General features: G+C 56.4%; 50 protein-coding genes and 1 tRNA gene (2 of these 51 cut by a window edge). 31 read left to right on the forward strand and 20 right to left on the reverse strand.

Translation table 11 applies throughout. From position 1 onward, the window contains the following. Positions 1–301 carry the final stretch of a carbohydrate-binding family 9-like protein gene (locus GSQ91_RS08685; RefSeq protein ID WP_254064436.1) on the forward strand. It extends 371 nt beyond the left edge of the window, so 301 of the gene's 672 nt are visible here — the last part of the coding sequence; its start codon lies off the left edge, out of view; it ends in the stop codon at positions 299–301. 56 nt (positions 302–357) lie between these two features. On the opposite strand, the gene GSQ91_RS08690 is transcribed toward GSQ91_RS08685, so the two are convergent. Continuing rightward, complete coding sequence (locus GSQ91_RS08690) at positions 358–2382, reverse strand: amidohydrolase family protein (protein WP_254064437.1); 2025 nt, start codon at positions 2380–2382, stop codon at positions 358–360. Positions 2383–2644: 262 nt separating this feature from the next. On the opposite strand from GSQ91_RS08690, the gene GSQ91_RS08695 reads away from it, so the two are divergent. Beyond that, positions 2645–4669: a GxGYxYP domain-containing protein gene (locus GSQ91_RS08695; RefSeq protein WP_158821148.1), complete on the forward strand. Its 2025-nt coding sequence runs from the start codon at positions 2645–2647 to the stop codon at positions 4667–4669. A 26-nt stretch (positions 4670–4695) separates the two neighbouring features. On the opposite strand, the gene GSQ91_RS08700 is transcribed toward GSQ91_RS08695, so the two are convergent. The 3 genes from GSQ91_RS08700 to GSQ91_RS08710 form a co-directional block, all read right to left on the reverse strand. After that, entirely contained in the window at positions 4696–5835 is a 1140-nt protein-coding gene (locus tag GSQ91_RS08700; RefSeq protein WP_158821149.1) for a glycoside hydrolase family 76 protein, read from the reverse strand. 63 nt (positions 5836–5898) lie between these two features. After that, positions 5899–8229 carry a GH92 family glycosyl hydrolase gene (locus GSQ91_RS08705; RefSeq protein ID WP_158821150.1) on the reverse strand — a complete coding sequence of 777 codons (2331 nt, stop codon included), beginning with the start codon at positions 8227–8229 and terminating at the stop codon, positions 5899–5901. Positions 8230–8595: 366 nt separating this feature from the next. Continuing rightward, positions 8596–12333, reverse strand: a complete 3738-nt coding sequence (locus tag GSQ91_RS08710) for a carboxypeptidase-like regulatory domain-containing protein (RefSeq protein ID WP_158821151.1) — start codon at positions 12331–12333, stop codon at positions 8596–8598. A 540-nt stretch (positions 12334–12873) separates the two neighbouring features. Here GSQ91_RS08710 and GSQ91_RS08715 point away from each other — a divergent pair. The 5 genes from GSQ91_RS08715 (at position 12874) to GSQ91_RS08735 (ending at position 19900) form a co-directional block, all read left to right on the forward strand. Further along, positions 12874–13920 (forward strand): LacI family DNA-binding transcriptional regulator, encoded by a 1047-nt coding sequence (locus GSQ91_RS08715; protein ID WP_158821152.1) that lies wholly within the window; start codon positions 12874–12876, stop codon positions 13918–13920. 264 nt (positions 13921–14184) lie between these two features. Then, positions 14185–17640, forward strand: coding sequence for a protease pro-enzyme activation domain-containing protein (locus GSQ91_RS08720; protein WP_254064471.1), 3456 nt, complete (start codon positions 14185–14187; stop codon positions 17638–17640). A gap of 222 nt (positions 17641–17862) precedes the next feature. After that, on the forward strand, positions 17863–18387 hold the full coding sequence (locus GSQ91_RS08725; RefSeq protein WP_216845146.1) for a GNAT family N-acetyltransferase: 525 nt from the start codon (positions 17863–17865) through the stop codon (positions 18385–18387). Positions 18388–18477: 90 nt separating this feature from the next. Next, positions 18478–19326 (forward strand): class I SAM-dependent methyltransferase, encoded by an 849-nt coding sequence (locus GSQ91_RS08730; RefSeq protein WP_158821154.1) that lies wholly within the window; start codon positions 18478–18480, stop codon positions 19324–19326. A 163-nt stretch (positions 19327–19489) separates the two neighbouring features. Continuing rightward, positions 19490–19900, forward strand: coding sequence for a hypothetical protein (locus tag GSQ91_RS08735; protein WP_158821155.1), 411 nt, complete (start codon positions 19490–19492; stop codon positions 19898–19900). 151 nt (positions 19901–20051) lie between these two features. On the opposite strand, the gene GSQ91_RS08740 is transcribed toward GSQ91_RS08735, so the two are convergent. The 11 genes from GSQ91_RS08740 to GSQ91_RS08790 all read right to left on the reverse strand — a co-directional run bounded on the left by GSQ91_RS08740 (position 20052) and on the right by GSQ91_RS08790 (position 29065). Then, complete coding sequence (locus GSQ91_RS08740) at positions 20052–21218, reverse strand: nitronate monooxygenase family protein (protein ID WP_158821156.1); 1167 nt, start codon at positions 21216–21218, stop codon at positions 20052–20054. Between the two features lie 157 nt (positions 21219–21375). Beyond that, positions 21376–22290 (reverse strand): alpha/beta fold hydrolase, encoded by a 915-nt coding sequence (locus GSQ91_RS08745; protein ID WP_158821157.1) that lies wholly within the window; start codon positions 22288–22290, stop codon positions 21376–21378. 17 nt (positions 22291–22307) lie between these two features. Continuing rightward, entirely contained in the window at positions 22308–22796 is a 489-nt protein-coding gene (locus GSQ91_RS08750; RefSeq protein WP_158821158.1) for a RidA family protein, read from the reverse strand. Next, a complete protein-coding gene (locus GSQ91_RS08755; RefSeq protein WP_158821159.1) occupies positions 22790–23512 on the reverse strand; it encodes an SDR family NAD(P)-dependent oxidoreductase in 723 nt (240 codons plus the stop codon). Before GSQ91_RS08755 ends, GSQ91_RS08750 begins: the two co-directional genes overlap by 7 nt. 162 nt (positions 23513–23674) lie before the next feature. Continuing rightward, positions 23675–24577 carry a LysR family transcriptional regulator gene (locus tag GSQ91_RS08760; protein WP_158821160.1) on the reverse strand — a complete coding sequence of 301 codons (903 nt, stop codon included), beginning with the start codon at positions 24575–24577 and terminating at the stop codon, positions 23675–23677. A gap of 65 nt (positions 24578–24642) precedes the next feature. Then, the gene (locus GSQ91_RS08765; protein WP_158821161.1) at positions 24643–25485 is read right to left on the reverse strand and encodes a hypothetical protein; all 843 of its coding nucleotides are present in this window, start codon (positions 25483–25485) and stop codon (positions 24643–24645) included. 40 nt (positions 25486–25525) lie between these two features. Then, complete coding sequence (locus GSQ91_RS08770) at positions 25526–26623, reverse strand: molybdopterin-dependent oxidoreductase (protein ID WP_158821162.1); 1098 nt, start codon at positions 26621–26623, stop codon at positions 25526–25528. Then, entirely contained in the window at positions 26613–27449 is an 837-nt protein-coding gene (locus GSQ91_RS08775) for a cytochrome b/b6 domain-containing protein (protein WP_158821163.1), read from the reverse strand. The genes GSQ91_RS08770 and GSQ91_RS08775 overlap by 11 nt, the downstream gene beginning before the upstream one ends. A 24-nt stretch (positions 27450–27473) precedes the next feature. Continuing rightward, positions 27474–28127, reverse strand: coding sequence for a hypothetical protein (locus GSQ91_RS08780; RefSeq protein WP_158821164.1), 654 nt, complete (start codon positions 28125–28127; stop codon positions 27474–27476). A gap of 142 nt (positions 28128–28269) precedes the next feature. Beyond that, positions 28270–28695 (reverse strand): organic hydroperoxide resistance protein, encoded by a 426-nt coding sequence (locus tag GSQ91_RS08785; protein ID WP_158821165.1) that lies wholly within the window; start codon positions 28693–28695, stop codon positions 28270–28272. 70 nt (positions 28696–28765) lie between these two features. Beyond that, positions 28766–29065, reverse strand: a complete 300-nt coding sequence (locus GSQ91_RS08790; protein WP_158821166.1) for a putative quinol monooxygenase — start codon at positions 29063–29065, stop codon at positions 28766–28768. 99 nt (positions 29066–29164) lie between these two features. On the opposite strand from GSQ91_RS08790, the gene GSQ91_RS08795 reads away from it, so the two are divergent. From GSQ91_RS08795 to GSQ91_RS08810, 4 genes are all read left to right on the forward strand, one after another. Continuing rightward, entirely contained in the window at positions 29165–30145 is a 981-nt protein-coding gene (locus tag GSQ91_RS08795; protein ID WP_158821167.1) for a GlxA family transcriptional regulator, read from the forward strand. 112 nt (positions 30146–30257) lie between these two features. Further along, complete coding sequence (locus tag GSQ91_RS08800) at positions 30258–30881, forward strand: NAD(P)-dependent oxidoreductase (protein WP_158821168.1); 624 nt, start codon at positions 30258–30260, stop codon at positions 30879–30881. A gap of 127 nt (positions 30882–31008) precedes the next feature. Beyond that, positions 31009–31500, forward strand: coding sequence for a MarR family winged helix-turn-helix transcriptional regulator (locus GSQ91_RS08805; RefSeq protein WP_158821169.1), 492 nt, complete (start codon positions 31009–31011; stop codon positions 31498–31500). A 56-nt stretch (positions 31501–31556) separates the two neighbouring features. Then, positions 31557–32579: an LLM class flavin-dependent oxidoreductase gene (locus tag GSQ91_RS08810; protein ID WP_158821170.1), complete on the forward strand. Its 1023-nt coding sequence runs from the start codon at positions 31557–31559 to the stop codon at positions 32577–32579. Between the two features lie 205 nt (positions 32580–32784). Here the strand turns inward: GSQ91_RS08810 and GSQ91_RS08815 are convergent, their stop codons facing one another. Beyond that, positions 32785–33546, reverse strand: a complete 762-nt coding sequence (locus GSQ91_RS08815; protein WP_158821171.1) for a class I SAM-dependent methyltransferase — start codon at positions 33544–33546, stop codon at positions 32785–32787. Positions 33547–33658: 112 nt separating this feature from the next. Between GSQ91_RS08815 and GSQ91_RS08820 the strand changes: the two genes are divergently transcribed. The 8 genes from GSQ91_RS08820 to GSQ91_RS08855 all read left to right on the forward strand — a co-directional run bounded on the left by GSQ91_RS08820 (position 33659) and on the right by GSQ91_RS08855 (position 42611). Next, the gene (locus GSQ91_RS08820) at positions 33659–34492 is read left to right on the forward strand and encodes a helix-turn-helix transcriptional regulator (RefSeq protein WP_158821172.1); all 834 of its coding nucleotides are present in this window, start codon (positions 33659–33661) and stop codon (positions 34490–34492) included. Between the two features lie 440 nt (positions 34493–34932). Next, the gene (locus tag GSQ91_RS08825; RefSeq protein ID WP_158821173.1) at positions 34933–35388 is read left to right on the forward strand and encodes an energy transducer TonB; all 456 of its coding nucleotides are present in this window, start codon (positions 34933–34935) and stop codon (positions 35386–35388) included. Between the two features lie 3 nt (positions 35389–35391). Beyond that, a complete protein-coding gene (locus GSQ91_RS08830; RefSeq protein ID WP_158821174.1) occupies positions 35392–36351 on the forward strand; it encodes a rhodanese-like domain-containing protein in 960 nt (319 codons plus the stop codon). Positions 36352–36896: 545 nt separating this feature from the next. Beyond that, a complete protein-coding gene (gene lepB, locus GSQ91_RS08835; protein WP_158821175.1) occupies positions 36897–37550 on the forward strand; it encodes a signal peptidase I in 654 nt (217 codons plus the stop codon). Between the two features lie 8 nt (positions 37551–37558). Continuing rightward, positions 37559–39412 (forward strand): hypothetical protein, encoded by a 1854-nt coding sequence (locus GSQ91_RS08840; protein WP_158821176.1) that lies wholly within the window; start codon positions 37559–37561, stop codon positions 39410–39412. Further along, positions 39409–39573, forward strand: a complete 165-nt coding sequence (locus GSQ91_RS08845; RefSeq protein ID WP_158821177.1) for a hypothetical protein — start codon at positions 39409–39411, stop codon at positions 39571–39573. The genes GSQ91_RS08840 and GSQ91_RS08845 overlap by 4 nt, the downstream gene beginning before the upstream one ends. A gap of 48 nt (positions 39574–39621) precedes the next feature. Further along, positions 39622–39963, forward strand: a complete 342-nt coding sequence (locus GSQ91_RS08850; protein WP_158821178.1) for a PadR family transcriptional regulator — start codon at positions 39622–39624, stop codon at positions 39961–39963. Next, positions 39960–42611 (forward strand): ABC transporter permease, encoded by a 2652-nt coding sequence (locus GSQ91_RS08855; protein WP_158821179.1) that lies wholly within the window; start codon positions 39960–39962, stop codon positions 42609–42611. The genes GSQ91_RS08850 and GSQ91_RS08855 overlap by 4 nt, the downstream gene beginning before the upstream one ends. A 306-nt stretch (positions 42612–42917) precedes the next feature. Here the strand turns inward: GSQ91_RS08855 and GSQ91_RS08860 are convergent, their stop codons facing one another. The 3 genes from GSQ91_RS08860 to GSQ91_RS08870 form a co-directional block, all read right to left on the reverse strand. Continuing rightward, a complete protein-coding gene (locus GSQ91_RS08860; RefSeq protein ID WP_158821180.1) occupies positions 42918–44033 on the reverse strand; it encodes a Fic family protein in 1116 nt (371 codons plus the stop codon). Between the two features lie 529 nt (positions 44034–44562). After that, positions 44563–45012: a hypothetical protein gene (locus GSQ91_RS25585; protein ID WP_174240662.1), complete on the reverse strand. Its 450-nt coding sequence runs from the start codon at positions 45010–45012 to the stop codon at positions 44563–44565. A gap of 231 nt (positions 45013–45243) precedes the next feature. Continuing rightward, entirely contained in the window at positions 45244–46065 is an 822-nt protein-coding gene (locus GSQ91_RS08870; protein WP_158821181.1) for an oxidoreductase, read from the reverse strand. A gap of 79 nt (positions 46066–46144) precedes the next feature. Here GSQ91_RS08870 and GSQ91_RS08875 point away from each other — a divergent pair, with 79 nt between their 5' ends. From GSQ91_RS08875 to GSQ91_RS25680, 3 genes are all read left to right on the forward strand, one after another. Next, a complete protein-coding gene (locus GSQ91_RS08875) occupies positions 46145–46642 on the forward strand; it encodes a MerR family transcriptional regulator (RefSeq protein ID WP_158821182.1) in 498 nt (165 codons plus the stop codon). A gap of 427 nt (positions 46643–47069) precedes the next feature. Next, positions 47070–47606 carry a class I adenylate-forming enzyme family protein gene (locus GSQ91_RS08880; RefSeq protein ID WP_158821183.1) on the forward strand — a complete coding sequence of 179 codons (537 nt, stop codon included), beginning with the start codon at positions 47070–47072 and terminating at the stop codon, positions 47604–47606. Further along, positions 47599–47994, forward strand: coding sequence for a hypothetical protein (locus GSQ91_RS25680; protein ID WP_216845152.1), 396 nt, complete (start codon positions 47599–47601; stop codon positions 47992–47994). The genes GSQ91_RS08880 and GSQ91_RS25680 overlap by 8 nt, the downstream gene beginning before the upstream one ends. A gap of 30 nt (positions 47995–48024) precedes the next feature. Here GSQ91_RS25680 and GSQ91_RS08890 read toward each other — a convergent pair. Next, a tRNA-Ala gene (locus tag GSQ91_RS08890) sits at positions 48025–48100 on the reverse strand. Between the two features lie 447 nt (positions 48101–48547). Here GSQ91_RS08890 and GSQ91_RS08895 point away from each other — a divergent pair. From GSQ91_RS08895 to GSQ91_RS08935, 9 genes are all read left to right on the forward strand, one after another. Then, complete coding sequence (locus GSQ91_RS08895) at positions 48548–49255, forward strand: sigma-70 family RNA polymerase sigma factor (RefSeq protein WP_158821184.1); 708 nt, start codon at positions 48548–48550, stop codon at positions 49253–49255. Further along, positions 49252–49956, forward strand: coding sequence for a zf-HC2 domain-containing protein (locus tag GSQ91_RS08900; RefSeq protein WP_158821185.1), 705 nt, complete (start codon positions 49252–49254; stop codon positions 49954–49956). The genes GSQ91_RS08895 and GSQ91_RS08900 overlap by 4 nt, the downstream gene beginning before the upstream one ends. 215 nt (positions 49957–50171) lie before the next feature. After that, positions 50172–51932 (forward strand): lipopolysaccharide assembly protein LapB, encoded by a 1761-nt coding sequence (locus GSQ91_RS08905; RefSeq protein ID WP_254064440.1) that lies wholly within the window; start codon positions 50172–50174, stop codon positions 51930–51932. Between the two features lie 169 nt (positions 51933–52101). Then, positions 52102–53031, forward strand: coding sequence for a ribonuclease III (rnc, locus tag GSQ91_RS08910; protein WP_254064441.1), 930 nt, complete (start codon positions 52102–52104; stop codon positions 53029–53031). A gap of 32 nt (positions 53032–53063) precedes the next feature. Continuing rightward, a complete protein-coding gene (gene lepB / locus GSQ91_RS08915; protein ID WP_254064443.1) occupies positions 53064–53780 on the forward strand; it encodes a signal peptidase I in 717 nt (238 codons plus the stop codon). Between the two features lie 53 nt (positions 53781–53833). Beyond that, complete coding sequence (lepB, locus tag GSQ91_RS08920; RefSeq protein WP_158821188.1) at positions 53834–54718, forward strand: signal peptidase I; 885 nt, start codon at positions 53834–53836, stop codon at positions 54716–54718. 130 nt (positions 54719–54848) lie between these two features. Next, positions 54849–55706 (forward strand): signal peptidase I, encoded by an 858-nt coding sequence (gene lepB, locus GSQ91_RS08925; protein ID WP_158821189.1) that lies wholly within the window; start codon positions 54849–54851, stop codon positions 55704–55706. Between the two features lie 32 nt (positions 55707–55738). Next, positions 55739–57421 carry an AsmA family protein gene (locus tag GSQ91_RS08930; RefSeq protein WP_158821190.1) on the forward strand — a complete coding sequence of 561 codons (1683 nt, stop codon included), beginning with the start codon at positions 55739–55741 and terminating at the stop codon, positions 57419–57421. Between the two features lie 56 nt (positions 57422–57477). Next, positions 57478–57671, forward strand: partial view of a type II toxin-antitoxin system ParD family antitoxin gene (locus GSQ91_RS08935; protein ID WP_158821191.1) — the 5' portion only. The gene runs 88 nt beyond the window's last position; only the first 194 of its 282 coding nucleotides appear in the window; its start codon is at positions 57478–57480; its stop codon lies off the right edge, out of view.

Here is a 57671-nt window from a genome sequence, read left to right on the forward strand (position 1 = left end):
AGGCAGGCCCGACAGTAGTTGGGACATCGCCGGACTGAAGACAGCGGTCGCGGTGCAGGGTACGATCAACGATGCGAAGGACAAAGACCAGGGGTGGACGCTCGAGATCGCCTACCCGCTGGATGCGTTCAACTCGCGCCAGAAGGTCCCGCCCCCACAGACGGGTACGGTGTGGCGCATCAACTTCAGCCGCGTGGAGTGGAAGCCAGGGAATCCGAAAGAGGACAACTGGGTATGGTCGCCGCAGGGGGTCATCAACATGCACGTTCCAGACCGCTGGGGATATCTGCGCTTTCAGTAGGCGTTGATCGTCGATCTGCGATTACGCCAATGCGAGCAGGGAAACGGTACAAACTCCTACGGCTTAAAGTCCACACTCTGCCACAACGGTGCGGGATCATAAACAGCCCCCGCGGCTACCGTCCTCCAGACCTTCCTCGTATTGTGAATATCCTCCATGGGGTCTGCATCGAGCAGCAGCACATCGCCACGCTTTCCGACCTCCAGCGAGCCTGATTCTTTCTCTACCCCAACAGCCTTCGCCGCAACCAGCGTTGCAGCCTGCAACGCTTCCAGCGGCGTAAAGCCAGCTTCCACATAGAGCTCGAGCTCACGATGCAACGAGTATCCGGGTATGGCCTGGTCTGTGCCGGCAACGATGGGGATTCGCGCTGCGTGCAGCGCTCGCAAGGTGCCCATCATATTGGCCCAGCGTCTGTCGGCACTGACCGCTCTGTCACCGGTAAGGGCGGGGCTTTCCAGCGCCTCACGCAGTTGCGGTGCCACATGCGTGATTCCCGGCTCGAGCTCCTGGAAGGGCTTGGTGTGGAGGTAGCTTTCGAACACCGCAACTGTGGGGTCCAGCACGATGTGGTGCTCCTGCAGGGCTTTGATGAAAGCCCTGGCGGTCTCCGTTTGCGGGTCGAAGACAGGAGGCTTGGTTGGGTCAGGCTTCCCGTCCGGCGTGGAAGCTGGCAGAGCGAAATACGGCACATCATAGGTGATGTGGTTGATCTGGTCCATGCCGTCGGCGATGCCGTCCATGGCCGTCATACCTTCGGGGATGTGGCCGGTGACGGTCATACCGTGCTTGTGCGCTGCGGCGGTGATCGCTCTAACAATCTCTGGCTTCACGGAGCTGTAGATCTTGATCTGCTTCGCGCCGGCATCTTTGTATCTCTGCACCCACGCCTCGGCTTGCTCGGGCGTGTCGGCGATGACGGCGCCTAGCGAGATCTTCCCGGTTCCGTCGATGATGCCTGCGAACTCAAGATGCGGGCCGACGGCGGGGTTCTGCTTGCGGTCGAGTTCGTCATGCACTGTGCGGATGAAGTCGAACTCGTTGCCGCAATCGCGCACACTGGTGACGCCTGCGGCGAGATAGATGGGTCCCCACTCGACCTGCTCGTAGTGTGCGTGCATGTCCCAAAGACCCGGTACGGCGAACTTGCCTGTCGCATCCAGCACGGTCGCATCTATCGGCACTTTAACTTCGTTGCGCGGTCCTGCCGCGGTGATCATGCCATCTGCGATCACGATGACCGAGTCCTTCACGGCAGGTGCACCTGTCGAGTCCTCGAGTGTCGCGCCTACGATGGCGAGCTTCTTCGCCTCAGGCATACGTGCCATGGCGTTTAGGCGTCCCAGCTCTTTGAGGTTCGCCTTTACGGCTGCGGAGATGAAGGTGCTGAGTTGTGCGGCGTAGGGTTCGCGCACGGCTTCGAAGTGGTCGAACTCGGCATCGGTGCTGACCAGCGCGACCAGATCCGTTGCGTCGTCCATCCACAGCGTCTCCTGTCCCCAGATGAGGCCGCTGATGGTGTAGCCGTGCGCGGCGTGTTGGTCGATGGTCAAGGTCTCCGCGGGGGCGATGTGCACCTTGGTCGCTGCGGGGTATACCGTGAACTCCGCCGGCTTGTTGTGGCTGAGCCACCAGCGCATCATCTGCTCCTGCATGGCGACGGGTGAGTAGCCATCGGTGATGAACCATGGACCTGCAGGCGTCAGGGTGTAGCTCTTCGTCTCGTCGCCCTTCTCGCGTGTGAGGGTGAGGTTCGTGTCGTGCACACTCATGGTTTCGTCGATCTCGGTCTGCCGGCTCACTCGCCCCTTGGTGTAGTAGCTCACAGGCACCATACCTTCGGTCTTCGCGGTGAAACCGCTCTTGAGCGGCACAGGCGAGCCGCGATCCGTGAAGAGAAAGTCGGAAGTCAGTGTGTACTCATCACCCACCTTCGTGATGGAATAGGTCTCTTTGCCGATAGCCTTGGCGAATTTATGGAGCACGAAGACACCGGAACTCGAGGGGCCAGACTGAGCCGTGGCGGAGACGGAAGCGACGCTGAGGATGGAGATAGCAAGAACACGGTGTAGGGCGATCAAGACAGTAAGACTCCTCGAGGACAGTTACACAAAAGCGTAACGCATAGTTCATTGCTGGGTTGGAACTACCGGTGGATGGCTAAGTTGAATCATTCAATCCGTAAAAATACCCGTAAATGCGGTCTTTACAATTGACAGTTACTCGTAGGCGTCGCTATAGTTCTCCTCTGGCTGGAATCGTTACCATTTCAGCCTATTGCTTGGTTTTGTAGATATTGCCTCTTGGCGCTTCAAGGATTTAATCCCGCGCAAAGGATGAGTTATGTCCATATCTCGCAGAGAATTCCTGGTCCTGAGCGGCGCTGCCGCCGGGTCAAGCGCCGCAGGCCTTGCGGCTTACTCACAAACGGCTGTAAATCTATACGGCTCTTCGGAGTTCTACTGGCCTCCGGATAGAGCGTTGCCCGTGTTTCCCGAGGCCTTTCATCTGGATGCTGCTGATCTTTCGGCACTCGACGGTGACCAGCAGGGATTGTTGGTGTCCCTGCAGGGCATCGTGAATCGTACCCGCCCGCGGCTCTATTTCTATTGGGGTACTGATCCCACAAACCTGGAATGGCTGAAGACGATCCATGTTCCCTATACGGTGACAACTGAGCCCTGGTCCCTGTTCGAGCGCTATCGCTCAGAGGTGCGCGGCGCAATTGTTTACGATCCTAATTTGCCGGACACGATCAATTTGGCGACTACGCTGGCTGGGGTTCACAATGCGGTGATTGCGACGGCTGATCTGGCTAACCTCTACCACCTGCCTATTTTGGAAGATCTGCGCGGCCGGTTCTCGAACAAACTCGCGATGTATCAGTACGCCCTCAAAAATGTGTGGCCCAATCTGACCAAGCGGCTTGTGACAGCGATCAGCCCATCCACTACGCAGACGACGGCGAATGTTCAGTGGACCACGCTGCTCAAGGTGACAGCGCCGATAACGGATGGGTCGAATAAGGCGACCTACACGGCAGACTTATCGGCGTTCCTCGACAAGCCATCCGTTTACGTGCAGTACCAGGATGCGTATTCGAACACTGGCTGGGGGCCATCAGTCTCCCAGGTGACGGTGACGGCGGATGGCAATGTGATCGCATCGTTTCAACCGGGTACCGATGCTGAGACACCCTTTCTCTTTGACCCCGATAGCTCGCAGATAGCGTCAGGTGGATGGCGATTCGCGGATGGGACCAACTACTTCATCTATAAATTCACGCCGCCGGTCGGAACCAAAACACTCACGCTTTCCACGCTGATGTGGAACCAATACTTTGTGACGGCGACTAGCACCCAGCCAAGCTATCAGGTGGTGAATCCATTATTCCGTGATTACATCGTGGCGACCAGAGCCCCTGTCTTTTGGCTCGATCCCAACGTGGCGGAAGAGGCAGCGTTATTCGCGCAGATACTGCAGACTGTCGAGCCTAATACGGCCTATCTGGGCTGGTTTCCAAATGGAGACGAAATGTCGGGCGTGACACTTTGCGCACAACACTCGACGGTTGTTGTGGCCGCGGATGACTTGTACAACGCCAGCGTCTTCAGTGGCGTACGGGCACTTATCAAAACGTATCAACCTCCCGCCTCAATTCCTCAACTCTCCAACAAGATCTATCTTTCGCTGACTATGGTTGAAGGCGACAACGTCCAATATGATCAGCATCGGATGCGCCAGATGTGGGACGATCCGACCCGTGGGCAGGTACCGCTGGGATGGAGTATCAGCGTGTTGCTGTTCGATATCGCCCCGGCTATGTTGAGTTATTACCAGCAGACACAGACTCAGAACGATCTGCTCGTTGCGGGACCATCAGGGGCGGGTTACACCTATCCTGTGATGTGGCCGGCTTCCACTCTGCCCAAATTCATAAGCCGCAGTGGCGCGTACATGCAGCGGACAGGCATGCATACACTGTTTGCCTACAACCGCGATAACAGCACAGACCTGCCGCTATCTTCCAGTCTTGTGGACCTGTACAAGCGGAACACTCCAGGCCTCGAGGGCGTTGTGTACAACTACGAGACTACGAGCCAGGCAAGCCTCATCGATGGTCTGCCCGTGGCCACGCTACTAGGTGTGAACGATGCACCAAGCGGAATCACGGAACTGGCGAGTATCGCTGCGAGCTGGAACGGAACGAGCCCGCTCTTTGTGGCGGCTGGGTTGGAGTCGTGGAACATGATGCCGGCTGATGCAAAGACGCTGGTTGCTTCGCTCGGTTCGCAGTTTGAAGTGGTGCGGCCGGATGTGTTCTTCAAGTTGCTGCGGCAGTCTCAGACGAATCAGACGAAGAAGTAAGAGGCAAGAAAGAGGCGGACGGGGCTTCACTTATGAAGTGAAGCCCGTCCGTCTCTTTTTGATATTGCCGTTGCGGCTACAAGCACGTCTAGCGCAGAGCTCTGCGTGCTCGCATTGACCTCTCCGGACGGTGCAGCCCAGATCAGGCCGAGGTGGTAGTCCGGCGGCTGTGCCCCAGCCCAGATGCTGTTTGCATTGGTATCTATAAATTTTTCATATTCTGACTGTGGTGCTGCTTCGTCGAGAGACAGCAAGTTACGTACAAAGATACCCTTGAACTGTGATCCATCCCCGCCGCAGTTCGGCTCGCAGGGTTCATGTAAGATCCCGTGCCTGTCGATCAAAGTAGGTGAAGAGAGTGTGGCAGTGGCGATGGTATGAGCTTCGGCGAGAAGGGAAGAGTCATGGTCAGCTTTGTACAACTCGGCCAACCCACCTATAGCAACGCCCTGGTTGTAGGTCCATGTTTGTTGGTGGTTATTGGTGCAATTTGAGTCAAGACCGTCATTGATCAGGTGATCGGCATTGATCATGCCGGAACGAGAAAACCACTGCCACTCGCGTTTTGCCCAGGAAAGGTATTCCGTACGGCTCTGCGTGCTCTTCGCTCGGACCGCGAGTTCTGCGGCCACAGAAAGAAAAAGCTCGTTGGCAATGGCATTCTTGTATTTACGATCTTTGCTCCACCAGATTCCTCCGGAGCACGTGTCATCCCAGGCACCGGACATATCTGCAAAAATAGATTCCGCAGCCTTAAGGTATTGCTGGTCGTGAGTAATGTCATATTCATCGATCCATGCCAGCGCCCACCACCCTTCGTCATCATAAAAACGATTGATAAATCCGGGAGAAGTTTTTTGGGCAGCGGATAAGGTATTCCGAAAGACGGAATCAAACTCTCGGGAGCCGGTAACCCTCGAGTAGTCGGCCAGTGTTGTCAGGGCGTTTGCCGAATTCCACCAGCCCGTTGTCTTATAAAGGCCGGTTTGCTCGTCGTACCAGGATTGAAGGCTATGAATCGCCAATGAGGAGCGTTGGCTCCAGGCAGCGCTCTCCGAATGAGCTGGAACATCTGCTTTCGGGGCGGGTGTAAAGATGAAAAACAGGCTCCACGTCGTGAAGAGCAAACGGCAAAGGCGAAAGTTCCATTTTGCACTCAAGAGCATGTTCTGGTCTCTCCTATTCTTCTGCATTCGTTAAGTGGCGAGGTGAATTCCATGAAAAGGAACTCACCTATTGGAGGCCGACATTGAAGGTGGTGCTTGATCCGGTGCGCTGCCCCAGTTCTTGTTGGGGACCGGCCCCATATTCAACACCAGTCGTCCGCCATCAATAATGTCGGAGTGGCTAAACCACGGTTTGTTCCATGGCTTTCCGTTGAGCGTTGCGGATTGGATGTAGATGTTCTTTGCTGAGTTGTTGTGCGCAACAATCGTGAAATCTTTTTTGTTGCCCATGTGGATGGTCGCCTCATCGAAGAGAGGGCTTCCCAGAATATAGTTCGGGCTGGAGGGATCGACTGGATAGAACCCCAGAGCGCTCATCACATACCAGGACGATGTCGAACCCTGGTCGTCCATTCCTGGGAATGCGAGGCCAGTACTATCGCTGCCGTACATCTCTTTGAGGATTTGCCGCGCTAGCTTCTGGGTCTTCCATGGCTGGCCGGCCCAGTCGTAGTAATAGGCTGCCTGTTGATCGGGCTGATTACCTTGTACATACTGGCCGATGATTCCGGTGCAATCGCGGCAGATGCCTTTTGCCGTATAGGGAGTGCTAAAGAACTCATCCAGCTTGGCAGCAAAGGCATCCCGCCCACCCAGAAGATTCGTTAGGCCCTGAACATCGTGGGGAACAAGCCACAGGGTTGACCAGCCGGAGGCTTCCTTCATCATAAAGTTGTAGTAGGGTTCTTTGGGATCGAATGGTGAGATCCATTTCCCGTCTTCAGTTCTTCCGCGTATGAATCCGACAGAGGGATCAAACACATTCTGGTAGTTATGAGCCCGCTTTAGGAATAGATCATAATCGTCTTCCTTGCCAAGTTTTTTGGCATAGAGAGCGAGAGCATAATCGTCCCAGCTATACTCCAGCGTCGTAGCCGCTCCGGCTTTACCGCCAGCATAGGGAGGGCTCGGATTACCCTTCGGAATCACATCCGAAATCCACCCCTTCTGCATGTACTCCGCAAGATAGCCTCTGGGTCCGTGTGCATCCGTCGCATTCTTGCGTAGATATTCATAGGCGGCGGCCCAATCGAAGTTCAGGCCACGCTCCCAGTCTCCCAGGTACATCAGAACTGCGTTGTCGCCATGGAACGACGTGCCCATATAGCCGGATTCTCGAGCTATATCGAGTTGTGAGCGCAGAATGTCCAGCTTTACATCGGGCTCCAGAAGTGTGAGGAGAACAACCTGATTGCGTCCGGTATCCCATAACGGTACCTGGCCATAGCGGTCATATTCAGCGGTGCGGACTTTCCCATCGAAACCGGTGAACTGCTCACCCTTTCTCGCCATCAAGCGCGGACTGGCAAAGGAATGATAGAGGCACGAATAGAACAGTGCTTTTTCTTTCTCCGTTCCACCCTTCACTTCGATCGGGTCAAGTTTCTTCGCCCATGCGGTCTCGGCCTGAGTTTTTATACGATCGAAATCCCATCCTGGATCTTCTGCTCGTAACCTCGCCTCGGCGATGGAGTAGCTGAGACCAGACGCGACCTTTACTAGAACCTGTTCGCCCTTCGTCGTGGCAAACCGTAGATAGGCGCCGGCGTAGTCTCCGGAGATAGTGTGTGCCCCCGGCTCCACATCGCTGTAACCGACCAAAGATTCATCTCTGTTCGTATAAGTGGGAGGATAACCCTTGAATGTCCCGGAAGTGCTGAAGGGCTTTGAAAATTCAGCGACAAAGAATGTTCTGCCATTTTTCGATGTACCGCGCAGTGTATGGTCATCTACAACTTCGACCTCTCCGCCGGCATGGCCCAGGTCGAATACGATGTGCGCTTTCTCGGTTTGCGGAAACGTGAACCTGAAAACTCCAGTCCACTGGGTCACGGTCATCTCCGCCAGCGTGCTGAAGTCGTTCAGGTAAACGCTGTAATATCCTGGCGAAGATTTTTCACGGGCCTTGTCATAGACAGACGCACTCCGGTCCGGAGGAACAGTCCAGTCGCCTACCATAGCTGTGACTGTGGGCCCATCTTCCGAGCCGCTCGAAAACCCCATGATGGTGCGGTTCGGATAAAAGTAGGATGATCCCACCCCCGCGGGATAGACGAGGTCCAGATTCACATTGATCGGCGCAAGCTCTGTTGAACTGTGTGGCAGTGTTGCTCCCGGAGAGGTGAATCCTGAGTAGAGTCGTTCACCGGGTGGCGGCGCATTCCCAATGAACTTTTGATTATCCAATGGCGCAGTGCCAACTAGCCCATTGGCATAATCGATAGGCCGTTTGGAGGAGGCGAGTGTGTGCTGGGCTGCCATCCCTGGAAGCAAGGACGACCCAGATAGTAGAAATATGGTCAGATATATTGCTGATCGGCGCACAGGCAGCATAAAAGCGGCTCCTATTATTTTTATTTTCGTTTGGGTGAGCGCGGGGCGTGCGCTCCGCAAAGTAAAAACTCTTTGATGTCCTACAGGCCGTATGGCTGGCTGCTTTGCCCGGACTTCTGCAGTCTCTGCTGTACTGCTTCGCCGATTCTCTTCTCCAGATCAATCAGGACTGAACTGGGTGGCTCTGGCGGTAGTGGCTTATTGTGTTCTGTCGAGACGATTGGGTTGATATCGATCAAAAGAAGGACAGGTAAAAACGATTGTCTTTGCTCAGCGCTAGGAAGTGATGAACGGTCCGTTTCTTGTTATGCCTGAAAGGAAAAATATAGGCCCCGGCAGCTTCTGCCGGGGCCTATACCTACATCTTTAGAACGTGATCTTGCCCTCGAGCTGTAGCACCCTGGGGATGTTCTGCTGCTGGTAGCCCACCGTGCCAAACCCGTGCCAACCGGAACCAGCTTGGAACGTGGCTGGGCCGTCGCCAGGATTCGTATCAGGGCCCCCGAAGAGCACCGAATTCGTTGCGTTGAATGCATCCAGGCGCAGCGTGAAGTTCAAACGATTCGAGATTGGCACGGACTTTTCAAGTGAAAGATCCAAGTCAGGCATTGTCGGATTACGCACTTGCCCCGTTGTGCCAGTCAGGTTCATCAGGCCATAGGGCGGGATGCCCTGCCAGCAGGAACTTGGATCATTTGCGGTTGAGAACCAGTGGCCCAGCGTCGAGCCTCCTTGCGGTTTATAGCTATGATCGCAAGTGTAAAACCACCCGGTGTTGACTCCGACTGGCGTTCCGCTTTCGGCATAGAACACACCGCCCAGTATCCAGCCACCAACCAATGCATTCAAAGGCCGGGAAGCGTTGGCTAACAGCAGGCCACCTCTCCCAATCGGCAGGTTGTAGACCGATGTGACCGCCAGAACGTGCGTCCGATCCGAGCCGGCCAGCTGATGAATTTGTTGGATGTCCTGATAGGGCCAGCCGTTCAGGTATCCGTCCTCGTTGATCGTCTTTGAATACGTGTAGGAGATCTGGAAACTCAAGCCGCGCCCTAGGCCTCCACCCACACGTTTATTCAGCTTAACCTCCAGAGCGTTGTAGAAGTTGCCCCCGATCGGTGCGTTGTATTCTCCCACCAGTCCCGTGCCGCCGGGACTGCAATATTGTGGCAGGATCGTGCGCAGCTCGATCGCGGGGATCGTCGTCGATGTGCCGCACTGTCCCGGCCCTGAGATGCCCGGAACGCCATAAAAAGGATTCGGTACCTGTTCGTTGAAGTAGTTCGGATTGGCGATGGCCTGCTCTTCCTGGGCGAGGCTCACGGTTCCATTGGTCCACAGGGAGGCGCGCAGGCGGGTCGTGAAATTTCCGGCATATCTGACATCGAGAACCAGTCCGGACGATAGCTCGCGCTGGAAACCCAGGGACATGACCTGTTCCTTGGGGATCTTGCGGGACGGGAAGTCTACTTGTACGGTGCCGTTGCCAAGGTCGGTCTCCAGTCCCAGGCTATTGCCAGTGGGAGCAAGCAGGCCAGTCGAAAAAGGATTCCCGCTCTTGAAGTAGTTCGTCGGCGTGTTGCCACCGTCTGTCGAGGCTGTGTAGTTCGTGGTCTGAGTCTCGCCTATGCTGGAGCCTCCCTCCAGCCCGAACGAGTACATGAGTCCCCAGCCGCCCCGGATCACCGTTTTGGGGTTGATCTGATAGGCGAAACCAAAACGAGGACCCACGTCGGTCCAATCGGTGTCATAGGCATCGCGCGACTGCCCGTTGACACCGGGAAACTCGATCCCACCCAGGACTGTTCCGAGCGAGGCCGTGTCAATGCCGGCCGCTGTCCATGCAGCGGTATTGGCCGCGTTCGTTACGTTTGACTGGTAGGCAGCCTCGTTCCCAATCGGGTTCACACAGGTAAGGCAGAAGCCTCGGTTCAGGTTGTTGTTCCGTTCCCGGAGTCCGCGCTGCACGTCATAGCGAATTCCCAGGTTAAAGGTCAAGCGCGATGTGGCACGCCAGTTGTCTTGAAAGTAGCCCGCGTACACCGGGTAGCCTTCCATGATCGACCCGATCCAGTCGACGCCGCCGTTATAGGGATCACCCAGGTAGAAGGACGCCAAAGCGGACCCGTTCTGGTTGGCGTTCTGGGTTGTGCAAGTGGGATTGCTTCCGCCACCGGGAGAGTAGCAGTTTGAGTTTTGCGGATCATATTGCGTGAAAGCTGAGTTGTAGCCGAATCTGCCGTTCGCGTTCCCGCCCCCGAACGGGTAGCCTCCGAATTGGAACTCATCGATCTCGCCGCCGAACTCCATCGTATGCGACCCGTGGGTCTTCGTGAAGTCCACGTTGAGTGTGTAGTTGTTAGTTACGCTGGCGCTGAAGGCGTTGTTGCCGAAGATGTTGTTGTTGCTATTAGGATTACCCCCTGTAAATCCGGTACCCCATCCGTCCGTCACCTTGAACTGAGGAAGGTAGCTTGCACTCGCGGTGCCGGGCAGAGGCATCGCCAGACCGATCGCCGACGGATCCGTTTGCTGGCTCAGATTGCCATTGGGGGAGTTTGCGTAGTAGCGGTTGAAGGAGACCTTGAAATCACCTGTCAATGTCGGCGAAAAGACGTGCGTCACGTCCTGCGTCGCCACCCAGGTAGTGTGTACCGCGTTGATAGTTCCATTTTCGGCAACCCCAGTGAATCCGTTGCCGTTTTGAAACTGGGCGCCATTGGAATATATGTAGTAGCTGTACAGTTTCGTCTTGTCGCTCAGGTTGTAATCCACGCGGATCTGTGGCTGGTTGTAGTGCAACAGGCCTGGGTTCTGCGCAAAGTAGTTATTTGCACTCGCTGAGTTTTGTGCCCCGGGAATATTGGGTAGCGGAATGTATTTCAACACGGCAGCTGCAGTCGGATTAATCATCGACCCCGGGATGGCGTCTCCTGGAAAGAGCTGCTGGGCGATCAGATTGCTGTTGCAGGAAGTCACTGGGCCGCCCGCGAGGCAGGCTCCCGTTCCCGGTTGATAGATCGGCAGACCATTGGGAAAGGTGCTTGGGTCCATTGCCTTAACCTGGGAAAAATCTACACCGGCGTTACCGTTATATCCGGGCCGCAGATAGGCAGGCGCGACATTTTCGAGTATCGATGCCGCCAGCGATTGATGGAATCCCTCAAAGCCGAAAAAGACGAATAGCTTGTTTTTGATGATGGGCCCGCCCGCCGTGATCCAGAACTGGTTCTGCACCTCACCGTTACGCGGAGCTCCCTCAAGGTTGTTCTGGTAGTAGTTCGCGTTCATCGTCGTGCCTTGATAGGCGTACCGCGCGGTCGCGTGGAACTGGTCGGTGCCGCTTTTGCTCACAGAACTCACCGTGCCGCCGCTGGTGCGCCCATAGCGCGCGTCATAGGTGGTGGTCATCACGTTGATCTCTTGGATGCTGTCCAGGTTCGGGGAGATCGTCCACTCACCCGCGCCCTGGTTATCGTATGTGTATTGGCTCGTGATGTTCGAACCGTTCAGCGTGAATTGGTTATTGCTACCAATGCCTCCCCCGATCGAGTACGAGCTTTGCGCGTTATAACCGTTCATCTGCGTGTTCGCCGCATACGTCGGTTGACTGCCTGGCGTCGTGCCGATCAGGGCATAGATCTGTCCGCCGTTCAAGGGAACGTTCTCAATCTCGCGCGTGCCGATGACGTTGTTGCCCGAGGCGTCTGCGGTTTCCAGTTGTGGGGGCGCGTCACTCACTACCACCTTCTCGGAGATCGAGCCCACCGCCATCTTGAAGTTCTGGTTGAATACCTGCGAGGAGAGTAATAGCACCTTTTCCTGCACGGCCGTTGTAAATCCCTGTGCCTCCGTCGACACGGTGTAGGTTCCTGGCAGCACATAGGGAATGTAATAAACACCCTTGCCGGTCGTTTTGCCGGTATAGGTCGTTCCCGAGTCGACGTTGACCGCCTTTACCTTGGCGTTCGGGATGACAGCTCCCGTCGGATCGGTTACCTGTCCTGTTAGTACGGAACGAAAATCTTGAGCCGAGCTGTTCACAACAAACAAGAACAGGGCTAGTAAAAAAACTGGCAAGCAGCGGTACAGAGCTTTACACATGAGCGGCCTCCTCCAAAAAGGTTGATTCTTGGGTCAGTGGATACGTCGATCCACGCCCGTTTTCTTCGTCAGGTTATGTAGCTGGAAAGGTTTCCATCTTAGGATGGTAACGATTCCACTAACATTTTTCGTTTCCGCGAAACCATACCACGTATCATCCAACGACTGTCAAGGAAAAATTTTGGAGCGATGTGGTTCCGGCCTCTGAGAAGAGGTATCAAAGGCAAACAAAAGAGTTACGGGAGTAAAGCGATTGTTCAGGACTCGTCCCATTTCAGCCTTGTGGCCTCGATGTAGCTCGCCACAAACCTGCATAGCGCACACCTGTGCCAGGGACGTCCCCTCCCGGTATGGCGTCAGAAATGGATGAAGGCTATAAGCCTCGCGGGGCTCTTTGCCCGCTTCTGTATTTCATGGGCTGTCGCCCTGAAGCTGCAAAATAAAACAAGTCGTCCTTGCTCTTTAATCCTTTAGTATGGCACTCTGCGAACGAATGGTATTCGCTTGTGGGTGCGTAAGCCCTGATAGGATTGCTCCCGAATGAGGAAGAAGAGTACACACTCAACGCTCAATGACGTCGCCCGAAAAGCTGGCGTTGGAACTACCACTGTCTCTCGCGTCATTAACGGCGGACAGAACGTCAATCCTGAAACACTGGCGCATGTCCGTCGTGTTATTAAGGCGTTGAGTTACACACCAAATCAAGCTGCGCGTTCGCTTAGAGGTGAACGCACTAAAACGATCAGCTTGCTCATCCCGAGCATTGCCGACCCATTCTTCTCCAGCTGTGCAGAAGTTGTACAGTCCATCGCCCAGACTAACGACTCCTTGTTGATTGTTACGGCTACGCACAACGATGCCAAGAGAGAGATTGAAAATCTCAACGTTCTGATACGTCATCGTACTGACGGGTTGATCATTGCGCCTTCGAACCCACAGAGCGCCGCTTTGTGCGACTTGCTCGCACGTGTCGCGATACCTGCTGTTTCCATTGATCGCCCCATCTTCAAATCGAACATTCCCTCGGTTGTCGCGGATAACTATGATGGCGCTTTTACGGCTACACAGCACCTCATCGAACACGGCTACAAACGCATTTTGTGCCTAACCGGGGAAAGCGACTTCTATACAATTCGTGAGCGTATACGTGGCTACCGCAAGGCTATCGAATCGGCGGGTCTGATCGCCATGCTGGACACTTCGATTCGAGACTACGAATCTGCCGAGCATGCCATCAAAACGTCTCTCAAAGCGGCCAATCCACCCGACGCGATCTTTACTCTGAAGAACAGTACTACCGTCTATGCCTTTGAGGTCCTGCAACAATTAAACGTCAAAGTACCCGGTACGATCGCATTGCTGGGGTTTGATGACTTGGAGTTAGCCTCGGCACTTCGTCCGGCGATCAGCGTGGTTCAACAGCCAATTGAAGAAATCGGAAGAATAGCCACCGAACTACTCTTCAATGAGCTTCGTGGCCCCCATAAATCTCGCAAATCGTCTGCTTCCAAGCGCCCTCAGAAGATCGAAGTGAAGACACGTCTTTTACTGCGGCACTCCTGTGGATGCCCGTCACCAAGAGTTTAAAGCGAATACCGAGAGATCGTCATGCCTTCACACAAGCTTTATCGAGCCGTGTGTCTAAAGCCTCACACCATGAAAAGATAACGTTATGCCTGCATGTTCACTTCGAGCGGCTTCTTCTGCCGTAGTTACAATCCACGCGAATTTGGCGTGACAGTTTGTATCGAATGCTTCACATAAAGAGATGAGCACTAAGCAGTATCTGTGTATATCACCATGGAGGCAGGAAGAACTATGCGTCAATCTGCGGTTTATTCTCGTTCGTTTATGTTCGCCATTTGGGCCGTCCTGTTACTACTAACAACCTCAGTACCTATGCGATCTGCATCGGCACAGGGGTTTCAGTCGCTTCACAGTCATGTAGCCGCACCGCTAAACGCGAAGCCTTTAGCGCGCCTCCCAGCATCACAACAGATGCATTTGTCTCTTTCACTTCCTTTGCGCAACCAGCCGCAGCTGGAAACTTTTTTGCAGCAACTCTATAACCCATCCAGTCCGAACTATCACCATTTTCTTACCGTGCAGCAGTTCATCGATCAATATGGACCCACGGCGCAGGATTATGACAAGGTAACGGCATTTGCTGCAACGCATGGTTTGTCCGTGACCCGCACATTTTCCAATCGCCTTTTGGTGAACGTGAGTGGAAATAGTTCAAGTGTGGAACAAGCCTTCCACGTGAAGATGAATAGTTACCAGCATTCAACAGAGAATAGGAAATTCTATGCTCCCGATGTAGAGCCATCTGTAGAAGCAGGCGTGCCTATTCTGAGCGTAGATGGTATAAGCACTCAGAATCTGCCTCACTCCATGCTGAAGCACGCCGCGACAAGTGACGCCGTGCACAGCGACACCACTGGATCAGGACAAAGCGGTCAGTTTCTCGGCAGTGACATCCGTGCTGCCTATGCTCCCGGCGTTACGCTGGATGGCAGCGGCCAATCGCTGGGCCTGATCGAACTGGGACCATACAACCTCAGCGATGTGCAGGCATACTTCAGCACCATCGGGCAACCGCTCAATGTCCCGATCTACAACGTGCTTCTCGATGTTGATGGTGTCTGTCTGGGCACGCCCGCTGCGAATGGCTGTGATGATGGAGAAGAGGTTGCCGATATGGAGCAGTCCATCTCCATGGCACCCGGCCTCTCCGGCCTCATTATTTATGAGGCGTATGGTTCGGGCAGCGATGCTCTCACTGCATTCACCCAGGCCGCAACCGATAATATCGCCAAGCAGCTGAGCCTTTCTTTTGGTTGGGGAGGAACGCCCAGCACGGAACCGGGTTATGAGCAGATTTTCATGGAGCTCGTTGCCCAGGGGCAGAACGTCTTTGTTGCGTCCGGTGATGCGGGCGCCAATGTCGGAGGTGTTGGTTATCCTGGCAATAGCACCTATATTACTGCTGTTGGCGGAACGGATCTGACTACATCTGGCGCAGGCGGTCCATGGCTATCGGAGATGGGCTGGATCGGTAGCGGTGGAGGGTGGAATACTCAGGCTCCAATCGCCAACTACCAGGTGCCTGTCATCAATGCTGCGAATCAGGGATCAACAACCTTCCGTAATATTCCGGACGTTGCCGCAGAAGCAAATACAGACAACTACAACTGCTTGAATGCCGCGTGTGGAGGCGGACTTGGAGGAACAAGTCTTGCAGCGCCACGATGGGCAGGGTTTCTTGCCCTCGCCAACGAACAGGCAAATGGCAGCCCCGTCGGTTTTCTCAATCCAACACTCTACACAATCGGCCAGGGGAGCACTTACACCAGCCTCTTCCATGACATAAGCACAGGCAACGATTTCAACAGCAGCAGCCCAAATATGTTTTCGGCCGTTGCCGGCTATGATCTGGTTACTGGTTGGGGAACCCCAAATGGACAAAGCCTGATCGACTCTCTTGCACCCTCCAGCGCAAGCAGCCCAAACTTCTCTGTAACTGCATCGCCCGGCACGATTACTCTGACGCCCGGTGGTAGTTCGTCAGGCACTGTAACTGTCTCAGCGTCGAACGGTTTTAGCGGCGCTGTTGCTTTGTCCGTAGCGACTATTGGAGCGCCTGCCGGAGTAACTGCTACGTTGAGCCCAACCACAATCACAGGTTCTGGCTCTTCGGCTCTGAGTGTCTCGACAACTGCAGCGACACCGGGAGGCAATCTCCTCCTGGCCATCAACGCAATCAGCAATGGCCTACAGAAGACTGCTTATGTGCAGCTTGCATTGCCGTCGTTCGTAGTCTCTGCCTCTCCGACCACAATCTATATCAACCAAGGTTCGACGGCTACCGGCACGATCGCAGTAACACCGCAGAATGGTTTCGCAGGTACCGTAACGTTCACTGCTCCGAGCGGCTTGCCGGATGGCGTATCGGCGAAGATTCTACCGAGTGGCACAGCAGGGACAAGCACGCTGTCTCTCAAAGCCGCCAGCACTGCGGCGACTCTGCCCATTCGAGAGATAGAAGTCACGGGGACATCCGGTGGCACTACACAGGTAGTGCCTGCATTGGCCGTTGCTGTAAGCGCAGCTCTCGGTGACTGCGGTACCGGCGTGCCAGTGAACCTTGCTTCTGCGTATAACCTCACCGGCGTCTATACCGATGGCACAACCTTCACGACCAACGGTCTGGATGGCGATGGTTATGCTTTCTCATCCAACGTTATAACCAGCGCTCGCACCTTGAATGGAGTACGGTTCCTCTTTGGGAAGCCTAACGTCCCGAATGCAATATATGGCACGGGGCAAACGATCGATCTGCCTCCAGGCCGTTTCACCTCACTCCAGATGCTCGCCACCGGTATCAATGGCAATCAGACAGCACAGGTCATCACAGTTACCTATACCGATGGCACAACCTCTCAATTTACGCAGAGCTACAGCGATTGGTTCAGCCCCTCTACTAACCTGAACGAAGCCGAGGCCATCGCTATGCCTTATCGCAATACGGCACTAGGTACAAAAGATGCACGGCAGTTCAATCTGTATGGCTACACGCTTGTGCTGAACAATCACAAGATAGTCAAGAGCCTGACGTTGCCTAGCAATCGCAATGTCGTGATCTTGGCGGCCACGTTGACACAGGAGGAGCTTGGCACTCAGGTAGATCTTTCCAGTGCCTTCAACGCAACAGGCATCTATCCAGATGGAACCAGTTTCCCAGCGGATGGTGGACTGGACGGTGGTGGAGCAGCTTACTCGGGACAACTGCTGGGTGATCTGAGTGGCGTGACGAATGTTGTAGCCAACGGCGTTCAATTCACAGTCGAACCCGCCAACCAACCCGATGTCGTCTACGGGGCAGGCAAGAACATCAAAGTGCCTCTAGGACGCTTCTCAACCTTGAATCTGCTGGCCACTGGAGTTCAGGGTAGCCAGACCGCACAGACGATTACTGTTACCTATCTTGACGGTTCAGTCTCTCACTTAACCCAGAGCTTCAGTGACTGGTTTTCTCCGCAAGGCTTCCCGGGTGAGTCTATAGCGACAACTATGCCTTACCGTGACTTGAACGATGGCAGCCAGGATGCGCAGAATTTCAATCTCTATGAATACACTCTGCATCTGGATAGCAACAAGATCGTGAAGAGCATCCAACTGCCAGATAACCGGTATGTTGTGGTACTCGGCATTACCTTAGGTCATGCTGAGGGCTGGTGGCCTTCCGACTTCCCTGGGCCTTTCCGCTGCGACCAGTGGACTGCACCCGTATTCGGCAAACCATAAACCCTATAACTGTTGGCTGCGGCAGAAAGTACTTGTTTTCTGCCGCAGCCAATATAAAAAGCACTCTGATTTTGACCCAAGCATCGAACTGGGCTTATCGACGCCAGTGCATAATAGTGACTAGTAGCACTCGGCATCCAAAATTTGGTCTCAGCTCCCTCCCAAAAACCAGGCCTTCCATATGGAAGGCCAATCGACTTTGAACGATAGTGTGAGGATATTTTGGACGAGATCATTCGTTACGCAAAACCCAGCGAAGAGGATGCTGCTCCTCTGGTGGCGATGGCACGAGAGGTTTTCTCCGACACCTTCGCACATCTCTACGATCCGGCGCCGTTCACTCGTTTCCTCGACGAATCATATGGGCCTGGTGGCAGGATGGAGCGTGACCTCGCCGATCCCTCTATCCGTTGGAGGATCGCTGCCATAGGGGATCGGCCAATTGGCTATGCCAAACTCTCGCAGCTTGTCGCTCCTGCGCCAGCTCCGCTGCCGGGAGCTATGGAGCTGCAACAGATTTATGTTCTACGCACATGGCATGGAAAGGGAATTGCCGACCAATTGATGGAGTGGGCGCTGGATACCGCACGTGCCGATGGTGCACCCGAGATCTATCTCACCGTGTTCGACCACAACCAGCGGGCTAAGCGCTTCTATACTCGTCACGGCTTTGGCGAAGTCGGACACTGCACCTTCAAGTTAGGCGACCGTGTCGATGATGACCGGGTCTGGCGCAAGCTGCTATAAGCAGCTTGCTGCAACCGTGCCTTGGCGAGGGGTTTGCGGAAGATCGCGGGGATGACTTGAGATCGAGCCATCCAAAATGGAGAAAGCATCATGGCGAACAAGAAAAGCGTAAAGCCTGACAGCACCGCAGTTCGGGTCGCACTATGGCGAGCACAGCACGCCCAGATCGATCCACTACCGCATGTACTGGAAGATGAGATTGGCCTCAAGCTGGTGGCCCCGAGTAATGCATGGCGCAACCGTCCGGACATGATGGGAGCTGCCATGGCTCGCTACCGGGCAAGTGTCGTCATACGCGCTCGTTTTGTCGAAGACCTCGTCACGGAGCAGCTTGCCCACGGCGTCGGACAGTACGTCATCCTCGGCGCTGGTCTCGACACCTTTGCCCAGCGTAGTCCGGAGATCGCCTCCCATCTTCAGATATTCGAGATCGACCGTCCAGGTTCTCAAGAGTGGAAGCGACAGCGGTTGATCGAGCTCGGCTATGGAATCCCGAAAGGGCTGCACCTCGTGCCGGTTGATTTCGAGGTAGACGATGCCTGGCTGGATCATTTGGTGGCGGCTGGTTTCGACTCTTCCCGGCCTGCGGTAGTTGCTTCAACAGGCGTCAGCATGTATCTCACCAAAGAGGCGATTGAGGCCACCTTGCAGCAGGTCGCAACGTTCGCACCCGGCTCCACGTTTGCCATGACCTTCCTCTTGCCCCCAGAGCCGGTAACAAGCACGAAGCCTGCAGGGCGTCCGGCAGCGAAGACTCGAAGCAGGAAACCCTTCATCAGCTTTTTTACCCCGCAGGAAATGCTCGCCATGGCGCGCAAAGCGGGTTTTAAAGAGGCGCGGCACCTCTCTGGAACTACGCTTACTGAGCGCTACTTTCCTGACAGGTCGGATAGTCTCCCATCGTCGAGCGCAGAGGAGATGTTGATAGCGACTACTTAGAGTGTGTACCCCTCCTCGTAGGTCAAGCCTGAGTCTCAGCCAAATTGTATGTCTCAGAACGTTGCGGGTAGTGATGGCGGCCTTCAGCTCCTGAGGTACGAGAGAGACCAATTCGATAAATCGCTGGTATGTAAAATGCACTCTGCAACTAAAGGACGACACCATGCAAGACTTTCTTATAAAGGCTCTTTTCACTGTCCTGACGCTGGCAGTCTTCATCGGTCTTTTCAGTCTGTATAGCTGGTACGCCAACAAAAACCTAAGACGTGATGACAGGATTCGTGCTGTGGGGCGTAAGGTATGGGCCACACTCGTCTGCACATATCCGACCGGGCAAAGTGCCGGGCAGAATGTCTACCGCCTGTATGCCGAGCAATATTATGTGCTGCTTGAGCTCGATGTGCCACAACCAAATGGAACATCCTCCCGCTGCACCACCAAAGGCCTGCCCCCACCCGATTGGCATCTTCTTCAACCAGGCGATCAGGTTCAGGTCTACGAGAATCCAGATGATCCTACCCAGGTAGTCCTGGACACAATCATGTCACCACGCTACTCCGAAGCAAACCAATGACCAAACCGGTCTCCTCACCTCCGCAATGGCACTGAAATGCCTCAACGCAATAGCACGAAGACTAACCCGACTTCTAACTGTCCGCATCCAATGCGGTAACCCGGGTACGCATTACCTGACACGCCACTTGTGCGCTTCCTGGATGGAGTTTTCATCTGCTTTCGCCTGTCAGCTGATCGTCTTGCGCTTGGGCTGGTTGACGATGTGCGCTCCAACTCTGTACAGCACCGCCGATCTCAGAAACTTCGGTTACAAGTGTGTCGAGTAGTGCATGCACATCTGTACACCTCGATAGGTTCGCGTTCTGTCCCGCCCAGAGAGGAAGGAGCTCGGGTCTCCCTGCTTTCTCGGCCGGTATCGCCAGATGCCGCACGAGGGCACGTTGAAGTGGATAAGGCAGGATCTCTGTGCCCTTTTGGTTGAGTTCATCGAGCAGGCGATTCTTGATGCCGCGGCCAAGCCTTCCAGTGAACCCACGAGTAAGAGCGGTCTGCTTCGCCTGGCCACTGAGGAGAGCCTTGCGATGAAGCGCGTTCGCTCCTGATTCCGCGCACGCGAGAAAGGCGGTTCCCATCTGTACGCCTTCCGCTCCAAGCGCGAAGGCTGCCACGATTCCGCGGGCGTCCCCAATTCCACCTGCGGCGACGACCGGGAGCCTCACGGCATCGACGACCTGCGGCACCAAGGCCATGGTTCCTGTCAGGGAATCTTCGGACGCTTGCAGAAAGGAGCCGCGATGGCCACCTGCTTCAAAGCCGGAGGCTGCAATGACGTCCACCCCCGCTTGCTCCAGAGCAACCGCTTCGTCCACGGTGGTTGCTGTTCCAATCAGAGCGACTCCCTGGCGGCGAAACTCGTCCAAAATCTGTTTGGAGGGAATGCCATAAATAAAGCTGAATACGGAGATCCCTTCCTCCAGGAGAACCTGCACTTGATCTTCGAAACGAATGGGTTCATACGGGAGATAGGAGGGTTTGACTCCTCCGACACTTTCAATATGTTTCGCCAGAGGAGAGAGGCTACGGCGAAATGCCTCTTCCGTTGAAGTGAGAGCTACTTCATCTTCCATGGAAACCCACAGGTTCATCGCAAAGGGCTTTGCTGTGAGGCTCTTGATCTCGCGAATGACTTTCCGGATAGCTTCCGGGTTGAGGCCATGAGCACCGAACGATCCGAGTCCCCCATAGTTCGAAACGGCTACCGTGAGCCGCTGCGAGGACAAGCCTCCGAGCGGACCTTGAATGATCGGGTATTCCAGTCCCAAACGCGAGGTCAGTCGATTATCCGTCCACGCTTTTGAACCCACTCGATTTGCCATTATGACCTCCTGTGATCAGAGAAAAGGAGCTATGTGGCTGCCCCGGAGTATCGCTGGGTAACACGCGGGTCCCAACTACACACTGCCGATGCTTCGGCGAGGGCGCGGTCCAGCGAGCTTGACCGCGCCCTCGGGTCAGATTGTATGAAGCCCAAGCCTACTTGGCGAGGAAATTTGTAACCAGCTTGATGGTGGCCTCTGGATTCTCCTGCATGATCCAGTGCCCGGAGTCGGGTACGATGCCGCCCGTGACGTTGTTGGCGACGAACTGCATATGATCGGCCATGTTCTTGCCGAAAAACTTCTCGGCACCGATGCCAAGCACCGGCATGGTGATCTTGCCGCCCTCGGCGAGCAACGCCTTGTTGTCGGCGGCGTCCTGGCGGAGTGCCCCAAATTGCTCGAAGGCATCGTGCATCGCATGCGGCCGTGCGTACAGGGCAGCAAAGTGCTGCCGGGTATCTTCATCGATCCTCTTGGGGTCTCCGGACAACTCGTCCCAGAAGCGATCGAGGTAGATGCGCTCCCGGCCTTGCACCAGACGCTCCTCGTCAGGACCTCGGAAATCGAAGTGCCACAGCAGCGGGCTGCGAACGATGTTGTCCCAATCGCCTATTCCGGGCAGAGGTGCATCGATCACCACCCAGCGCGTGATCCGGGCTGGATATTGAGCAGCCAACGCATAGCCGACCATATTGCCGATGTCATGTGTGACCAGGTCTGCCTTCTGGACCTTGAGTGCATCCATCACGCCGGCAATGTCGACCGCCTGGTTCTTCTTGGTGTAGCCGGTATCCGGGTGATCGGACATACCCATGCCGCGCAGGTCAGGGACGATCACGGTATGGTCCTTGGCCAGAACAATTGCCAGAGGCGCCCACATATCACCCGTAAAGCCGAAGCCATGCAACAGCACCACGGCCGGACCCTTGCCGCCGACTCGGACGTAGAGATTGGTGCCGTTCGTCGGAACCATTTCTGTGTGAAAGCTGGGCGGAAACGGAGTGACTTCCGCCACGAGGGGAGCTGATAGCAATATCCCGCCAAGGATGGTGGCGATATACCTGAACATAGGAACTCTTCGCTTTCTTAGTTGTTGATCTCGAACGTAACCTCGAGCATGACCGGCGCACCGAGGGGCAGGGCGGTCACGCCCAGTACGGACCGTACGGACATCTTGCCCTCTCCAAATACATCGCGGAGAAGCTCCGATGCTGCATCCGCAACGATCGGCTGGTTGTAAAAGTCTCCGTGAGTTGCCATGTAGACCTTGACGCTGACAACCCTTGTCACGCGGTCCAGCGACCCTACGTGCGCCTTCGCAGCAGAAAGAGCATTCAGGGTCGCGGTTCGTAATGCATCCCGGCCAGCAGACTCGTCGAGTTCTTTACCTAGCCGCCCAACATATTGAAGCTTGCCGTCCTTGACCGGCAGCATTCCACTAAGGAACAGCAAGCTGCCAGTCTGGACTGCCTCAACGTAGGCGCCAAGCGGATGAGGAGCATTGGGGAGCACGATTCCGAGGTCCTGCAGCCGGCGCTCTGCGCTGACCGGCTGCGAACTGCCCGGGTTTACCATTTCCCGTTGTGCGCACCGCCGTCCACGTGCAGCACCTCCCCGGTGATCTGGCGCGACTCCGTGAGATAGACTACCGCGTTTGCGATCTCCTCCGAAGTGGAGATTGTGCCCATTGGCGACAAGGTCTTCAGGAAATCCTTCGGGTTGTCTTTGTGGAGAGGAGTATCAACAGATCCAGGTGCGACAGCATTGAAGCGGATGTGCTCCTTCGCATACTCCGAGGCCAGGCTGCGCGTGATGGCCTCAAGACCGCCCTTCGTGATCATCGGCAGGGATACCGGCAAGCCACCGATAGGATTATCGACCAGCGATGACGTGATGGCCACGACGCTTCCACCCGACTTCTGTGCGAGCATCTGCTTGACCGCGAACTGCGTGATGTAGATGTAGCCTTCGAGATTCGTCGAGACGAGAGCACGGAAATCGTCAGCGCTGTAATCAGTGAAGGGCTTCGCCGAGAAGATGCCGGCATTGTTGACAACTGCATCAATCGAGCCAAACTTCTGAACCGCGGTGTCGACCACTTTTTGAGCCGTAGCAGCCTGGCCGATATCTCCGTCTACCAGCGCGAGGTTCGGAGAGGGACTTAGTCCAGCTTGGGTAATCTTTCGCGAAGTTGCGACGACGGAATATCCGCGATCTAAGAATGCTTGAACCACAGCAGCTCCAATACCTTGTGAGCCACCCGTTACGATAACTGTTCCTTTGCTTGCCATAATTGCTCCTGTCGAAATCAATGCTCCTGACGTCGCAGAGGTCAACATGAGAATGTTGGCGATACCGCACTTTGATGCGGCCATCTGCTGCGTTCAAGCTGCAATATAGATGCGAGAGAAGATGGCGATGAGGCCCGATTTGTTCTGATACCCGCTATCGCTCTAGCTGATAGCTTCCAATTGTCGATCGAGGATCGCAATGTCCGAGATCTGACGGCTCATTCTCAGGAAAGTGTTGAGTGCGCTCGTCGGAGGATGATCATGTCGTCTAACAAATACTGTCTCTACCCGCGCCTGATCTACTGGGAGCTCATGCACAGTGACGGACTGATCGATCCAGAGTCTATCCACCAGCGTCTTCGGTAGCAGCGTTACACCTACGCCCGCCGTGATGCAGGTAACGATTGCGTCAAGAGATGCAAATTCCATCACCACGTAACGAATACCTAGCCCATCGAGGATAGAGGCGAGTCTTTGACGGTAAGAACAACCCTGTCGAAACACGATTGCTTTGAGATTTTCAACGTTGGCGAGGTCATCGAAGTTCCGTACGGATCGAGGGCTTACGAGAACCAGGTCTTCGAGGAAGAGTGTCTCCTCACTCAGCTCCTGATGGTGAACAGGCCCCGCCACAAAGGCACCCTCCAACTCGTGTTCCGCCACCTGATGGGTCAGAAATGCTGTAGTACCCGTCACGAGGGCCAACTCGACCTTTGGATACTCCTGCACGTATTGGGCTATGAGTGCGGGTAGCCGCAGTCCAGCCGTAGTTTCCATCATTCCGATACGCAGTTTGCCCTTTGGAGTTCCATCCTCTTTGACCGCAGTGATGGCCTGCTCGAACAATGCATGTATCTGCTCTCCGTAAGAAAGGAGGCGTAGGCCAGCTTCACTCGGTTCCACACCACGGCTGTGCCTGACGAACAGTTGAACGCCGAGCTCTTCCTCCAGGAGGCGGATTCTGGAGGTAACATTTGACTGCACCATGTTCAGTTCAGCCGCGGCCCGATTCATGCTGCCGATTCTTGCTACGGCCTTCACAATCCTCAAGTCATCTGCGTCCATGTGCGTCCTGCCTCCACAGGTCAGTATAGAGATGAATCTCTTCGGCGATGCCGCATGCCGCGTCCTTAGAAGGGGAAGCGGACGGTAAAGATCCCATTGTGGTTGTTGCGGTAAAACTGAGTCGTTGCGATCTGGAAGCCGCCGCCAATCGACATGCCGACTCGTTTCGTTAGTTTGAAACGTCCCGCCACAAGTCCCGGAGTGATGTAGTTGAGTGTCTTACCAGCGTGCTCTCCATCCTGATAGTGCGTGGTGTTGAACTCGATCTCCGGCCAGAGCTTCTTCTCCACGCGATATTGCAGGGTGTTATTCCAGACGTAGTTCCGCCCATTGGCAAGTTCGTTATTGGTGGGAATCTGCACGCCGAAGGTTCCCTGCGCATCGAAGTTGTGGAAGCCCTTGCCATAGGCGATGGTCGGCGTAATCGTCGCTGAATTGGTCCCGGTCACCTGGCCGTTCGAATACGATCCGGTGGGGATGCTCCAACCCAGAAACGCCGACAGAATGTAATTCCCATGCTGTTCGTTTCCAGAGAGAATGCGGTACTTGACCAGGAATGCAATATCCCCGGCCCCATTTTTTTCGCTCGGATCGCCGCTGTAGTTGTAATACGGAGGAGCCTGGATGATCAGCTCTGTCTTGTACCAGGGAATCAGTTCGACGCCCTTGGCTCCATCGTATTCGTTCCAGGTATATCCGTCGGTATGCTGCAGCCAGTCCTGATCGTAGCGCACCTCTTCTTCGAGTCGCGGTGTAGTGGTCGCAACCGGTGTCATCCAGTGCGGCTGTTCGCTCTGGGTCTTGTCCACGCGACTAAACCAGTTCGAGAAATATCCATCCTGCCCGAACGCCAGCGTCGATGAGAACAAGAGAACCGTCGCCGCAAGAACCAACTTTGCTTGACTCACATTTCCTCCATATAAAAGACGATCTACTTGAGATATTGCACTAAATTCCGTCGTAGGAGGAATACCCATAGGGAGTCCAGTAATCTCTTGGCTCGTTCACGGAATAGGTAATCCGCGTAATGGCCTTCACATTCTTCAAGCCAAGTTTTACGGGCACCAGGAGACGGAGTGGTGCTCCATGTTCTACGGTAAGGGGCTGACCATCGTGGTGTGTGGCGAGCAACGTCTGCGGATGGCGTGCCGTTGCCAGGTCGATCGAGACAAAGTAGGGATCAGGATTGCCCGAGTTGTCGAGGTTGACGGACGACTCCACCCGAGCCCATTTTGCCTGCGATATCGGTGGATAGGCACGAAGCAGGTCATCGAATCTCAGACCAGCCCACCACGCGATCGCAGTCCAGCCTTCAACGCAAACAAATCGGGTAATTTGCTCATGCATCGGGAAGCGATTCATGAGCTTCCGAATATCGAGACAGACGCTCAAGCCAGAATCAAGCCCTTCCAGCGTTAGGTTCCATCCCGATATATAACTGGGGTCGGGAGTGGCTCCGTTGTAGTTGTTTTTGATAGGGGTAATCTGAGATTTCGTGTACGTAGGTACCATACGATTTGCGGAGTAGAGTGCCTCGGCCACGTCATCGTCGACACGCAATGCTTTGTTCAGCAGCCATTCCTTCCCGCGAGGGTTGATCTTTCGTCGCACACCCAAGCGGTCAAGCGTAGCTTGTGGCAGCAGAAGTCCAGCATCTGCTGCCGCGACCATCGCGCCGATGCCAAACCCCAAAACCTCACGCCGGGTTCGATAACGTAGGACCCGGGGAGCCATCACAATTACAGGAGAAGGCTGCTCTGCAAAGAAGCTTTGGGGCTTCTGCACGAAGACAGGTTCCGCTGCACGAGATGGAACCTCCTCGTCAGTTACCGACGCAGGTTCTGCCGATGATGAGTGCGATTCCTCGGCCTCTACGGATTGCTCGATCGCTTCAACGACTTCGGACTTCTCAGTAGCTATTGGGGATGCGGGGGTTGTATCCTCAGGGCTGACCTCTGGTAACCTCGTCGTCTCCAGTTTCGATCCAGTCTCCGTCGGGAGACCATCTTCCGGTTCGATTGAATTGCCGTTCTCTTCATTGATCACGTTCAATGACCTCCGACCGGTCTACTTTGGTGGACCAACCTACGATCATGGCGCGCAGCGTATCCCACCCATCGGCGAGAACCAGAATCACATGCGGCACAACAAAGAGGATGAAGACCCACATAAGCCAGAAATGCCATACACGCGCTGTCCCAAAGCCTCCGAATAGCGCAGCCAGCCAATGAAGCTGCATCGGTTTATGAATCGCCCAGCCAGTAGCAACCGAAAGAAATCCGGCGACCGGAACAGAAAAGTAGGCTGCACGCTGGAGCGCGTTGTACTTGGTGTTGACATGGGGATGCAGCCATTCACGGTGTGTAAGTTTCGCGAAGGGAACGCCGAGGTAGTATCGAAGCATTCTGAGCGCGTCGGCCAGATCGGTCCGGCGAGGTAACAGAGAACGCCATCCGCCTCCGATGACGAGCCCTGCAACGTACACCATGCCATTCAACATGAATAGGTAAGCGCAGAACCAATGAATCCGCAGGGCTGGCGCTAACATGCCTGGCCCCAGGCTCATGTGGTTGTAAAGCCAGTCAGGTGGACTGGCGTAATGGTGCTGACCAGGGACATGCGCGCAGATCCAGATCCCGATATCCGCTGCTACATCGAAGTTTCCCGTATTCGGATCTGGCGTGTGTTGATAGACCGGCGAAGACCAGTAGATGGAGATGCCGCTCAGGATAAGGCCAAGAAGGAGCGGGATGTTTAGCCAGTGGCTACAGCGCACCAGAATGTGGTGTCGCTTAACAACGAGCACGCGTGGCTGTGCCAGAGGCGTGCTCGTCGAGGTTGGTTCCTGATGGGCAGGTATTGAAAGGTTCACGGTCCTTGACCTCAACTGCCTGGTCTAGTGGGCCGCCGGAATGAACTGAAAGATCTTGTCCGTTACGAGCGTTCCGTCCGCGAGCTTCTTCGTCGTCGCATAGACGACATCGCCGGGGGTAAAAGCAACCTGTTGGGGTGCGACTTGCGTGACCGGGACTCCAGGCGGTACGGAGATCGTTTGCGAGCCGTCCTGGTAGTTAACCACCAGCGTAGTGCCGTTGCTGGCCTGGACCGTTCCGTTCGTCATGCGCGCGTGTGATCCAGCAGGGCGAGAGACTGTGCCGTTGGTCATTCTGCTGTGAGAGGTTGCACCCGGAGGGTCTGTCAGGACGCTACCTTCCGCAGCTCCACGCAGCTCCGCGGGAAACAGGAAGATCTGCTTCGCGACCTGCTTGCCGTCCTGCTCAGCCGACGCAACGCCGACGTAAGGCGCCGCTGCTACATGACTCAAATCGGAGGGTATCTGTTTATAGGTTGTAAGGTGCCCTTTGACGACGACGTGGACCACGCCTGCAGCGGTCGCAACATCGAGCGACTTACCATCGAAGGACTGGAGCTTGCCGATGACACCGTCAATCGGAGGGGCAGCCTTCGATTGGGCTTGGACGGTGAGTGGTGTAGCCAGCGCGGCCAGTAAAGTGGCATAGACGAGACGCCGTAGCGAATAGTGATTCATTTCAGATCTCCTTGTTGCTCCGGCAATCAGGCATCGATAGATCCTGGCCGGTGGTTTAACGTTGTTGAGTCTCGCGGCATTCTCCGCGTGATTCCGGGGGAGCGAAATCACGCGGAGGCCGAGAACGCTTCGTGCAGGTCTGTTAAACCACTTCAAGCTTCACGTCGAGATTGTTCCGGGTAGCGTTGGAATATGGACAAACCTGGTGAGCTTTCTCGACGAGGGCATGTGCATCGGCGGAGAGCAATCCGGGCAGAGAGATAGTGAGTCCGACTACAAGACCGAACCCACCCTCTGATCTTGGGCCAATGCCAACAGAAGCCGTCACAGAAGTATCCTGAGAAACCTTTGGTCCTCCTTGCGAGGAGACAGCTTTCATGGCGCCCAGGAAGCACGCAGCGTATCCAGCTGCGAACAGTTGTTCCGGATTGTTCCCTGGGCCACCGGGACCACCTAACTCTTTGGGAATCGCCAGCTTTACATCAAGGCTTCCGTCCTTGGTCGTAGCGCGACCGTCACGACCGCCGACCGCAGTAGCCTGCGTCGTATAAAGAACATTTACTGACATATTTCTCTCTTTCTTGAAGTTGATCGGATGAGCACAGCGAATTGCTCGCGCAGCGCTGCAAGAGTCTGTTCTAGGGGAGCTTCACACCCATTACGTCTAGCTGCTGAATCGCCGGAGGCTCTGCAAGTAGGGCAGGGGCGTGCTCCATGAGCGCCTTGGCAATAGGTCCATTGAGATGAGCTTGCCGTCCTGTTTCATCTGCGAACGCATCGAAGATGGCAAAGCTTCCGCCTCCGAGTCGAAACGCAAACCACACGGGAGTCGTCGTCTCCTGTTTCGCAAGCTCGAGTCCCTGCATCAAGAACGCAGCGAGCTCCTCTTCTTTGCCTGGTTTCGCCTGCAGGCGGACAAAAAGGCCAACTTTAATCATTTCATCGCTCCTAGAGCCATAAATGGCTCTGTCTCAATCTAGGCGCAGGTGGGCGAAGGTACCATTGGCAAAACTGCCAGATTTCGTATCAAATGAGCCATGCGTGTTTCTGTGCTTGCACTCGACGGTGTCTTCGATCTGGGATTGTCGGCCATCCTGGACGCACTACAAACCGCGAACGAGTTGATTGAGATGACTGGACTCGCTGTTCCACCGTTCGAAGTCAAGATCGTAGGTATGCGAAAGACGGTCCTGACCGCACACGGCCTGAAGGTCCCGATTCAGCCAGTGGGAAGCCAAACGCCTGACTGCGTGATCATTCCGGCAATCGCATGCAAGAGAGCCGATACGCTGACAGCAGCTCTAGCCAGGCCTGACGTCCGCGATGCGGCGAAGGCGTTTCGAGCGTGGGCCAGCGACGGCGTAAGGTTGACTGCTGCCTGTGCTGGAACCTTTGTGCTGGCTGAGTCTGGTCTGCTCAACCAGCAGCGCGCGACTACCACCTGGTGGCTGGCTCCAATGTTTCGCGAACGATACCCTCAGGTACTGCTGGACGAATCGAACATGGTGGTCAAGTCCGGAAACGTTGTGACCGCCGGAGCCGCTCTAGGCCATATCGATCTTGCCCTATGGCTGATACGCAGTGTCAGCCCCGAAATCGCCTCGCTCACCGCAAGATATCTCATTGTTGATTCCAGGCCCTCCCAGACTGCGTATGCTCTTACCGATCACCTGATCCACTCCGACCCGGTTGTACAGCACTTCGAACGCTGGGCGCGTGCCAGGCTCGCCCGCGGATTTTCCCTCGACAGTGCTGCAAAAGCCACAGGCGCAAGCAAAAGGACGCTTACCCGGCGGCTACATAGCGTACTTGGAAAGTCTCCACTATCGTATTTCCAAAGTCTGCGCGTTGAACGCGCGGTGCATCTCTTGAAGACCAGCAACGCCAGTGTTGAAGAGGTTGCCGCACAAGTCGGCTATACGGACGGTGGAACGTTGAGACTCCTTCTGCGACGCCGGCTCAATCTCGGAGTGAAGGAGATAAGAAGAACTTCTGAGCGTAGTGACGTTACTGGATGAAATCCTTACGTGAATTCATTTTTTTGAATCGAGATACGTGTTGCAACACTCATATACGTGTTGTAATGCTCAATGCTTGCCGGGCAGCCGGGAGCAATAAAAGGAGAATCACATGAAAGTCGTACTCTATGGAGCTACCGGAAACTCAGGCCAACGTATTTTGCAGGAACTCACCAGTCGCGGACATCAGGTCACGGCAGTTGCCCGTGATACCTCGAAGCTGCCCTCGACCGTAACCGCTGTCAAGGACGACTTGAGCAGCGTAGACGCGATTGCCTCCATCATCGCCGGGGCGGATGTTGTGGTGAGCGCCTACGCTCCTCCTCAAGACAACACCGATGCAATCCTCGGCGTCACCGAGCGGGAGATCGCTGCTGTAAAGAAAGCTGGCAAGGCGCGCCTGATCGTCGTCGGAGGTGCCGGACTCCTTGAAGTTGCGCCTGGGGTCACTCTCATTGCCTCTGGTTATTTGCCGCAAGCCTATCTTCCGATTGCCACGTCCCATGAAAAAGCTCTCGGCATCCTCAAAGCGTCTGACATCAACTGGACCTACTTCAGCCCTGCTGGTTACTTCGAGCCAGGCGAGCGGACGGGCAAGTTTCGCCTCGGGACCACGAACCTCATTGCCAATGAAAAGGGCGAAAGCCGCATCTCCTTCGAGGACTACGCCATCGCTCTGGTAGACGAAATCGAGACGCCGGCGCATGAGCACGGTCAGTTGTCCATCGGCTACTAAGGACCTCTGCTACGCTCATCTCGAGTGAGACTGTTTCGATTCCGCCTGGTACGCCAAAGCGGTCGTCAGTCTCACTCGCCTGTGAGCGGGGTTCGCCAACTCGAGAATTGCTTTGAAAGAATAATTTATGGCGACTACTAAGAAATCCCCGTTAGCCGTAGCCCTGAAACAGAACCGTCCTTTTGTCTCTTTGCAGCAGGAAGCCTTCCTGAGCATCTTGCGTACGGCCTCTGAGCTGTCGCATACTTCGGACAAATTTCTGCGCGAGTTCGGCATCTCTCAGCCGCAATACAATGTTCTTCGCATCCTACGGGGAGCGGGAGCGGAGGGTCTTTGCAGGAACGAAATCTCCGCACGCATGGTCACGGCAACGCCTGATATGTCTCGTCTGTTAGATCGCATGGAGAGATCCGGCTGGATCACCAGGGAGCGGGATGAGAATGATCGGAGACAAGTGTCTACCTTCATCACGGATTCAGGCAGGAAACTCCTTACTCTGATGGAGAGCCCAATAACCCAGCAGACTCATCGACTTCTGGAAGGTGTAAAGTCCAGCGATCTCAAAATGCTGCTCGACGTGCTGGCGCAAATCAGGAACCGTCACGCCGAACTTTCCTGAGAGAGAAACCCTTACTCGGCAATACAACTTCGAACCGGAACATTGGACTTATTCCCATGAAAAAAATTGCGTTCCTCTCCTTCGGCCATTGGACACCCTCCCCTCAGTCACAAACGCGGTCAGCGGCTGACACGCTGCTGCAGTCAATTGATCTCGCCGTAGAGGCTGAGCGTCTGGGAGTCGATGGGGCCTACTTCCGTGTTCATCACTTCGCACAGCAACTGGCATCCCCGTTCCCTCTACTCGCGGCGATAGGTGCGAAGACACGAAAGATTGAAATTGGCACCGCAGTGATCGACATGCGGTACGAGAACCCTCATTACATGGTGGAGGATGCCGGCTCCGCAGATCTTATTTCTGGCGGACGACTACAGTTGGGAATCAGCCGCGGATCACCCGAGCAAGTAATCGATGGGTGGCGTTATCTGGGCTACCGTCCGCATGAAGGCGAGGACGATGCAGAGATGGGCCGGCGGCACGCCAAAGAATTCTTCGAGCTGCTCCGCGGCAAGGGCTTCGCTCAGCCGAACCCACGTCCCATGTTTCCCAATCCCCCGGGACTGCTGCGTCTTGAACCGCACTCCGAAGGATTGCGTGATCGCATCTGGTGGGGAGCAGCTTCCAATGCGACCGCTGTCTGGGCCGCCAAGCTTGGAATGAACCTGCAATCTTCAACCCTCAAATTCGACGAGACCGGCGAACCGTTCCACATCCAGCAGGCTGCGCAGATTCGCGCCTATCGTGCAGCCTGGAAAGAGGCCGGACACACGCGAACCCCGCGCGTCTCCGTCAGCCGCAGTATCTTCCCGTTGATCAATGATCTTGATCGCGCCTACTTCGGACGAGGGGGTCAGGAAGAGGACAAGATCGGCTCCATTGACGGAAACAAGCAGGCGATCTTCGGTCGTGGCTATGCGGCTGAACCGGATGTTCTCATCGAGCAGCTTGGGGAAGATGAGGCGATCGCCGAGGCCGATACGCTATTGCTGACGGTTCCGAATCAACTCGGCGTTGCCTACAACGCGCATGTCCTGGAGGCCATTCTGACGACTGTCGCTCCCGCCCTCGGTTGGCGCTAGTACTACAGTTGTCCTTAGGAACCCACACCTAAGCCTGTCATTTCGACCGACCAACGGGAGTAGAGAAACCCCTGCATTTCACGGGTGCTTCTACTACCGAAGAAGTTAAAGGGACAAGCTGTACCACCTTGCCAGGAATACCTGTTGTCGGTCGCAAAGTGTGGTCCTGTTGCAGGCACTGTAGCGCTAGACTAAATCGCCGTATCTACAATCTGCGAGCAGAAATCATGATGGAGTCGATTTCAAACGAGAGATCATCCTGAAGCTTAAAGTAGCTATGCACTTCCGACGGTGCACCCGACCAGAGGGAACGTATCGCGGCAATACGCTCTGCCGAAGTGCCGATCCGCGCTACCCAGGAAGAAAACTCAAGAGCCAGCCGCCACTCCGACTCCACCTGTGGTTGGAATGACGCTGCTTGGAAGAGTGAAAGCCACTCCGATTGGGTGTAGTTGCGGACATGAGATGGATCCCTCATAAGTTCCACAGACTGAAGATGAGTGTCCAGAATCGGAGAAGGAGCTCCCGCTACGTCGATGAAGCAGACCTTACCGTTTGGCTTGAGGACACGCCTAACCTCGTTCAAAGCCTGCGGCACATGATTCCAATGATGGGCACTGTAACGGCTTAGTACGAGATCGAACTGTTCATCCTCGAACGGCAACTCTTCGACAGATCCTTGCTTTGTGCCAATGTTCAAAAGTTGACGTTCTCTGGCCGTGGCAGCGACGACATCCAGCATCGAAGTGCTGAGGTCGAAGGCAACGACTTCTTTCGCGAAGGGTGCCACAGCAAAGCTGGCATGTCCCGCTCCGCAGCCCAGGTCGAGGACTATGGGTTGATCCAAAGCAGCGGCCACACGGGCCAGTTGATCAAGATCGGCGCCGGCCGAATGAACCGGGCTGGTGAGGTAGGCTTCGGCGTTCGGGCTAAAGCTCTGCAAGATGGACTGCTTGTGCTGTCTCATGCGATTCTCCTCGTGAGATCGACCGATCTCAATAGAAGACACAGTATTCGCATAGATAAGCTGGTACAAGATAAGATTTTATCCTGGTATAAGTGCTACCCTGATTTCGAAAATGAACTCACGATCGCCTGAACTTAATCCAACTCGTACGCAGACGCTCGGCGCGTTTCTCCGGGCTCATCGTGAGCGTCTTTCGCCCTTGGCGCTGGGATTTCCTTCCACCGGCCGCCGTAGAACTCCGGGCCTTCGACGAGAAGAGCTTGCCCAACTATGCGGGGTGAGCACTACCTGGTACACCTGGCTTGAGCAGGGCCGTCCTGTGTCTGCCTCCGCAGCTGCATTGTCACGGATCGCAGCGGCACTTCAGCTCTCCCGTGCTGAAAAGTTGTACTTGTTCGAGATCGCTCGTTCGGTCGTTACAGACCCGCAGGAGATACATGAATCTGCTGTGCCTGCAGATCTGAAGGACCTGGTAGACCAGATACCTACACCGGCCTATGTCCTGGATCGCCAATGGAATGCTGTGATATGGAACCGAATGGCGGCAAAACTATTCCGGCCATGGCTGGTTGAATCACAGGATCGCCATCTGCTCCGTTTCGTATTTTTGAACCCATCAGCGCGCACCCTGATCGTGGATTGGAAAAGTCGTGCGAGACGCCTGGTCGCCGAGTTTCGGTCCGATGCAGGAAGGTATTTGAGTGAGCCCCCGACACAGAGGCTGATCTCCGAGTTGCAGCTCAACAGCAAGTTGTTCGCAAAGTACTGGAGTGAACAGAACGTGAGCGCGCGCGAAGGAGGGGTTCGTGCCTTTCGATCGAGCAAGGGAGTCATTAGTGCGTATGGTCAGGTGTCCTTGATTCCAAGTATCAATACGGATCTCAGGCTCATCGCGCTTGTCCCTCAAGCATCTCGAGTTAAAACTGGCGGCTTGCCCAGGTCATAGGGTGCGCCTTCAGAGGGGCGGCACTGACTTTATTGTGGCCCAAAGTCTAGGTTGACCAGCCCTGATTCTAATGATACGTTCATTAGTATCTTTTCGCCCGGGCTTCAATGTCTCGTTTCGGGTGAATGTCGCATGAAGAGTCTTTGCCGCTAACTCGCTTTCGGGCTGCGCATTTCATCATGTTCCATCGATACACCAAACTCGTTTTTTCAAAACGCGTTTGTGCTTCTCCTGTTAAACCTGAATTCTTCAGGCCGTCTTATTTGGCCCTGCAGATCTGATTGCTATTCGTCACAGCCTGACGGACGCATATCTGTCTGTGCGCGTTCGCGTTTTGTGCCAGGCTCCACTCGCTTCAAAAGCGAACAAGAGGGGCTGTGTCAGCACCGCGAAGATGTACTGAAGTTCAGTCCATACCAATATCAACAATGGGTGCAAGGATGCGAAAGCTAAAAGTACTTGTTTCGGCGTGGCTGCTGTTGTGGGCCTGTTGTCTCTATGGCGATACAACAAGTGTTCCCTATACCTCTGAAGTCGTAATCCGCGACATGCTCATCAAAAAAGTCACTCCTGTTTTCCCCCCAGAGGCTCTGGCCTCCGTTCGACATGCGGCCCTCATCGAGGCTCACATCGTCATGAATGTTAGCGGGGATGTGGTGGATGCCACGATTCTCGAAAGCCCTGATCCAAGCGTGAACAAAGCAGTTCTCCAGGCGCTGTGGCAATGGAAGTTCAAACCTTTTACCGGGGTGAGCAAGGATTTCAAGCTTGCAGGAAAACTGACCTTCTACTGCATCGTGGATGGCAAGTCGGGCAGGATCGTGAATCCCGACGAGGTTGGAATCGTGGAACTCGATGGCCGGGAACCTGCCGTCTCCAAAGAAAAGGCGAGGTAACTCATGGCGCGTATTCTGAAATATCTTACGGTCACCATCAATGTGATGTGCGTCGTGGTTCTGGCGTTTGTTCTCTGGTTTGTCTGGCAGCGTTATACAAAACCCGGACAGGAATTTTCTCTCTTTCCCACTCATGAGAAGCTACATGCTGGCGCAAAGCTCGATACAGGTCTGAGTTTGCTGGCTAGTGATCGGCCCACACTTTTTGTGGCTCTGAATAAGGGGTGCCATTACTGCGCAGCAAGCTCGGCGTTTTACGAAAAGGTGAGCCAATACAACAAGGTCGCCAAGGTTGTGGCGCTCTTCCCCAATACTGTCCCTGATGCCTCAGGGTACGTGCAGAAACTCAATCTCAAAACCGACGCCATGGCGGTCGCGGATTATTCCAAGATGGGTGTGCTTGGCACGCCCACCACGATCCTGGCGGATCCCCGAGGAAAGATTCTAGGAGTCTGGAATGGCCTGCTCGATCATACGGTCCAGACTGAGGTGCTCAAGCGTCTCGGGGCTTCGGACGAGGAGGCCTATGTTCCAGCGCTTGCCGATACCGTCGCACTTGCCAGTATTGCCAAACCCGTGACCGAGGACTCCTATACCTACGCACAGGTAAAAGAGATGCAGGCCCTACACAAGGCGTTTACGCTCGTCGACGTTCGCGACCGCAGCCAGTATGGCAATGGACATCTTCCCGGTGCGATCAATATTCCGCTCGATGAGTTTGAAGTTCGAGGGCCCCACGAAATCAAAAAGGACAGTCTGTTGATTGTGGATTGCTCCTACTGCAGCGAGTGCGAAGTTAAGCAGCGAAGCAGTGGGCTACCATCGCTTTGCACGATGTCAGCTCAACTCATCGACAAATATGGGTTCAGCAATCTCGCTCTTGTCTACGACGAGAGGACAGGGGCGCGGTCTCTTTCTGCCGAGAATGAGGCCGCACATGGCGGACATAGTGGAGGGCAGTGAGCGAGCACCCGGCACGGCATTTTTAGGCAGCTTTCAATCCGATTCGCCGCACAATCTTCGCGCCGAAGGGAAAAGTTTCGCGCTGGGCAAATCCAGAACTTCAAGGTTTGCCGGGCACGAAAGAACGCAACAATCAACCAAGGAGATAACTGATGAGAATGAACAAGAATGTATTGAGCTTTACGTGGTCTGTTCTTCGCCTTTCCAGCCTCTGTGGACTGGCTCTCACTCTGACCGGCATGACACACGCGACCAAAGCCAAGGCCTGCTATCAGTGCGTATCAGTCGGTCAAGGTGGAAGCTACCATATGTGTCAAAGCGAAAGCGTTGGCGGCGCCACCTGCGTCGGTGGCGGGGTAGAGTGCTCGATCAGTGGCAGCTGCAACTAACATCACCTGAACATCCTCTTGGAGAGCATGCCGTGCCTTTGCTTCTTGAGAATCCCGGCATGTTCCCAGAGATGCGGTTGGAACAGCGAGCAGCAATAATACGGTCCACCTGTAGATCGTTGCTCGCATTAAGAAGTTACTGGTGCATCGAAGCCAATGATCAGAGCCAAAGAGCGCTCCAATAGTCTGCGAAAATATGGGATTTATTTTGTCGCCGCAGTCTGTTTTTGCGCCGTGATTATCCTGACCGGATCTCGGTACGCGCTTGTCAAGGTAGAAGCCGGATCCATGGAGAGCACGCTCTTTGACGGAGACTGGATGCTTCAGGACCGTTCCGGTGCAAACCTGGAGAGAGGAGATGTTGTCATCTTCCAGGCACCGTGGGATCACAGCACTCTCTATGTCAAAAGAGCCATAGCGGTCGGCGGCGATATCGTAGCTGTCTGCGCAGGCCAACTCTATCTGAATGGAATGCCGTTCGCGGAGTCCTATACACATCACTTGCCGGGGTACGACCCAAAGAGAGAGTGGTGGCCCACCAGCCGAAAAGAGGAGCCGGACGACTGCCGCACGGATGGAATTCCCGTTCCACCAGACTCCATCTTCGTAATGGGGGACAACCGCGATGCATCGACGGATTCCCGCATCTTTGGCAGCGTACCTCTGAACCTTGTTGCAGGGCGGGTTTTGTTGGCGGCCAGCTCCAGGCGAATCGAAGCCCCACTCCCGTCCATCCGAGCTTCCGTCGTGCGGCTGAGCAGAATCCCGCGAACTGCTCCTGTTCCTGAACCCACAAATGCATCCCGGTGAGGAAGACGATGCCCCAGACGCCCATATACCCGGCACCCCGATACCGTTCCGTTGAATTTCGCGAAGTGGCCCACGCAAATGGTCTGTCGTTTTTAGTCCGGCCGGGAACAGACCAATGGTTCAATCTCTCCGATGAGCAGTTCGAACTGCTGCGCCAGTGTCAGGACTTTCGGACCCTGGAAGAGCACGCGCATGCGATGACCGGGGATATACCGCTGGCGCGTTTCCATCGCAAGAGACTGCTTTCCCGACTGCAGGAACTCGCTGGACAACAGGCTCTCGTGGAAGAGAATGCCTTTCTGCAAAGCGTGCCTTCAGGCGAGGATACCGGCGCGAAGATTCGCTTCTTCGGAATGCTCACGCGTCACCGCACCGAAAAGATGCGGGACACTCTGCGCGCCTGCCTGGCGCGAAATGCGAAATCGGGACGGGAGATAAAGTCGGTGGTAATCGATGATTCCACCGACGCCACAACCATCGATAACAACCGCGAAACCCTGGCTGCTCTCGCGGAAGAGTGGGACTGCCCCATTCTTTACTGCGGATCAGAGGAGAGAGAACACTTCGCCCGGAAGTTGGCAGACGCCACGGGAGTCGATCTGCCCCTGATCCGCTTCGCAATCGCCCCTTATAGCGCCGAGGGGACCGAGAGCATGGGAGCTGCCAGAAATGTATTGCTGTTGCAGTCTGCAGGCGCTCTCGGCTTTTCCAGCGACGACGATTTAGGCGAAAGACTTGCGCTTCCGCAACACGAAAAGAACCTGCGCATCTCCTCCGAGGGCGTTCTGGAGATGCGGTTTTTCGAGAACCGCGCTGCAGCGCTCCAACATCTGCAAGGAGCAGAGGAGGATCTGGATCTGTTCGCCTGCCATGAAAAGCTGCTGGGAAAAAATACAGCTCGTTTGATCACGGAAGAGGGGCCGGAATCAGTTTCTGTAGGGGCTATCCCATGGCCAGGTCTGCGGCGTTGCCTTCAGGGAAAGGTAGGAATAACGCTGAGCGGTCTATTCGGCGATTCGGCTACACCCGGTCCCATTGGCTATCTGATGCCGGGCGGCAGAACGCGAGCGAGCCTGATCGAAGGAGGCGAAAAGGCGTACCGGATGAAACTTGAGACGCGCGAAGTGATCCGCAGCGTCGCACAACCGTCGATTACGCCGCAGTTTGATTTCTGGGCCGGTTCGCACGGGTTCGATCACCGCACTCTGCTGCCGCCGTTCGTTCCCTGGAACCGCGCCGAAGATACCGTCATGGGCAGCATCCTGACCCACTGCTGCGCTCCGCTGGTCTGCGGCTATGTGCCCGCGCTGGCTCTGCACAATCCGCCGGAGACGCGGGCCTTCCCGTCCAACTGGCGGAGTACGTACGGGGTGATGTCGGTGAACGAGTGCCTGGTCACCTTCCTCCTGAACTATAAGTCGCCGCCCGGATTATCGGTTGAGGCGAGTCTGCGCCAGTTTGGCCTCTATCTTCAGGAGATTGGCTCCATGCCGTTTGCTGATTTTGCCGCGACCCTTGAGTTCTATCACCGCGAGAATTTGTGCGTGCAGATCGCGCTCTTCCACAGTTACCTTGCGGGCAATTTGCCGGATTACTGGAAAGAAGATATCGCCGCCATCGCGCGCACGATGGAACAGAGACTCCAATCGCCTCATCCGCTGGAGGTACGGCTGAATCCCTATCAGCCCATGCCGGAGGGTAAATCTGGTCTGCAGAGAGCGCATGAACTCGCCTTGCGCTTTGGGCAGCTTCTGGAAGCCTGGCCTGCCCTCGTACAAGCAGCAGGACAAATGCCAGAGGACGAACGAGCAGGTCGGCCCATTAGAGAACGTTCCGTCGTGTCTAGCGTCGGAGTGTCATGAATAACATAGACACAGTGCAAGAGACATTGCTACCTGCAGACAGCAAGCTGAATGCAATCGAATCCTTTGAAGCCATAGCTTCCGGCGTCGACTTTATCTACGCTCATTCGGCTGCATCCGCACTCTCACACCCTGGCGCAAGCCTGATCTCTTCTCCTTGACAGCTTAGGAAAGAGCATCCTACACTCCTAATCATCTTAGGAGGACGCATGTCCAGCCAGGCCCAGCTTCTCCCCGGCACGCTCGACCTTCTCATCCTGAAAGCCGTCAGCCTCGGCCCGCTCCACGGCTACGGCATTCTTCTGCGCATCGGGCAAATCTCCAACCAGGCACTCCTCATTGAGCAGGGTGCGCTGTATCCGGCCTTGTTTCGCCTGGTACGCCAGGGGCTTCTGACGGCGAGTTGGGGTACATCGGAAAACAATCGTCGCGCCAAGTTCTACGAGCTCACAATCACAGGCCGCAAGCGTTTCCGCGAGGAGACACAGGACTGGAACCGTCTCGCCTCAGCCATAGCCGTTGCCCTCGCTGCACAACCGGAGGAACTATGAGCCTCTTCATCTCTCTTCGCTCCCTCGTCTCTACTCTTCTTCATCATTCGCCGCCTGATGGCGAGATGGAAGAGGAGCTTCGCTCGCACATCCAGCACCGCGCCGACGATCTCGAACGCTCCGGCCTGGGTCGCGCAGAGGCCGAGCATCGCGCGCGCGTCGAGTTCGGCGGTTACGAGCGATACAGGCAGGAGAGCCACGAAGCTCTCGGTGGCCAGTTCTTCCAAACCCTCTGGCAGGACATATGCTTCGGCCTCCGGGTGTTGTGCAAGAACCCCGGCTTCACCGCTGTTGCCGTTTTGACTCTGGCCTTTGGAATCGGCGCGAACGCCGTCGTCTTCAGCGTGCTGAATGCGCTCATCCTCCGCCCGCTCAATGTTCCGCAGTCGCAGAGCCTCTTCATGATCGAGCCCGGCGGGGAGAGCACCCCGACGCAGTCTTACCCCGACTACGTCGACCTGCGTGACCGCAACCGCAGCTTTGAGGGCCTGGCCGCATACGATATGGCTCCCGCAGGCCTCAACGCTGGCGGCAAAGCGTCTCCTGTCTGGCTCTATGAGACGAGCGGGAACTACTTCGACGTCCTGAACATTCGGCCGTATCTTGGCCGCTTCTTCCATCGCTCCGATGAACACGGACCGAACGGCAGCCCTTACATCGTGCTCAGCTATGGATACTGGCAGAGTCATTTTCAGGGCGATCCCGGTGTGGTGGGGCGCACGGTTCAGCTCAATCAGCATCCCTTTACGATTCTCGGTGTGGCGCCGCCGGAGTTTCGCGGTAGCGAACTGCTCTTCGCTCCCGATTTCTGGGTGCCGATCATGAACACGGAACAGGTGCTGGGTGCAAACAGACTGAATGATCGAGCAAGCGAGGGCATATGGCTGGTGGGACATCTGAAACCCGGTGTCACCCCTGCGCAGGCAACGGACGATCTGGCCTCCGTCGCCGCCTACCTGGGTAAGAACTATCCAAAGGAAGACGGAAAGATAAGCTTCTCCCTGTCGCGGCCGGGGCTGGTAGGCAATATGCTCGGTCGTCCGGTACGGGCCTTCGTTAGCGGGTTGATGTTGCTGGCAGGGTTGATTCTGCTTGCGGCCTGCGCCAACCTGGGCAGCCTCTTTGCGGCTCGTGCTGCAGACCGTGCCAGGGAGATCGCGCTGCGGCTCGCTCTGGGATCGAGTCGCAAACGCATTCTTCGCCAACTGCTCACAGAGGCCGTTCTGGTCTCGTTGATTGGAGGCGTTGCCGGTCTCCTGGGCGGTATCGTACTGTTGCACTGGCTGAGCGCGTGGCAACCCGTACCCAATATGCCCGTCAATCTGCCCGTGAACCCGGATGCATCCGTCTATGGAGTCGCTTTGCTGCTGGCGTTGGCCAGCGGACTTCTCTTTGGCATGGTTCCTGTGCGGCAGGTGCTTCGGTCCGATCCCTGGCAGGTCGTCAAATCGGGCTCACTCAGCTCAGTCGGACGGCGTTTTGCGGCGCGCGACCTGCTGCTCGTCCTCCAGATCGCGATCTGCGCCGTGCTGGTTACCTCCTCGCTGGTCGCAGTGCGCGGGCTGGTTCGCTCGCTGCATAGCAACTTCGGCTTTCGGCCACAGGGCGTGATGCTGGTAGACACCGATCTCGACATGGGAGGGTACTCCGGCGATCGTGTCGCTCCCATGCAGCGGCGCATGCTCGATGCGGTAGAGACGATACCGGGGGCGACAGCCGTGGGACTGAGCGACCGGCTGCCATTGTCCCTGGGTTGGAACTCCTCATCTGTCTTTAGCGACAACACGGCCGACCTGAGCCTATCGAAGGCCGCAGCCGAAGCCCTCACATACAACATATCTCCCGGATACTTTACTGCGGCGGGCACCGCCATGCTGGCGGGGAGAATCTTCACTTGGCATGATGACGCTCATGCGCCGCGTGTGGCCGTAGTGAACCAGGAATTTGCCCGTCGAGTCCTCGGCTCCGCGACAGACGCCGTAGGCCGATACTTCAAGAGAGAAGATGGTACGCGCATCGAAGTGGTAGGTCTGGTGGAGGACGGAAAGTACAAGACCCTCACCGAAGATCCGCAACCGGCGATGTTCTTGCCCATCCTGCAGTCGCCGTCGAGCGCGACTTTCCTGCTGATACGTTCGGACCGGGATCCTCGGCAGCTGGCGGAGGCCATCGATGGCAAGCTGCGTGCTCTGGACCCGGGGCTGCCTCTTAAGATTAAGACGTGGAACACAGAGTTGAACAGCGCACTGTTTGCCTCTCGTGTGGCGACGATCGCGCTTGGAGTGCTCGGCGCTCTGGGTGCGATGCTCGCAATCACCGGGATCTTTGGCATGGCCGCCTACTCGGTGAGCAAACGTCTGCGCGAGTTGGGAATCCGCATCGCCCTGGGCGCACAGCGAAGGGAAGTGCTACGCGCGGCGCTGGGGAGAGCCTGGCGTCTGTTGGCCATTGGCTCAGTGGTGGGCCTGCTTCTAGGGATTGCAGCCTCCAGAATGCTGTCTGCCATCGTCTATCAGGCGACTCCACGCGATCCGCTGGTTCTGGGCGGTGTTGTTCTGGCCATGCTGCTGCTGGGGCTGCTGGCCACCTGGATCCCCGCGCAACGCGCCTTAGCAGCCGATCCACTGGCGCTGTTGCGAGAGCAGTGAAGAACGCCTTCCGGCATGTACTTGATTTTTAGGGGGGGGGCCTGATCGGGATCGAACCGATGACCTCTTCCATGCCATGTTGCGTCAGGACCATAAATTATTGACGAAAAGGCACTTATGAACTGGCAAAGTCGGCCCAATCGGCGGTATTTGCGACAAAAATGCTACAAACTTTTTGCTACTCAAACAGCGGGCCACAGGGCTGATCGTGTGGGATCAGCCCGCTTCATCTAAAGTCACGCACACCCGCCAACACCCGATTGCAAATCTTGCGCCGGTCCATCTTGCGACTCCAATTCCCTTCGATCAGAGCACTCCGTTCGCTACGAGTGCCTCGTATTCTGCTGCCAGCCGGTAACGACGCGCTTTCTTTGAAGGATTGCTGACGATCAAAAATCCATCTTCAACCCAACTCTGGCACAGCACGGCGGCAGCGCGGGACTGTAGTCCGAACAGATCTCCGATCGCCTTCGCCGTCACCTCTTGCGACCGCTCGAAGAGTTCGAGAGCTCTGCGCTGCCTCGAATCGAGTCTCCGAAGGACGCGGGTTTGGTCCGAACTACCTCGCCCAGCCTCGGCCCGCGCCTGGGCCTCGACCTTCTGGAAGGAGACGGCCATGCCTTCGACGAAGTAGCCAATCCACTTGGTGATGTCCGCTTCTGCTCGGCCAAGGTAGTAGTTATGAGACGGACCAACCGTCAGCGCTTCGTAATAATCCTGGAGCTTCTGAGCGTAATACTCCTCAAGCGCATAAAGACCCTTCAGGCCATATCCACGCAAGTGCAGAACGAGCGTTGTCAGAAGCCGCGCCGTCCGCCCGTTCCCGTCGTAGTACGGATGGATGGTCGCGTACTGATAGTGGGCGATCGCGGCCTTGATCGGCACTGGTAGATCGTCTTTGCTGTTGATCCATTGGACGAGCTGCGCCATGAGCGCCGGCACATCTTTCGCCTCCGGCGGCATATAAACGATCGCTTGTGATCGGCTATCGCGGATGACGTTCTGCCCGTCGCGGTACGGAGTAGGCTTGATGCGCTTCTTCCCCGCGCTCATCACTAACGCATGAAGGCGCTGCACTCCCGATTCGGTGACGGAGCTGTTCGCCTTGGCGAGACGCTCTACCTCGTCGAGGGCCGCATAATAGCCGCGGACCTCATCCTGGTCCCGCTCTCGTCCCGGGAAATGCTGGTTCTCGGCAATCACCTGCGCGACCTGCTGTTGCGTGAGGCGATTGCCCTCGATCATCGTCGAATAGTGGGTAGAGAACAGCCGCGCGGTTTCGCGGAGCGTCGCAAGAACTCTCGGCGTAATCGGCAGTGTCTGGATCGACTGCCTGACCGCCTCGATACGCATCAGGTCATTGGCAATGGCGGCCGTGATCGTGAACTTCGTGGACAGTACGGTTGGTTTCCGGGACCTCATCAGCACTCCACAGCAAGTTAGGCGCTTACCGTTATATTGCGATTATAATGCGAACATTATGCGAATAAACGGCGTTTATTTCATGCCTACCCCTCCCTTAGCCTTCAAGGCAGGGGGCGGGGTAATGCATCCCCGAACGGAAACAATTCTGCTTAATGGTCACTAGAACTGAGTAAACTTGCCGTCCGGTAATTTTAGGCGGGATTACTGCAATACACCCCACAACAGACCGTATCGCTGCTCAAGCAGAAGCACAAAAGTTTTGCGTCACTCAGAAAGAACTTTGAGAAGCTTTTGGGCAAAGCCACCGAATCGTTTCTCCTCGCTTTCAATAATCGATCCACCCATCAGTACCGAATCCGATTAGGCAATTCGCTACTCATGTGACCGGCCAGACCAACAGAACTCCATGCCGTCCAAGAACCCACGACGTAAAGGTTCTGTCTGGCTCGAGAGACAGCGACGTTTAAAATATTAGGTGTTCCCGCAGCCCACTCTCGAGCACCATTCTGAGATTTATCAGGCGCTCCTAACAGCAACACGACGGTGTCAGGCGGGCATGTCCACGCGCCCGCACCTGTTTCCAGAATCGCAAACTCTTGTCGACCCGCGCCGCATCGTCATCTTGACCGACAACCTGGATGATGTAGCTGCTGCCGCCCTTGCTAACCCCGGCATGTCCTGCTTCGCCGCGCTGGTCGAGCGCGCCCGCTTCCAGGCTGGCGAGACTGTACTCATCAACGGTGCAACCGGCGCTGCAGGGCTCGTCGCCGTTCAGGTCCCTCCCCATACCCGATCCAGCGATCACGTGGCCTAGCCCAAGCGCACGGATTCCGTCGAGCGGCGTCACGCCTCCTTCCCGGAATGGACTTGGATCTGTCTCTCCGATCTTTTCAAGCCGGATCAGCGGATCCTGTGAGAGAACCTCCGTGTACTGCAGTTCTTTGAGGAACTCCTCCGTGGTGCGAAGCATGGGCATGACAAGCCCCGCCTCAGCTCCAGCGCTTTCCAATTCATCGGCGCGCCACTGCAAGATGGCGTTTCGAACAGCCCTTGTATTTTCGCCGCAGCGCAGAAAGCTGATCGCACGAGAGCGCAATCGTGGAAAGATATTGAGGGGCATGACGAAGCGACCATCGCGTGTCTCGTGGAAAAAAGGCATTACGATGAATGGGTTTCAGGATCGGAACCGAAAGAAGGCGGGTGCCCGCTAGCTCAGTAGCCTCATGATCAAGCGGTCGAATGTGCGGTCAGGCAGAAGCCATCGGAGAAACAGGATGGGGCTAGCTCCCATGGCACCGTGATAGCGAGTTCGTGGCCGCGTGGCCCTGAGTGCTTTGACAATGAGATCGGAAATGACCCGAGGAGGCGTCATTTTACGCTGTCCGACGAGTGACTTACGCGTGGCGATCAAGAGATTTGCGTAGGCACCCTCAGCGGAAAATCGATCCACCTCTCCCGCAGCCACAGACGCCCATTCACTCTCCGTCCCGCCGGGCTCGATCACGACTACATCAATACCAAACGGACGAACTTCCATCCTCAACGAATCCGAGTAGCCTTCCAGCGCAAACTTGGAGGCGTGATACCAACCAGCCAGGGGGAAGGCGCATTTACCCCCGATAGACGAGATATTAAATATCTTCCCGAACTTTCGAGCACGCATATGAGGCAGGCAAAGTTGCGTGAGCCGGGCAACTCCGATGAGGTTGACCTCCATCTGGCGGCGGCCTACCTCCATCGGTACGTCCTCCAAAGCGCCCATCTGCCCGTATCCGGCATTGTTGATAAGCACATCAATCCGGCCTTGTTCGCGGACAATGCGTTCGACCGCAGCCACGATCGTTGCGTCCTCGGTGACGTCCAGCCCAATCGCTACACCGCCGGCGGCCTCGATATCGCGCATACGCTCAACCCGGCGCGCCGCGCCATATACGGCGTAGCCCTCCGAAAGCAGTCGCAGGGCGAAGTCTTTACCAATTCCAGAGGATGCTCCAGTAATCAAGGCCACGGGTTTCGTTCCTATTGCCATCTTCCACTCACCTCAAAGCCTTGTTAGGCTCGATTCCTCACGCTACACTGTGGGGAAACCCGACAGTCAAGAGGTAACCATGATGATCGGCGAAGTGGCAAAAATTGCGGGCTTATCGAAGGATGGCATTCGCCACTACGAGAAGCTGGGCTTGATAACGTCAACCGCTCGCCAGGCTGGGAGCAAGGTCTACCGCGACTACGATGCTTCCGTACTGCACACGATTGAGCAAATCCGAGGGGCGCAACACTTCTTGCGCCTCTCACTAAACGAGATCGGTCCTCTCTTCAAGGCGCTCGAAGATACACCTCCCACAGATGCGCAGAGGCTCGAATATCTCAAGGAACGCCTTGTGGTCGTCCGCAAACAGATACTGAGCCTTCGAGAGGTAGAAGATCACCTTAGCGGAAAAATCAGCAGGTTGCGGAAGGAGCTTGCACGCGCTCGAAAGCTAGTCGCTTCCCCTGTAGCGGGTTCGGAGTGCCGTGACCCCGGCAACACGCGACCTCCCAAATCGCCGCCACGCAGGACAGCCGGGCTCGGTGCATACAGAAGCCAACAAGTTCAAATTGATTGAGAACGCTGGCGCGATTTTAACGAACGCCGCATCGATCAATTGCCTACGATCTGCGTTGCGGGGAGATGTGGCGGTCCGCAATGCAATCACAGCAGGCTCGTGAAGAGAGTTCACAAGGCCTCAGAGAGCGGCCGCTAAACTCCTTACAGTCTGCCCCACTACAACCATTCAACACTTAACTACTCCTGATACCAGTGGAGTAGAGCCATCTTCGAAGTCTCATCACTGTTAGATCACAGGTGCTAACGTAGTGCGCCCCAAGGGCCGTGACAGACTCTCTCATGACGGCATAGTTGTCGGTTCAAACGCATTAGCCCGATCTATTGGCGCGGCTATGGCAATTGCGTCGTCGAGAACCCGTCTTTCTCTACGCCCTTTTCTATCGGGGAGAGACAATGGCGATTCATGACAAGCGATGAGGTGTTTGATGATTTACGTCCATTCGATGAGCCGTGCGGTCCAGTACTATCCGGAGCACGCAGCTTTCGTCAAAAGCGGGAATTCGATTACCTTCAGCGCATTGGACCGGCGAGTGCGAGCAATCGCAGGGGAATTGAGAGATCTCGGGTTTCTGAGAGGCGAACGGCTGGCATTCCTGTTGCCCAATGGCACCGAATACATTGAGCTGATCTACGCATGCAGTCTTTTGGGGGTCATCGCCGTCCCGATTAACACCCGATATGCCGGACCAGAGATCGACCATGTGCTCGAGGACGCGAGCCCAAAGGGATTGATCCGACATTCAAGTCTGCCAAAACCCACCACAGCGGTGGAATGGGAGCGTGTTCTTGACGAGCATCCGTTCGAGGGAACCCACACCCAGTACGCCTTCGACTTCTATGAGCCCGATGCCACTCTGGTCTTGATCTATACCAGCGGTACAACGGGGCGCCCAAAGGGTGCGGCCCTGACTCATTCGAATATTTTTGCGAACATACACGATCTGCACTACTGGCTTGGCTAACTTCCGCAAGCGAGTGCTTCATAAACTCGCTCGCGATCTGGACCTGCCGAAGCTGACGTTTCAGGTGATCCGCAGAACGATTGCGACACTGGCCCAGAAGAAGGGCACAGTGAAGGTCGTTCAGGGATTGATGCGGCATTCCCGAACCGCCACGACCACGGATGTCTATATGCAGGAGATTCCCGAGAGCGTGCAGTCCACTATGAACTCCATCAATCTGGAGTTGCGGCAAATGCCCTCAAAAGCACATCGCAAGGCGGTGAAAGTGCTGACAGGTGCGTCGGCTTCAACTCGGCTCAAATCCAAGCGTGGAGCGGTATCTGTAAAGGTGTTTGAAAATTTGACACCAAATGACACCAAACGCTCCGGCAGGGAGGCAGCTCGGTAGTGCTAATCTATTCATTTGTAAGGGGTTGTTTGGTGGACCTGATCGGGATCGAACCGATGACCTCTTCCATGCCATGGAAGCGCGCTCCCAGCTGCGCCACAGGCCCACTCTTAGGGAAGGACTTTTCTATTCTCGCGGATGCGCGATAGCAAGTCAAACGGCAATAGCCCAGTAACCAGGCAAGGCTACGAGTAGATCGCCCAGGTGTTCGATATTCGCACAATCTCAAGAGGCGGTCAACTGTAAATCCCACCCCATACCCCGGAATGGAGGGGTTTACGGCAAACCCCAACAACAAAGAAACTTCAAGGGCTCTATCCGGAACAAAGCAGGGAAGCGTGGTGTCTAAATATGGCAGAGTGAGCGAGCACTCGGCCGCCGGCGGCGCAGTTTCCAGCTCCTGCTCCGGGCCGTTATCTGGACTCTTAGACGAGCTGTATTGAGGCGTTTCAGTTTGGTTGGATCTTGTACCTCTGGACAGATGTACTGCTGCGGGCCTACTTTGGTGAATACGCAGTGGCTGCGGGCCTTTTGGCCCCGGTTGAGGACAGCGATGAGCGATCTGGCAAGCGCGATCGGAATCCGGGCAGACGAGCAGAGCCTCGTCGCGGAGCTGAAGTCTGGCTCCGAGCAGGCCTTTGCGCTGCTCATCGCACAGTACAGCCATCCCATCTACTCGCTGATCGCGCGCAGCCTGCGCGATCCGGCGGATGCCGCCGATGTAACGCAGGAGGTCTTCGTCAAGGTCTTCCGCAGCATCTCCGGCTTCCACGGCGAAGCCAGCCTGCGTACCTGGATCTACCGCATCGCCCTGCATGAGGCCAGCAATCAGCGTCGCTGGTGGGGCCGTCACAAGCGGCAGGAGTTGACCATCGACGCGCCGCTGGAGAACGACGAAGGTGAGAGCTTCTGCCTGGCCGATTCGCTGGCTGCCGGAGACGCTTCACCGTACGATTGCGCCGTCCGTTCTGAGATGCACACGCACGTCGAGGCTGCGCTGCAAACCATCCCGGAAGCCTTTCGCGAGGTCGTCGTTCTGCGTGAGATTGAGGGCTTCGGCTACGAAGAGATTGCCGAGATCCTGGACGTAAATCTCGGCACCGTGAAGAGCCGGCTGACGAGAGGCCGCGCTGCGTTGCGCGAGGCGCTGGGCAAAACACTGGGTAAGGATGCGGCGTCCCGGTCGCGCGATCAACAGGCCCCCATTGGCGATAATAGTGCTGTGGCGAAGAGTGGATATGCAGAAGTGGTGACGCGATGAATTTCGAGCAGTTCAATTCGGAGCAGAGCAACGGTTCCTGCAAGACTGTACGGGCGGATTTCTCCTCCTATCTCGATGGCGCCATGACCGGAGCCGGTATGGCGACGATGGCGCAGCACCTGGACGGCTGTGGCGAGTGTGCCACCGAGTTCGCTGCGTGGCGCGAGATCCAGCGCTCGCTGGCTGAACTGGGGCCCGCACGGCCTCCTATGAACCTGCAGAAGCGTCTGCGGGAGGCTATTGCGGCGGAGCGCGAACGCGGAACCCATCTCTCGCTGACACGCCGATTCCTGGTGGCCTGGGATCTCACGATTGGGGCACTTGCACTGCGCGCCGTCGGTGGCTTTGCGGCGGCAATCGTACTGCTTGGAAGTCTGGGATGGATGCTCGGTGCGCCCATTGCGGTGCAGGCCAACGACGACGAGATGGCCCATCTGGTCGCGCCGCATTATCTGTACTCGCAGGTGCCTCCGCAGCCGATCGAAACGGGCCACGAGATTCCGATCCTGGTCGAGGCGTTGGTCGATACAAGCGGACGTGTGTACGATTACAAGATTATTGAGGGGCCTAAAGACTCGTCGGTGCAGCTAAGGGTGGCGGAGAATATGCTCTCCAGTGTCTTCACTCCGGCAACAGTCTTCGGCGTTCCCGTGCGCGGACACGTCGTGATGACCTACACCGGTGTCCTGGTGCGAGGGTAAGGGCCAGAACCAGAGGAACTAGCTAAAGCTATACGGAGAGAGACAAAGATTGCTCCGCCGCGCTTTTGCTCTCTAATCCCTGCCTCCGATCCCTATTTTCTAGCAGCTTCCCATAGACTTGTGGGGTGCGTCGAACAAGTATCGTGATCCCAGTCTTCCGACCTTCGTCCCGGCTAGTGCTTCTCAGCGCGGCGTTTCTCCTCTCGAGTTCTGCTGTGGCTCTTGCGCAGAGTTCCTCGTCCTCCTCTTCCTCGTCCTCTTCTTCCTCCGCTCTGTCAGCAAGCCCGAGCGCAAAGCCTGCCGATCAGGCCGTCGATCAGTCGAACCCTGCGGCGCGGCCACGTGTGGCTCGGATTGAAGAAGGTGGCTCCGCGGTGACTCTCGAGGTCAGCGAGCCTCTGTTTGAAGTGGCCGCGGCGCTCAACGCCTGCGGGTACGACGCCGATCTCGATAAGTCCGCTCCTGTGCGTGCGGAGGTCCGAGCGGAGATGAACGAAGCGCTTGCGGCATCGGAGACGGCCCGCGCCAGCCGTGATGCCTTGTGCGCGTACGTTGCGCAGCATCATCTCGCCGATGCCGGCCTTGATGTTGGGCAGTATGTCTCGCTCTCTCTCTATCTTTCCCCGCCCCCGGAGCTCACGCCGAACGTCGATCAGGCCGAGCTGCCGCCACAAGCCACGCAGGTGGTTAACGTGCTGCCGTTGCTGCGCACCTTTGCCGATGAGATCCAGTTGCACATCATCTGGGTGCGCCATCGTGCCGAGTATGAGGCCCTGGTCGCGGGCGTGCACGAACCCATGGTGAAGACCATTCTCGGCACCAACCTCTACCTGCATCAGCCGGTCAGCATCTATGACGGCCGCCGCTTCCTCGTGCTGTTGGAGCCGATGCTCTCGCCGAATCTCACCAACGCGCGAATTTACGGCACGGATTACATTATCGTGACGTCGCCCGACCATAGCACCGGCGATTCCGTCCATCTGGACCAGATCCGCCACATCTATCTGCACTACGTGGTTGAGCCGCTGGTCTATAGCCGCGGTACGGCAATGGAGCGTATCCAGCCCATGCTGCGCGGCGTTCAGGACGCTCCGCTGGAGTTCTTCTACAAGAGCGACGTCGTTGCCCTGATGACCGAGTGTCTGATCAAGGCGATTGAAGCGCATATGTATGTGATCGCCGCTCCCAAGCCGGCGAAGCCCTCGGGGAAGGATCGATCTGAGGTGGATCTCTACGCCGCGGCCATGGATCTTTACGATCGTCAGACAGCCCTCGAACGGCTGAAGCAGGTCGATCTCGATGAGCAGCAGGGATGGGTGCTTACAGGCTACTTCTATCAAACTCTGCAGCAGATGGGAAAGAACGGCGACGGCCTGCGCGAGGAGATTGCTCCCATGATCTACGGCATGGACGTTGATCGCGAGCGCAGGCATGCCGGGGAGATCGTGTTCGCCAAGGAAGGCGCGGCCGATCCTCTGCATCCTCATACCGCCCCGCGCACCATTGCGGGCATGGATCTGGCCGAACTCGATCTGATGAAGGGCAATACGGCCGATGCGACCGAAATCTCGGAAAAAGCCATGGCTGACCCGAAGGGTGACCACGGCCGCGCGCAGTACGTGCTGGCGCGCATCGCGTTGATGCAGAAGGAGCCTGAAGAGGCGATGAAAGGTTTTGCGGATACACTCGCTCTGAGCAAGGACCCGCGCACGCTAGCCTGGAGCCATATCTATCGCGGACGTCTCTATGACTCGATGGATCCCCCGGACCGTGAGCACGCCGTCGTCGAGTACAAGGCGGCATTGGCCGCTCGCGATAGTCGCCCGGATACGAAAGCAGCTGCCGAGAGTGGTATCGCGAAACCATTCGCCCTTCCGCAACGTGCGAACCAACCGCCCGCCGATAACGACAAGGACTTCGACCCGACAGGGAAGGCCGAAAAGGATTCGTATAAGCCGCCCCCTCCGCCGAAGTAGGTTTTTTCGCAGTTCGCTTGTGCAGCCTCAACCATGAGGGGATGGGCCTATCGGAAAGATTGAAACCGTGCCCCCTCCGGTTTTCGTCAACTCAGACGAGCTGCAAGTCTCTGTTGCGGTGGCAATGAAGCGCCGCCAGCAGCCGGGATGACAACTTTTGGAGTAGTACGTGCAAAAGCCACAAACGGATCATCCCATTGCGGCGCGTAAAGGAAATAACGGAGAGGCGATGACCACGCGGCGCAGCCGGAAGACTTCACCCAGTACGGAACCTGCCGACGAACTGCAGCGTCTGCTCGGATATCGTTTTACCCAGCCCGAGCTGCTCGCGCTTGCGCTGACGCACCGCTCGCACACGTATGAGGCTCGCCACGGTGCTCCTGCCGTCATTCTTCCCGCGCACCCCGATCAGCGCGATCAGCGCAATCCCCCTGGTACCGACAATGAGCAGTTAGAGTTCCTTGGTGACTCCATTCTCGGTCTGGTGGTGACTGAGGCGCTGTATCGCGAGTTTCCGAATAGTTCGGAGGGTGAGCTGACCCGGCTGCGTTCCATTCTGGTGAGCCGTGCCCGCATGGCCGAGGTTGGAGCGGAACTGGGGCTGGGCGAGCAACTGCTCCTCGGCAAGAGCGCGGACCAGAACGGTGGCCGCAAGAAGCCGGCTCTGCTGGCCAACGCTGCAGAAGCCGTGATCGCGGCGGTCTATCTTGACGCTGGTGCGAAAGGACTCAAGGCCGTGCGCGGCATTGTCGATCGCCATCTGCTCGCGAAGGATCTCGATGTTATGCGTGCGGCACTGGCGGGGGACGACGGTCACGGCGCACTCCGCGATCACAAGACGGTGTTGCAGGAACGCGTACAGGCCTCCGGCCTGGGCAGGCTGCGCTACATCGACACGGCGCAGACCGGGCCGGCACACCAGCGAAGGTTCTCTGTCGAGGCCCAGCTTGAAGGAGAGGCTGGAACACGCGTATTAGCAGCGGCCGAGGGTTCCAACAAGAAGGAAGCACAACAGCGCGCCGCCGAACTCGCGCTGGCGCAGTGGGAGGCGAACGGCCTGCCGGCAAGGCCTCCCAAAACGCCTAAGGGTGACGCTTGAACGAGGGGCTGCGGCCGGAGGCCGGAGACGCCATGCCGGTGCATCCTGCACACGCGGCAGAGAAGGTGCATGACGGTGTGCTGTCGCATCTGCAGGCTCTGCTTGAGATCGTGGTCCTCGCAATATTTTTCGCTACATTCATCGCTCAGCCGGATCGAGTACCGTCCGAATCGATGGATCCGACGCTGCGGGTGGGCGATTTTTACCTCGTGAACAAGCAGGCCTGCGCGCCCACCGGCGTCCTCGACCGGGTACTGCCAGCCGCGACCGTTCACCGCGGAGATCTGGTCGTCTTCCACTATCCGGCCGATCCCGGCAAGAATCTGGTCAAACGGGTCGTTGGCCTTCCAGGAGACCGTCTGCGCTTGCGCGACGGACGCGTCTTCCTCGATGGTTCGCCTCTGGCAGAGCCCTATGCGGTCTATACCGAGGCGCAGCCTGACGGCTTTCGCGACGACTTTCCCTCCATGCGCAGCGCAGATCCGACCGTCGATCCGCGCTGGTGGGCCGAGTTGCGGCGCATCGTGACGAATGGCGAGATCGTCGTGCCGCCGGACCGCTACTTCGTCATGGGTGACAACCGCAATGACAGCGAAGATAGCCGTTACTGGGGTTTCGTCCCGCGCCAGGCCTTGATTGGGCGTCCGCTGCTTGTGTACTTCTCGCTGGCTGCGCCGCTGGTCACCAACCAGCCTGGGCTGAAGACATCTTTGCGCAATCGCTGGCATGACATCCGCGTGCTGCGGTAGGAGTCTTGCAGGTTACACTGGCCAAGCCATTTGCTGTAAGGAGATCCACCGAGTTGGACAAGAGAGCAGAGAAACCGGCCGTTGTAGAACTCAATGACGCTGCCGCAGGGCACTCAAAGGACGCGGAGCGAGCTGAGACGCCGTTGGAAGCGCTGTCTTCCCTCAGTACTGTCGTTGTCGTCTGGCTCTTCCTCATGGGATTCGTCTTTCAGAACATGGAGATTCCTTCTGCCTCCATGGAAAATACGCTGCTGATCGGTGATCACGTGGTCGTCGACCGCAGCACTCTGGCGCCACCGACAAAATGGGCTCCTTTTGTGCGCTACCGCCCGGTCCAACGTGGGGATGTCGTCGTCTTTTATAAGCCGCATTCAGAGGCCCCCGACCTGATCCTGGTGAAGCGGGCGATAGCGGTGCCGGGCGATAGGGTTCACCTGCGCAAGGGTGTGGTGTACATCAACGGCATCGCGCAGAGTGAACCCTTTGCCATCCAGCCCCGCGACGACAATTACCTTTCGTATCGCGATGACTTTCCGTCGGATCTTGCAGGTCTCCGCAGACAGGCGATCAATAGGCTGGAGGTGCTTGCAGACTGCCAGGACCCAACATGTCTCACGCAAAAGGCGTGGGCCAACAGAACGATCGCATGGACTGACGAACTGCCCGGTTTTATCCAGGGAGAGGATCTCGTCGTTCCACCAGGCAACGTCTTTGTGATGGGTGACAACCGCACAGACAGCCTCGATGGCCGCTTCTGGGGATTTGTGCCGCAGGAGAACATTATGGGGCGGCCGTTGTTTGTCTACTGGTCGTTCAAGACGCCCGAAGATCAGGAAGACAAGACCGGCATGGGCGATCGCATCGGCTTTATCTTCCATGTGATCCTGCACATCTTTGATGGAACTCGCTGGAGTCGCGAGCTGCATGTCATTCGCTAGACGTTAAAACCTGTGAAAACGTGGTGCGTGGTCATGGGACCGCCTTGTTTGCCTCTGCCGGAAACACGCCCCGTTGCCGCCCCGCAGGTTACACTGACCAGAGCTATTTGCCACGAGGAGACTCACTGAGTTGAACAAGAGCGTAGAGGAACCGGTCGTCTTGGAGCGCAACGCAGCTCGCAGCGTAGATCGCGACGCCGCCCCAGCGCCGAAGGATGTCGAACGCACCGAGACACCGCTGGAAGCGTTGGCTTCCATCAGTACCGTACTCGTCGTTGGGCTCTTCGTCATGGCCTTTATCTTCCAGAATTTTGAAATCCCCTCAGCCTCGATGGAGAAGACGCTGCTCATCGGCGACCATGTTGTTGTGGATCGCACGGCCTTCGCACCGCTTACCAAGTGGGCTCCGTTTGTGCACTACCGTCCTGTGCAGCGTGGCGATGTCATCGTCTTTCTCAAGCCGAACCCCGAGACCCCGGACCTTATCCTGGTCAAGCGCGCGATTGGACTACCTGGGGATCGCATCCATCTGCGTAAAGGCATCGTCTACCTCAATGGCGTCGCGCAGAATGAGCCGTATGCAGCTATGCCCAGCAACGATGGCAACTATGAACACGCCTATGTCCCTTATCGTGACGACTTTCCCTCCGACGTTGCGGGCATCAGCGAGCAGGCAATCGCCAACCATGCATCCTTGTGGGCCGTCGAGCTGCCCAGCCATATTCAGGGCGACGACCTTGTAGTTCCGCCGGGCACTGTCTTTGCCATGGGGGACAACCGCACCGAGAGCCTCGATGGCCGTTACTGGGGCTTTGTGCCGCAGGAAAACATCATGGGGCGTCCCTTGTTTGTCTACTGGTCGTTCAAGACGCCTGCCGATCAGGAAGACAAGACCGGTATGGGTGATCGCATCAGCTTCGTCTTCCATGTGATACTGCACATCTTCGACGGAACCCGCTGGAGCCGCACGCTGCATGTCATTCGTTAGCGGTGTCCCCCAAAGGCTATAGCCCCGACCCAATGGCCGAGATTCAAAGCACCCCCGATATGGAATACGACGAGCCGCCGCGCTCCAGGACACGGCGGCGGCTCGTGTTTTTTGCCGCCGCCGTGCTTGTCCTGCTGGCGCTTGTGTTTACGCCGCCGCTCCTCAACGTCAATCGCCTGCGCCGCCGCTTTGCGACGAGTATGAGCCAGAGCCTCGGCCGGCCTGTGCATCTCGATAAAGTAACGTTGCACCTGCTGCCGATACCGGGATTTACGCTGGAAAACCTCGTCGTCAGTGAAGACCCGGCATTTGGCTATGAGCCGGTGATCCGCGCTCAACAAGTAGAAGCCACCCTGCGTGTCAGTTCGTTGTGGCGACGCCAGGTAGAGTTTTCGACTATCCGCTTCATGGAGGTCGACGGGAACCACCCCAGCCTGAACATTGTGCGTAACGCCCAGGGACGCTGGAACTTGCAGGAGATTCTGGTGCAGGCCGCGCATGTGAACACCGCCCCAACGGGGCAGCGCAGAGCCGGTGCGGATCCGCGTTTCCCCTACATCGAGGCCACTGGCGCGCGTATAAACCTGAAGCTTGGCGAAGAGAAGATGCCGTTCTCGTTGACCGACGCCGACTTCGCTCTATGGCTGCCTTCGCCGCAGCAATGGCATGTGCGTTTGCAGGGCATACCGGCGCGTACAGACACCAATGCCTCTGATACGGGCGTGATCCGTCTGGAGGGAACGCTCGATCGTGCTGCGAAGTTCGTGGATGTTCCTCTGAACCTGACCGCGAGCTGGGCTCATGCTCAAATGGGCGAGGCTAGCATTCTGGTCACCGGCGAAGACGCCGGGTGGCGCGGTACGGTGGATATGGGGGCGACCCTGACAGGGCGGCTGGGCTCGGCAAGCCTGACTACGGATATCCATCTCACCGATCTGCGCCGTGCGGACTTTGTGCCCGTAAAGCTGCTGGATGTCTCTGCGCATTGCACGGCAACGGCCGATGCGATGATCGTCACACTGGTCCAGGCTGCCTGCACCATGCCGACATCCGGGTCGCAGCCAATTGTGGTGTCTTCGTCATCGCTCGATCTACAGCGGCCTGACCAGTCGGCTGCAGGTATCGAAATCAACGCCGTGCCACTGGCCTGGGCGCTTGATTGGACGAGGCTGTTTTCTCAGCGAGTTCCAGCAGATCTGCAACCCGAAGGTAAGATCGACGGTCATATTCAACGCGCCGCAGGGCGAGCTGCGTCTCCCTGGACGGGGGATCTCCGCGCTACCCTGCTTCCATCGGTTTCGACGGAGAGCAGCGCACACCCTGCTGCTTCGTCTGTGCCAACGATCTTCAACGGTCGCATGACGACGGCCACTGTCTATCCACGTGGTACCGCGGCTCTAAGCCTCCAGTTACAGCCAACGGTGCTGCGCCTCGGTACTGGATCGCAGGTCACTCTGGCTGGAGAAGCCGATACCTCTGGCTACATGCTGCACCTCTATGGCAATGCAAGTGCGATGCAGGTGAAGGCTCTTGCCAAAATCTTGCCGCCGCTCGGCGATGGCCTGGACACGATTCTTCCTCCTGGAAAAGCCGTGGCTGATGTGATGCATGATGTATCGCTATCCTGCTCGCGTCCCTGGGGCGGTACGCCGAGGTGCGGATCATCCGCAGCGGATGTGCCATCGAAAAAACTGCGCGCTCGCAAGAGACGTTAGGTTTGTGGGTGGTATGAAATAATCATACTGTTGGTTGTGATGATGAAAGGATCCCCATGCCTGCCACGGAAAAACGCACGGTAAGCTTGCCTGTCCAACAAGGCCAATACATCGACAGACTCGTCGATTCTGGCGCCTATGCTTCGGTTAGTGAGGTAGTTCGTGCCGGTCTGCGTGCACTCGAGGAGCGTGATTCCATCGTCGAGAGTTGGCTGCGTACAGATGTTCTTGACTCGTACAGAGATTTGCA

The sequence above is a fragment of the Granulicella sp. S156 genome, from assembly GCF_009766105.1.
Taxonomy (GTDB): Bacteria; Acidobacteriota; Terriglobia; order Terriglobales; family Acidobacteriaceae; genus Granulicella.

What these genes read in the sequence shown, in the direction of transcription:
- GSQ91_RS08695 (WP_158821148.1), top strand. Translation starts at nt 2,645, where the DNA reads ATGTCCATATCTCGCAGAGAATTCCTGGTCCTGAGCGGCGCTGCCGCC.
- GSQ91_RS08700 (WP_158821149.1), bottom strand. Translation starts at nt 5,835, where the DNA reads ATGCTCTTGAGTGCAAAATGGAACTTTCGCCTTTGCCGTTTGCTCTTC.
- GSQ91_RS08705 (WP_158821150.1), bottom strand. Translation starts at nt 8,229, where the DNA reads ATGCTGCCTGTGCGCCGATCAGCAATATATCTGACCATATTTCTACTA.
- GSQ91_RS08710 (WP_158821151.1), bottom strand. Translation starts at nt 12,333, where the DNA reads ATGTGTAAAGCTCTGTACCGCTGCTTGCCAGTTTTTTTACTAGCCCTG.
- GSQ91_RS08715 (WP_158821152.1), top strand. Translation starts at nt 12,874, where the DNA reads ATGAGGAAGAAGAGTACACACTCAACGCTCAATGACGTCGCCCGAAAA.
- GSQ91_RS08720 (WP_254064471.1), top strand. Translation starts at nt 14,185, where the DNA reads ATGTTCGCCATTTGGGCCGTCCTGTTACTACTAACAACCTCAGTACCT.
- GSQ91_RS08730 (WP_158821154.1), top strand. Translation starts at nt 18,478, where the DNA reads ATGGCGAACAAGAAAAGCGTAAAGCCTGACAGCACCGCAGTTCGGGTC.
- GSQ91_RS08735 (WP_158821155.1), top strand. Translation starts at nt 19,490, where the DNA reads ATGCAAGACTTTCTTATAAAGGCTCTTTTCACTGTCCTGACGCTGGCA.
- GSQ91_RS08740 (WP_158821156.1), bottom strand. Translation starts at nt 21,218, where the DNA reads ATGGCAAATCGAGTGGGTTCAAAAGCGTGGACGGATAATCGACTGACC.
- GSQ91_RS08745 (WP_158821157.1), bottom strand. Translation starts at nt 22,290, where the DNA reads ATGTTCAGGTATATCGCCACCATCCTTGGCGGGATATTGCTATCAGCT.
- GSQ91_RS08750 (WP_158821158.1), bottom strand. Translation starts at nt 22,796, where the DNA reads ATGGTAAACCCGGGCAGTTCGCAGCCGGTCAGCGCAGAGCGCCGGCTG.
- GSQ91_RS08755 (WP_158821159.1), bottom strand. Translation starts at nt 23,512, where the DNA reads ATGGCAAGCAAAGGAACAGTTATCGTAACGGGTGGCTCACAAGGTATT.
- GSQ91_RS08760 (WP_158821160.1), bottom strand. Translation starts at nt 24,577, where the DNA reads ATGGACGCAGATGACTTGAGGATTGTGAAGGCCGTAGCAAGAATCGGC.
- GSQ91_RS08780 (WP_158821164.1), bottom strand. Translation starts at nt 28,127, where the DNA reads ATGAATCACTATTCGCTACGGCGTCTCGTCTATGCCACTTTACTGGCC.
- GSQ91_RS08785 (WP_158821165.1), bottom strand. Translation starts at nt 28,695, where the DNA reads ATGTCAGTAAATGTTCTTTATACGACGCAGGCTACTGCGGTCGGCGGT.
- GSQ91_RS08790 (WP_158821166.1), bottom strand. Translation starts at nt 29,065, where the DNA reads ATGATTAAAGTTGGCCTTTTTGTCCGCCTGCAGGCGAAACCAGGCAAA.
- GSQ91_RS08795 (WP_158821167.1), top strand. Translation starts at nt 29,165, where the DNA reads ATGCGTGTTTCTGTGCTTGCACTCGACGGTGTCTTCGATCTGGGATTG.
- GSQ91_RS08800 (WP_158821168.1), top strand. Translation starts at nt 30,258, where the DNA reads ATGAAAGTCGTACTCTATGGAGCTACCGGAAACTCAGGCCAACGTATT.
- GSQ91_RS08805 (WP_158821169.1), top strand. Translation starts at nt 31,009, where the DNA reads ATGGCGACTACTAAGAAATCCCCGTTAGCCGTAGCCCTGAAACAGAAC.
- GSQ91_RS08810 (WP_158821170.1), top strand. Translation starts at nt 31,557, where the DNA reads ATGAAAAAAATTGCGTTCCTCTCCTTCGGCCATTGGACACCCTCCCCT.
- GSQ91_RS08815 (WP_158821171.1), bottom strand. Translation starts at nt 33,546, where the DNA reads ATGAGACAGCACAAGCAGTCCATCTTGCAGAGCTTTAGCCCGAACGCC.
- GSQ91_RS08820 (WP_158821172.1), top strand. Translation starts at nt 33,659, where the DNA reads ATGAACTCACGATCGCCTGAACTTAATCCAACTCGTACGCAGACGCTC.
- GSQ91_RS08825 (WP_158821173.1), top strand. Translation starts at nt 34,933, where the DNA reads ATGCGAAAGCTAAAAGTACTTGTTTCGGCGTGGCTGCTGTTGTGGGCC.
- GSQ91_RS08830 (WP_158821174.1), top strand. Translation starts at nt 35,392, where the DNA reads ATGGCGCGTATTCTGAAATATCTTACGGTCACCATCAATGTGATGTGC.
- lepB (WP_158821175.1), top strand. Translation starts at nt 36,897, where the DNA reads ATGATCAGAGCCAAAGAGCGCTCCAATAGTCTGCGAAAATATGGGATT.
- GSQ91_RS08840 (WP_158821176.1), top strand. Translation starts at nt 37,559, where the DNA reads ATGCCCCAGACGCCCATATACCCGGCACCCCGATACCGTTCCGTTGAA.
- GSQ91_RS08845 (WP_158821177.1), top strand. Translation starts at nt 39,409, where the DNA reads ATGAATAACATAGACACAGTGCAAGAGACATTGCTACCTGCAGACAGC.
- GSQ91_RS08850 (WP_158821178.1), top strand. Translation starts at nt 39,622, where the DNA reads ATGTCCAGCCAGGCCCAGCTTCTCCCCGGCACGCTCGACCTTCTCATC.
- GSQ91_RS08855 (WP_158821179.1), top strand. Translation starts at nt 39,960, where the DNA reads ATGAGCCTCTTCATCTCTCTTCGCTCCCTCGTCTCTACTCTTCTTCAT.
- GSQ91_RS08860 (WP_158821180.1), bottom strand. Translation starts at nt 44,033, where the DNA reads ATGAGGTCCCGGAAACCAACCGTACTGTCCACGAAGTTCACGATCACG.
- GSQ91_RS25585 (WP_174240662.1), bottom strand. Translation starts at nt 45,012, where the DNA reads ATGCCCATGCTTCGCACCACGGAGGAGTTCCTCAAAGAACTGCAGTAC.
- GSQ91_RS08870 (WP_158821181.1), bottom strand. Translation starts at nt 46,065, where the DNA reads ATGGCAATAGGAACGAAACCCGTGGCCTTGATTACTGGAGCATCCTCT.
- GSQ91_RS08875 (WP_158821182.1), top strand. Translation starts at nt 46,145, where the DNA reads ATGATGATCGGCGAAGTGGCAAAAATTGCGGGCTTATCGAAGGATGGC.
- GSQ91_RS08880 (WP_158821183.1), top strand. Translation starts at nt 47,070, where the DNA reads ATGATTTACGTCCATTCGATGAGCCGTGCGGTCCAGTACTATCCGGAG.
- GSQ91_RS08895 (WP_158821184.1), top strand. Translation starts at nt 48,548, where the DNA reads ATGAGCGATCTGGCAAGCGCGATCGGAATCCGGGCAGACGAGCAGAGC.
- GSQ91_RS08900 (WP_158821185.1), top strand. Translation starts at nt 49,252, where the DNA reads ATGAATTTCGAGCAGTTCAATTCGGAGCAGAGCAACGGTTCCTGCAAG.
- lepB (WP_254064443.1), top strand. Translation starts at nt 53,064, where the DNA reads ATGCCGGTGCATCCTGCACACGCGGCAGAGAAGGTGCATGACGGTGTG.
- GSQ91_RS08930 (WP_158821190.1), top strand. Translation starts at nt 55,739, where the DNA reads ATGGCCGAGATTCAAAGCACCCCCGATATGGAATACGACGAGCCGCCG.